The 46,643-nt window shown below is 55.7% G+C and carries 52 protein-coding genes and 1 tRNA gene; 19 read left to right on the top strand and 34 right to left on the bottom strand.

From position 1 onward, the window contains the following. Positions 1–119: 119 nt before the first annotated feature. From FKM52_RS20415 to FKM52_RS20405, 3 genes are all read right to left on the bottom strand, one after another. Positions 120–195: transfer RNA gene (locus tag FKM52_RS20415), tRNA-Asn, on the bottom strand. A 92-nt stretch (positions 196–287) separates the two neighbouring features. Further along, positions 288–1,076 (bottom strand): DgsA anti-repressor MtfA, encoded by a 789-nt coding sequence (gene mtfA / locus FKM52_RS20410; RefSeq protein ID WP_141177964.1) that lies wholly within the window; start codon positions 1,074–1,076, stop codon positions 288–290. A 106-nt stretch (positions 1,077–1,182) separates the two neighbouring features. Then, positions 1,183–1,845 (bottom strand): ASCH domain-containing protein, encoded by a 663-nt coding sequence (locus FKM52_RS20405; RefSeq protein WP_141177963.1) that lies wholly within the window; start codon positions 1,843–1,845, stop codon positions 1,183–1,185. 640 nt (positions 1,846–2,485) lie between these two features. Between FKM52_RS20405 and FKM52_RS20400 the strand changes: the two genes are divergently transcribed. The 4 genes from FKM52_RS20400 (at position 2,486) to FKM52_RS20385 (ending at position 6,058) form a co-directional block, all read left to right on the top strand. Next, positions 2,486–3,190, top strand: a complete 705-nt coding sequence (locus FKM52_RS20400; protein WP_141177962.1) for a phosphohydrolase — start codon at positions 2,486–2,488, stop codon at positions 3,188–3,190. A gap of 69 nt (positions 3,191–3,259) precedes the next feature. Next, positions 3,260–3,538, top strand: coding sequence for a hypothetical protein (locus FKM52_RS20395; RefSeq protein ID WP_141177961.1), 279 nt, complete (start codon positions 3,260–3,262; stop codon positions 3,536–3,538). Between the two features lie 421 nt (positions 3,539–3,959). Continuing rightward, positions 3,960–5,369, top strand: coding sequence for a DNA cytosine methyltransferase (locus FKM52_RS20390; RefSeq protein WP_141177960.1), 1,410 nt, complete (start codon positions 3,960–3,962; stop codon positions 5,367–5,369). 206 nt (positions 5,370–5,575) lie between these two features. Next, complete coding sequence (locus FKM52_RS20385) at positions 5,576–6,058, top strand: very short patch repair endonuclease (protein ID WP_141177959.1); 483 nt, start codon at positions 5,576–5,578, stop codon at positions 6,056–6,058. A 54-nt stretch (positions 6,059–6,112) separates the two neighbouring features. Here the strand turns inward: FKM52_RS20385 and yedA are convergent, their stop codons facing one another. Continuing rightward, positions 6,113–7,033, bottom strand: coding sequence for a drug/metabolite exporter YedA (gene yedA / locus FKM52_RS20380; protein ID WP_141177958.1), 921 nt, complete (start codon positions 7,031–7,033; stop codon positions 6,113–6,115). A gap of 159 nt (positions 7,034–7,192) precedes the next feature. On the opposite strand from yedA, the gene FKM52_RS20375 reads away from it, so the two are divergent. The 7 genes from FKM52_RS20375 (at position 7,193) to FKM52_RS20350 (ending at position 10,574) form a co-directional block, all read left to right on the top strand. Continuing rightward, a complete protein-coding gene (locus FKM52_RS20375; RefSeq protein WP_141177957.1) occupies positions 7,193–7,462 on the top strand; it encodes a hypothetical protein in 270 nt (89 codons plus the stop codon). A 15-nt stretch (positions 7,463–7,477) separates the two neighbouring features. Continuing rightward, positions 7,478–8,380, top strand: coding sequence for a DUF808 family protein (locus FKM52_RS20370; RefSeq protein ID WP_141177956.1), 903 nt, complete (start codon positions 7,478–7,480; stop codon positions 8,378–8,380). A gap of 40 nt (positions 8,381–8,420) precedes the next feature. Then, on the top strand, positions 8,421–8,552 hold the full coding sequence (locus FKM52_RS22125; RefSeq protein WP_280115543.1) for a hypothetical protein: 132 nt from the start codon (positions 8,421–8,423) through the stop codon (positions 8,550–8,552). A gap of 277 nt (positions 8,553–8,829) precedes the next feature. Then, entirely contained in the window at positions 8,830–9,009 is a 180-nt protein-coding gene (locus FKM52_RS20365) for a YodC family protein (protein ID WP_141177955.1), read from the top strand. A 103-nt stretch (positions 9,010–9,112) separates the two neighbouring features. After that, on the top strand, positions 9,113–9,790 hold the full coding sequence (locus FKM52_RS20360) for a LexA family protein (RefSeq protein ID WP_141177954.1): 678 nt from the start codon (positions 9,113–9,115) through the stop codon (positions 9,788–9,790). Between the two features lie 93 nt (positions 9,791–9,883). Further along, positions 9,884–10,162 carry a hypothetical protein gene (locus tag FKM52_RS20355; protein ID WP_141177953.1) on the top strand — a complete coding sequence of 93 codons (279 nt, stop codon included), beginning with the start codon at positions 9,884–9,886 and terminating at the stop codon, positions 10,160–10,162. A 208-nt stretch (positions 10,163–10,370) separates the two neighbouring features. Then, entirely contained in the window at positions 10,371–10,574 is a 204-nt protein-coding gene (locus FKM52_RS20350; protein ID WP_141177952.1) for a hypothetical protein, read from the top strand. 104 nt (positions 10,575–10,678) lie between these two features. Here FKM52_RS20350 and FKM52_RS20345 read toward each other — a convergent pair whose 3' ends face one another. From FKM52_RS20345 to FKM52_RS20335, 3 genes are all read right to left on the bottom strand, one after another. Beyond that, a complete protein-coding gene (locus FKM52_RS20345) occupies positions 10,679–11,899 on the bottom strand; it encodes a glycosyltransferase family protein (RefSeq protein WP_141177951.1) in 1,221 nt (406 codons plus the stop codon). Between the two features lie 45 nt (positions 11,900–11,944). Then, entirely contained in the window at positions 11,945–12,751 is an 807-nt protein-coding gene (locus FKM52_RS20340) for a mannosyl-3-phosphoglycerate phosphatase-related protein (protein ID WP_141177950.1), read from the bottom strand. Positions 12,752–13,168: 417 nt separating this feature from the next. Then, a complete protein-coding gene (locus FKM52_RS20335; protein WP_141177949.1) occupies positions 13,169–13,384 on the bottom strand; it encodes a hypothetical protein in 216 nt (71 codons plus the stop codon). Between the two features lie 376 nt (positions 13,385–13,760). On the opposite strand from FKM52_RS20335, the gene FKM52_RS20330 reads away from it, so the two are divergent. Both FKM52_RS20330 and dsrB read left to right on the top strand, forming a co-directional pair. Beyond that, positions 13,761–13,919 carry a YqaE/Pmp3 family membrane protein gene (locus tag FKM52_RS20330; protein ID WP_141177948.1) on the top strand — a complete coding sequence of 53 codons (159 nt, stop codon included), beginning with the start codon at positions 13,761–13,763 and terminating at the stop codon, positions 13,917–13,919. 58 nt (positions 13,920–13,977) lie between these two features. Continuing rightward, complete coding sequence (dsrB, locus tag FKM52_RS20325; RefSeq protein WP_141177947.1) at positions 13,978–14,178, top strand: protein DsrB; 201 nt, start codon at positions 13,978–13,980, stop codon at positions 14,176–14,178. 445 nt (positions 14,179–14,623) lie between these two features. Here the strand turns inward: dsrB and FKM52_RS20320 are convergent, their stop codons facing one another. From FKM52_RS20320 to fliF, 15 genes are all read right to left on the bottom strand, one after another. After that, the gene (locus FKM52_RS20320) at positions 14,624–16,342 is read right to left on the bottom strand and encodes a methyl-accepting chemotaxis protein (protein WP_141177946.1); all 1,719 of its coding nucleotides are present in this window, start codon (positions 16,340–16,342) and stop codon (positions 14,624–14,626) included. A gap of 148 nt (positions 16,343–16,490) precedes the next feature. Further along, on the bottom strand, positions 16,491–17,126 hold the full coding sequence (gene rcsA, locus FKM52_RS20315) for a transcriptional regulator RcsA (RefSeq protein WP_141177945.1): 636 nt from the start codon (positions 17,124–17,126) through the stop codon (positions 16,491–16,493). A gap of 650 nt (positions 17,127–17,776) precedes the next feature. Next, positions 17,777–18,562 (bottom strand): flagellar biosynthetic protein FliR, encoded by a 786-nt coding sequence (fliR, locus tag FKM52_RS20310; protein WP_141177944.1) that lies wholly within the window; start codon positions 18,560–18,562, stop codon positions 17,777–17,779. Positions 18,563–18,599: 37 nt separating this feature from the next. Further along, the gene (gene fliQ / locus FKM52_RS20305) at positions 18,600–18,869 is read right to left on the bottom strand and encodes a flagellar biosynthesis protein FliQ (protein ID WP_141177943.1); all 270 of its coding nucleotides are present in this window, start codon (positions 18,867–18,869) and stop codon (positions 18,600–18,602) included. 14 nt (positions 18,870–18,883) lie between these two features. Next, positions 18,884–19,615, bottom strand: coding sequence for a flagellar type III secretion system pore protein FliP (gene fliP / locus FKM52_RS20300; RefSeq protein ID WP_141177965.1), 732 nt, complete (start codon positions 19,613–19,615; stop codon positions 18,884–18,886). Beyond that, positions 19,615–20,019, bottom strand: coding sequence for a flagellar biosynthetic protein FliO (gene fliO, locus FKM52_RS20295; protein ID WP_141177942.1), 405 nt, complete (start codon positions 20,017–20,019; stop codon positions 19,615–19,617). Before fliO ends, fliP begins: the two co-directional genes overlap by 1 nt. A 2-nt stretch (positions 20,020–20,021) precedes the next feature. Beyond that, positions 20,022–20,432, bottom strand: a complete 411-nt coding sequence (gene fliN / locus FKM52_RS20290; RefSeq protein ID WP_141177941.1) for a flagellar motor switch protein FliN — start codon at positions 20,430–20,432, stop codon at positions 20,022–20,024. After that, positions 20,425–21,432 carry a flagellar motor switch protein FliM gene (gene fliM, locus FKM52_RS20285; protein ID WP_141177940.1) on the bottom strand — a complete coding sequence of 336 codons (1,008 nt, stop codon included), beginning with the start codon at positions 21,430–21,432 and terminating at the stop codon, positions 20,425–20,427. The genes fliN and fliM overlap by 8 nt, the downstream gene beginning before the upstream one ends. A 4-nt stretch (positions 21,433–21,436) precedes the next feature. Then, a complete protein-coding gene (gene fliL / locus FKM52_RS20280) occupies positions 21,437–21,919 on the bottom strand; it encodes a flagellar basal body-associated protein FliL (RefSeq protein ID WP_141177939.1) in 483 nt (160 codons plus the stop codon). Positions 21,920–22,051: 132 nt separating this feature from the next. Further along, positions 22,052–23,293 (bottom strand): flagellar hook-length control protein FliK, encoded by a 1,242-nt coding sequence (locus tag FKM52_RS20275; RefSeq protein WP_141177938.1) that lies wholly within the window; start codon positions 23,291–23,293, stop codon positions 22,052–22,054. Next, complete coding sequence (gene fliJ, locus FKM52_RS20270) at positions 23,290–23,736, bottom strand: flagellar export protein FliJ (protein WP_141177937.1); 447 nt, start codon at positions 23,734–23,736, stop codon at positions 23,290–23,292. The genes FKM52_RS20275 and fliJ overlap by 4 nt, the downstream gene beginning before the upstream one ends. Positions 23,737–23,781: 45 nt before the next feature. Continuing rightward, the gene (gene fliI, locus FKM52_RS20265; RefSeq protein ID WP_141177936.1) at positions 23,782–25,143 is read right to left on the bottom strand and encodes a flagellar protein export ATPase FliI; all 1,362 of its coding nucleotides are present in this window, start codon (positions 25,141–25,143) and stop codon (positions 23,782–23,784) included. Continuing rightward, positions 25,143–25,850, bottom strand: coding sequence for a flagellar assembly protein FliH (fliH, locus tag FKM52_RS20260; protein WP_141177935.1), 708 nt, complete (start codon positions 25,848–25,850; stop codon positions 25,143–25,145). The genes fliI and fliH overlap by 1 nt, the downstream gene beginning before the upstream one ends. Beyond that, positions 25,843–26,835 (bottom strand): flagellar motor switch protein FliG, encoded by a 993-nt coding sequence (gene fliG / locus FKM52_RS20255; RefSeq protein WP_141177934.1) that lies wholly within the window; start codon positions 26,833–26,835, stop codon positions 25,843–25,845. The genes fliH and fliG overlap by 8 nt, the downstream gene beginning before the upstream one ends. Then, on the bottom strand, positions 26,832–28,544 hold the full coding sequence (fliF, locus tag FKM52_RS20250) for a flagellar basal-body MS-ring/collar protein FliF (protein WP_141177933.1): 1,713 nt from the start codon (positions 28,542–28,544) through the stop codon (positions 26,832–26,834). Before fliF ends, fliG begins: the two co-directional genes overlap by 4 nt. A gap of 232 nt (positions 28,545–28,776) precedes the next feature. Here fliF and fliE point away from each other — a divergent pair, with 232 nt between their 5' ends. Continuing rightward, complete coding sequence (fliE, locus tag FKM52_RS20245) at positions 28,777–29,088, top strand: flagellar hook-basal body complex protein FliE (RefSeq protein WP_141177932.1); 312 nt, start codon at positions 28,777–28,779, stop codon at positions 29,086–29,088. A 118-nt stretch (positions 29,089–29,206) separates the two neighbouring features. On the opposite strand, the gene folD is transcribed toward fliE, so the two are convergent. From folD to gcvT, 6 genes are all read right to left on the bottom strand, one after another. Beyond that, positions 29,207–30,055 (bottom strand): bifunctional methylenetetrahydrofolate dehydrogenase/methenyltetrahydrofolate cyclohydrolase FolD, encoded by an 849-nt coding sequence (folD, locus tag FKM52_RS20240; RefSeq protein ID WP_141177931.1) that lies wholly within the window; start codon positions 30,053–30,055, stop codon positions 29,207–29,209. A 13-nt stretch (positions 30,056–30,068) separates the two neighbouring features. Continuing rightward, positions 30,069–31,739 (bottom strand): formate--tetrahydrofolate ligase, encoded by a 1,671-nt coding sequence (locus FKM52_RS20235; protein ID WP_141177930.1) that lies wholly within the window; start codon positions 31,737–31,739, stop codon positions 30,069–30,071. A 107-nt stretch (positions 31,740–31,846) separates the two neighbouring features. Then, entirely contained in the window at positions 31,847–33,256 is a 1,410-nt protein-coding gene (locus FKM52_RS20230) for an alanine/glycine:cation symporter family protein (RefSeq protein WP_141177929.1), read from the bottom strand. 167 nt (positions 33,257–33,423) lie between these two features. After that, the gene (gcvP, locus tag FKM52_RS20225) at positions 33,424–36,306 is read right to left on the bottom strand and encodes an aminomethyl-transferring glycine dehydrogenase (RefSeq protein ID WP_141177928.1); all 2,883 of its coding nucleotides are present in this window, start codon (positions 36,304–36,306) and stop codon (positions 33,424–33,426) included. 64 nt (positions 36,307–36,370) lie between these two features. Next, the gene (gene gcvH / locus FKM52_RS20220; RefSeq protein ID WP_141177927.1) at positions 36,371–36,760 is read right to left on the bottom strand and encodes a glycine cleavage system protein GcvH; all 390 of its coding nucleotides are present in this window, start codon (positions 36,758–36,760) and stop codon (positions 36,371–36,373) included. 148 nt (positions 36,761–36,908) lie between these two features. Beyond that, positions 36,909–38,018 carry a glycine cleavage system aminomethyltransferase GcvT gene (gcvT, locus tag FKM52_RS20215; RefSeq protein ID WP_141177926.1) on the bottom strand — a complete coding sequence of 370 codons (1,110 nt, stop codon included), beginning with the start codon at positions 38,016–38,018 and terminating at the stop codon, positions 36,909–36,911. A gap of 1,077 nt (positions 38,019–39,095) precedes the next feature. Between gcvT and FKM52_RS20210 the strand changes: the two genes are divergently transcribed. From FKM52_RS20210 to FKM52_RS20200, 3 genes are all read left to right on the top strand, one after another. After that, positions 39,096–39,437, top strand: a complete 342-nt coding sequence (locus FKM52_RS20210) for an MliC family protein (RefSeq protein WP_141177925.1) — start codon at positions 39,096–39,098, stop codon at positions 39,435–39,437. A 602-nt stretch (positions 39,438–40,039) separates the two neighbouring features. Beyond that, the gene (gene cspE, locus FKM52_RS20205; RefSeq protein WP_141177924.1) at positions 40,040–40,252 is read left to right on the top strand and encodes a transcription antiterminator/RNA stability regulator CspE; all 213 of its coding nucleotides are present in this window, start codon (positions 40,040–40,042) and stop codon (positions 40,250–40,252) included. A gap of 268 nt (positions 40,253–40,520) precedes the next feature. Next, positions 40,521–40,763 carry a hypothetical protein gene (locus FKM52_RS20200; RefSeq protein ID WP_141177923.1) on the top strand — a complete coding sequence of 81 codons (243 nt, stop codon included), beginning with the start codon at positions 40,521–40,523 and terminating at the stop codon, positions 40,761–40,763. A 47-nt stretch (positions 40,764–40,810) separates the two neighbouring features. Here the strand turns inward: FKM52_RS20200 and FKM52_RS20195 are convergent, their stop codons facing one another. Both FKM52_RS20195 and FKM52_RS20190 read right to left on the bottom strand, forming a co-directional pair. Continuing rightward, positions 40,811–41,050 (bottom strand): DinI-like family protein, encoded by a 240-nt coding sequence (locus FKM52_RS20195; RefSeq protein ID WP_141177922.1) that lies wholly within the window; start codon positions 41,048–41,050, stop codon positions 40,811–40,813. A 341-nt stretch (positions 41,051–41,391) separates the two neighbouring features. Further along, a complete protein-coding gene (locus FKM52_RS20190; RefSeq protein ID WP_141177921.1) occupies positions 41,392–41,715 on the bottom strand; it encodes a DUF6388 family protein in 324 nt (107 codons plus the stop codon). A 208-nt stretch (positions 41,716–41,923) separates the two neighbouring features. Between FKM52_RS20190 and yedD the strand changes: the two genes are divergently transcribed. Next, complete coding sequence (gene yedD, locus FKM52_RS20185) at positions 41,924–42,436, top strand: lipoprotein YedD (RefSeq protein ID WP_141177920.1); 513 nt, start codon at positions 41,924–41,926, stop codon at positions 42,434–42,436. Between the two features lie 40 nt (positions 42,437–42,476). Here yedD and amyA read toward each other — a convergent pair whose 3' ends face one another. The 4 genes from amyA to fliD all read right to left on the bottom strand — a co-directional run bounded on the left by amyA (position 42,477) and on the right by fliD (position 46,267). After that, a complete protein-coding gene (amyA, locus tag FKM52_RS20180) occupies positions 42,477–43,979 on the bottom strand; it encodes an alpha-amylase (RefSeq protein WP_141177919.1) in 1,503 nt (500 codons plus the stop codon). 103 nt (positions 43,980–44,082) lie between these two features. Continuing rightward, on the bottom strand, positions 44,083–44,448 hold the full coding sequence (gene fliT, locus FKM52_RS20175; protein ID WP_141177918.1) for a flagella biosynthesis regulatory protein FliT: 366 nt from the start codon (positions 44,446–44,448) through the stop codon (positions 44,083–44,085). Beyond that, complete coding sequence (fliS, locus tag FKM52_RS20170) at positions 44,445–44,849, bottom strand: flagellar export chaperone FliS (RefSeq protein WP_141177917.1); 405 nt, start codon at positions 44,847–44,849, stop codon at positions 44,445–44,447. Before fliS ends, fliT begins: the two co-directional genes overlap by 4 nt. 14 nt (positions 44,850–44,863) lie before the next feature. After that, positions 44,864–46,267: a flagellar filament capping protein FliD gene (fliD, locus tag FKM52_RS20165; protein WP_141177916.1), complete on the bottom strand. Its 1,404-nt coding sequence runs from the start codon at positions 46,265–46,267 to the stop codon at positions 44,864–44,866. Positions 46,268–46,518: 251 nt separating this feature from the next. Between fliD and FKM52_RS20160 the strand changes: the two genes are divergently transcribed. Continuing rightward, the coding region (locus FKM52_RS20160; RefSeq protein ID WP_484213078.1) for a flagellin N-terminal helical domain-containing protein at positions 46,519–46,643 on the top strand (125 nt) is incomplete at its 3' end.

Below are 46,643 nucleotides of genomic sequence, written 5' to 3'. Positions count from 1 at the left end.
CCATCAAAAAGATATGGCTTCGGTTGGTTTTTAGTGAACGAGAGTGAACCTGAAGAAGGGGGAATCAGACGACAGAAATGCAGAAAGCAGACGTCAGTGAGCGTCTGCTTCCCTTAAATTGGCTCCTCTGACTGGACTCGAACCAGTGACATACGGATTAACAGTCCGCCGTTCTACCGACTGAACTACAGAGGAATCGGTTAAGTGGCGCGAATATTACCGTTAGCTTATCGGGCTGTCAACAGTAAAAAAACTATTATTATTCAGCTGGCTAGCTTTGCAGCAGTTTACGCCTGCGGCCTGTCCTCCGGTTGCGGTACGGCCAGCGGGCGCAGGCGCGCCAGCGGGTCCTGACGGTAAAAGCGGGTCAGGCGCTGATAGAAGCCAGAGAAGCGCTGCGCCAGCAGCTCAGGCGCGCTGAAAAAGTATTCTGACAGCACGGCAAAGCATTCCGCCGGATCGGTAGCGGCATAGGCATCAATAGTGGCCGCGTTCTCGCCAACCAGATCCACCTCTTCCTGAATCGCCTCCATCGCCGCATGCAACTCCAGCTCCCAGCCGGCCACCTCACGCAGCGGGATTGCCGGAACGCCGTTGGTATAGCCGCTGCCGCGCGCGTCCAGCTTGTGAGCGACTTCGTGAATAATCAGATTGAATCCGCTGAGATCGAATGAATCCTGAATATCGATCCAGTTAAGAATAATCGGCCCCTGCTGCCAGCTCTGGCCCGACTGCACGCTGCGATCGCTGTGCACCAGGCCATCCTCATCCTGCCAGCTGTCCTCGGCGACAAAAGGCGCCGGGTAGATTAGTACCTCATGAAAGCCATCCAGCCACTCCAGCCCCAGCTTTAGTACCGGCAGGCAGAACAGCAGGGCGATGCGCGCATGGTGTAAAGCTTCCAGCTCCAGCCCGGCCAGCGGCACCAGCCGCTTATGGTGTAAAAAACGCTGCGCCAGCTGCACCAGCGCCTGCTCCTCATCGGGCTGAAGTGACGCAAAGATGGGCGCTGACAGCGCCTGTTGCCAGGGGAGAGGCGCAGGGGCAACCTTTTCTTTCCACGGCCATTTAATCATCGCAAAACTCGCTCGGCGAAAAGTGAATAATTGCGTACCATGCCGCAGGCTGGCCCATCGCGCAATCGCCGGATCGACTAAAGCGGGGGAAGGTCACAGCCTTTCATCAGGCACGGCGAAATTCGATTACCCACACCCAGGGATTAACCTCCCAGCTGGTGCCGCCGTACTGTTTTTCCCAGGCTTTGCGATAGGCCTCTTTTGGCGCGATAGATTCGCTGTTCATAGTGAAAAAGTGATTCAGAAAATGTGAATCGGTCTGTACGCCCTCCGCCATTACGTCATCGTCGCTGATATCCTGAATGCGCTCTGCCCGCACGTCGGTAATCAGTAAATCGATGCGGCTGGCCCAGCGCGGCATATGAATGCCCGTTTGCCAGCCAAAGGTTTCGCTTTCTTCATCATGCTGGTGGCCCGGTTGGTGACTGTCGGCGCGATACTGACAATATTTCGGCTGGCGGAAGCTGGCGGGCGTGCGCTCGTAATCCTGTATTTCCGCAGGAGGAACAATCGGACCTCGCCAGGTTTCGCGCACCCACAGCCGATCGCCCGGCTGGCCGTAAGGACACTGGTAGCTCAGATCTTCCATGCTCATCATTTTTTTGCCGTGCAGATAATTACTGGTTACATCAACAGCGTAGCAACCTTCATGATTGTCCTGTCCTGGACCAAAAGGCTGTGATTTCATAATTCGCCGGGTTTGGGTTTGCTGGCCAGCCAACAGGGCGCGCACACGTTGTTCAGAGAACAGAATTGGCCTTTCTTTCATGATATACCTCATTTTTCTTTTTTCTTAAGTACCCGGTAACATTTCTGTGCAACAGGCAATAAGATAAATCCTAACATTACTCATGATAAAAGGGGGCAATCATTTCAATAATTATTCATGAGAATATCTTATAAAAAATGATGCAATTGCCACCGGCAAAGAAGCCAGCCCGCTGAGTTTTGACAGCGTGGCCTGTTACGATAAATGAAATTCGCGTCTCATCGTTTTATTGTATATTTTTACAGTGGCTTAATGTGCAGCAAAGCGCACAATTTCACCCTGCGATAGTCAGTTTGAGTTAAGTGATAGGCCTGCCACTATGTCATATAGTGGTCTGACATGCAGTACGCCTGTTGTCTGATTTATCGTTTCATCATTACCATTTCTTATATTTTTTCAGATTTAACCTTACTGTTGAAATGATGACATTGTTGCATTTATGTTGTTATATTGTAATTTTATAGCTATAAATTGATATAGATCGCATTTTTGACAGGCTCATTACAAGGATTACAATAGCAGCCAGCGTCATTCAGCCGTCATAAAACGGCGCTATATCCGCATCGGGAGCCAGTTTTTCCGGCTCGTATACGCGTGCCGCGCTGCAACCCTGATCGAGCTACTCATTAAGGAGAAGTTGATGTCCCTTACGCACTGGCAAACCCGCTTTGAAAACTGGCTGCACGCCAGCTGGTCACAGGATGATAAGGCGCACGATATTGCTCATTTGCGACGCGTCTGGAAAACGGCGCGGCAAATAATGCAGGGCAGCGAGGCCGATCCGCTGGTGGTGCTTGCCGCCTGTTATTTTCACGATGTGGTCAACCTGCCGAAAAATCACCCACAGCGGCATCTCGCTTCCACTCAGGCGGCAGCGGAAACGCGGCGTATTCTGAGCGAAGCGTTTAGCGATTTTCCGCCGGAACGACATGATGCGGTGGCTCATGCGGTGCTGGCGCACAGCTTTAGCGCCGGCATCAGGCCGGAAACGCTGGAAGCGCGTATCGTGCAGGATGCCGATCGGCTGGAATCGCTGGGCGCAATCGGCCTGGCGCGGGTGTTTTACACTTCCGGCGTGTTGGGGAGGGCGCTGTTCGATAGCGAGGATCCGTTAGGGCGCGACCGCCCGCTGGACGATACGCTCTGGACGCTCGATCACTTTCAAAAGAAACTGCTGCGCCTGCCCGATACTATGCAGACCGCAGAAGGGAAACGGCTGGCGCAGCATAACGTCGCCTTTCTGGTCACCTTTATGGCTAAACTCTGCGCAGAGCTGCAGGGCAATATGATTTCGCTGGATGAATCGGTGCTGCGTGATTTTATGCCGGTATTGAGTGAATATTAAATTTTTGTGACACCCTGTTAAATTCGGTCCCGTTCCGCTACGTTGTCGCAAACAACCAGGAGGAAGGGTATGACAGACACGGTTAGCTTAACGATCAAAATCGATCCGGCATTAAAAGAGACGTTAAAAACGCTGGCGCTGGAAAACCAGCTTTCGCTGAGCGAGGAAGTAAGCCAGCGCCTGCATGCCAGCCTGCTGAATCAGCCTCATCCGGCGATTGATAGCCCCCATACGGCAGAGCTGGCGCTACCGCAGGAAGAGGCACAGGAAGAACCGACGCCGCAGCTTACCAACAGCGAGCTAAAACAGCTGCGCACGCTGCTGAAGAAAGGCAAAAAGAAAAAATAAGCGGCGCAGTAAACCGGCGCGCGCTTTGCGAAAGGCGCCGCGCCTGTTGCATCACGGCCTGTGAGGCCAGGGCGCCCTGTTGCGACAGCGGCTGGCGCGCTTTTATCCGCCTTGTTTTTACGCTCCCGCAGCGTAATTTTTCCGCATGCCGGCGCCGCGCCGCAGCGTGCGCTTTCCGCTTCGCCCACCCTGTTACCCGCTTTTATTCGCCGATCGCATAGCGCTGCTGGCTGCCATTGCGCGCGCCTTTGCTGCTGTAGCACGCGGGTCGCCAATCCTCAGGCAAATGTGAGCTACCGCTGATTATTTCATCAGCGCAGCGCGCCTGACCGCATAGCGGGCAGAGCGCGGCGCTATCTGATGGAGCGCTGGGTCAAACCGGTGATACACTTGCCACACTTTTTACCAAAACAGTGAAGTTATGAGCGAATTTGATGAAGTGGCGCTGCAGCTGGCGCAGCAGGCGCAGGCGGATGCGCAGCAGAAACGGCAAGAGGATCGGGCGCTGCTGCAAAAGGTGCTGGACGTGTACGATCGAAAAAGCGTCGCGGCCTGTTTACGTCAGCTAAATCAGCATGAATGGACGCGCGAATCGCTGGGCCGCTGGCTGGCGGGCAAGGGCAGCCAGCGTCTGCTGACCGCTGCAGAGGTTGCGCTGCTGCGCCAGATGCTGCCTGCGCCTCCGGCGCACCATCCCAACTACGCCTTTCGCTTTATCGATCTGTTCGCCGGTATCGGCGGTATTCGTAGCGGTTTCGAGGCCATCGGCGGCCAGTGCGTCTTTACCAGCGAGTGGAATAAACATGCGGTGCGCACCTATAAGGCTAACTGGTACTGCGACGAACAGCAGCATCGTTTTAATCAGGATATCCGTGACGTAACGCTCAGCCAGCGCGGCGATATTGATGAGCAAACGGCGTGGCGGCATATCGATGCAGCTATCCCGCAGCACGATGTGCTGCTGGCGGGCTTTCCCTGCCAACCTTTCTCGCTGGCGGGCGTTTCCAAGAAAAATGCGCTCGGACGCGCGCATGGTTTCGCCTGTGAGGCACAGGGCACGCTATTTTTCGACGTGGCGCGCATTATTGCCGCCAAAAAGCCGGCGATTTTCGTGCTGGAGAATGTCAAGAATCTGAAAAGCCACGATAAAGGCAATACCTTCCGCATCATCATGCAGACGCTGGATGAGCTGGGCTACGAGGTAGCGGATGCCGATGCAAACGGGCCGGATCCGAAAATTATCGACGGACAACATTTTCTGCCGCAGCACCGTGAACGTATTGTACTGGTGGGGTTCCGGCGCGATCTGCGTCTGCAGCCCGGTTTTACCCTGCGCGATATCTCGCGTTTTTGGCCGCAGCGGCGGCGCACGCTGGCGGAGCTGCTGGAGCCGCAGGTCGACGAGAAATATATACTGACGCCGACGCTGTGGAAATATCTCTACAACTACGCGCGCAAGCATCAGGCGAAGGGCAACGGCTTCGGCTATGGCCTGTTCAATCCCGCCAGCACCGATGGCGTGGTGCGCACGCTGTCGGCGCGCTACTACAAAGACGGTTCGGAAATCCTGATCGATCGCGGCTGGGATCGTGCGCTTGGCGAAGCGGACTTTGATCATCCCGATAACCAGCAGCGTCGTCCACGACGGCTGACGCCGCGCGAATGCGCCCGACTGATGGGATTTGAAACGCCGGAAGGAAAAAGATTTCGTATTCCAGTGTCCGATACCCAGGCCTATCGCCAGTTCGGCAATTCGGTGATCGTGCCGGTATTCGCTGCCGTGGCGCAGCTGCTACAGCCGTGGATCGCCGAGGCGGTAAGCAAACGATAGCGCCTGAGCCAGCGGCAGCATCTTCTTCATGCAATACGTGCAGCGCAACGCCTGCGGCGGGCGTGTGACGCTCCTGTTAATGGAAGCGCCAGCCTGACAGTTAGATCCGTGGCTGGCTTGTAAATTATTCCAACAGGCGCATCGGTAATTTGCTGCTTTTCCCCTCAGGCGCATACACTGTTAACAGGTGAAAAGGAGAAATTGCTATGGCTGATGTGCATTCCGTCGCGGTGCGCAGTAAAAACATGCGCGCCATCCGCACGCGTGATACCGCCATCGAGCAGCGTCTGGGCGAGCTGTTGACCGATCGCGGGTTTCACTATCGGGTTCAGGACAAAAACCTGGCGGGGCGGCCCGATTTTGTTCTGGAAGAGCAACGGGCAATTATTTTTGTACATGGATGCTTCTGGCATCACCACCACTGCTACCTGTTCAAAGTGCCTGCTACCCGCACCGCCTTCTGGATGGGGAAAATCGGCAGCAACGTGGAGCGCGATCGGCGCCACATCGCTCAGCTGACGCAGCAGCAGTGGAAAGTGCTGGTAGTATGGGAATGCGCGCTGCGCGGCAAGCTGAAGCTGGAAGATGAGGCGATCGTCAGCCGCCTGGAGGAGTGGTTGCTTGCCAGCAGCAGCAATGCCGCGATCGATCATCAGGGCATGCATCCGCTGATGCTCCAGGCTGACTAGCTTCAGCCGCGCCCGCCGGCAAATGCTACAGGGGCGCGCTGATTATCGCTTCGCTTAATCCGACTTTTGGTTTGCCGCCGTGTTGGAAGAGCGCGTCGGGAACAATGTTTTCCCCAGCGTCACCAGCACCACGGCGAAAATAATAATGGCCAGCGCCAGCCATTCGCGCGGCGTCAGCTGCTCGCCGCCGAAGCTGGTACCCAGCAGCACCGCTACTACCGGGTTTACATAGGCGTAGCTGGTCGCCACGGCGGGCGTAACATTGCGGATCAGATACATATAGGCGTTAATGGCGATAATCGAGCCAAACAGCATCAGGTAGCCCAACGAAAGAAAGCCCTGCAAATCGGGCAGAGCGGTCAGGCGCTCGCCGCTCAACACGCTAACCAGCAGCAGCGCCACGCCCGCCACGATCATTTCAATCGCGCCCGCCATCGCCCCGGTCGGCAGAGTAATACGTGAGCCGAGAACCGAGCCGAACGCCCAGCTCAGCGCCGCCGTCAGCACCAGCAGCGCGCCCTGCGGATTCCCCGCCAGATGGCCGCCGCTGTTCAGCAGGATAATACCGGCCAGGCCAACCAAAATCCCCAGCCATTCAATTTTACGCGTGCGGATGCCAAACAGGCGGCTAAAGCACATAGCGAATAGCGGTACCGTCGCCACCATCACCGCCGCCAGACCCGACGGCACCTGCTGATGCTCAGCCAGCGTAACCAGACCGTTGCCGATCGCCAGCAGCAGCAGGCCGATCAGGCCTGCGTTAATCGCCGCCCGACGATGCGGCAGCGGCTGGCCGCGCCAGCGCAAAAAAATAAACAGCAACAGTCCGGCCAGCAAAAAGCGCAGTCCTGCCAGCAGCAGCGGCGGCCAGCTCTCCACGCCAAGTCGAATAACAAAATAGGTGGAGCCCCAAACGATATATAAAGTAAACAGCGCAAGAGACAGCGGCAACAGCGAGGGGGTGGCGCGCGACATTTTTTCAATCCGATGATAATCAAAGGCTTTAATCTGCCATGAAATAAGACAAATTACCTGATTTTTTCCCATCGCGGCGCGGCGATTTGGCGCAGAGTTTGCCAAAGCGGACCATAATTGGTTAGATCGCTGTTTTGGCCTGATGACTCTGGGGGCGGGATGTCCAGTATTAAGCTGACGGTAAGGCGGCTGTATAAGCTGCAGGGGGAGCGCATGGTCAACACGCGCGCGACGGCGCGGATCTATGTGGGTGAAACCCTGATAGCGACAGAAGAGATCACCGGTATGACTGAAAGTCCGGTGAGTAAATATTTGCACCACCACGCCGGTAAGGGAGCGGTGCGCGTTGAGTGGGATTGTGAGGGCATCGCGGATATGACGGTCAGCGACATCGAAGTGTGCCCCTGCTGTCAGCACGATGAATCATAAAATAAGGAAACCAACTTGGCTGGAAGTAGCTTACTGACACTGCTTGATGATATCGCCACGCTGCTGGATGACATCTCCGTAATGGGCAAAATTGCCGCAAAAAAAACCGCAGGGATGCTGGGGGACGATCTGTCGCTGAATGCGCAGCAGGTCACCGGCGTCAAGGCAAACCGGGAGCTGCCGGTAGTCTGGGGCGTGGCGAAAGGCTCATTCCTCAATAAGTTGATACTGGTGCCGCTGGCGCTGCTAATCAGCGCCTTCGCTCCCTGGGCAATCACTCCGCTGTTGATGATCGGCGGGGCTTACCTCTGCTATGAGGGGGTAGAGAAGGTGCTGCACAGCCTGCATCACGATAAGACAGCTGAGACGCCGCAGGCGCGGCAGCTGCGGCTGAAAAAACTGATAGAGCAGGATCCGGTCGGCTATGAGAAAAAGAAAATCAAAGGGGCAGTGCGCACCGACTTTATTCTCTCCGCAGAGATCGTCACCATCACGCTAGGTGTGGTTTCCGAAGCCACGCTGCTGGATCAGATCCTGGTGCTGGCCGGCATCGCTATTGTTGTTACCATCGGTGTTTATGGCATTGTCGCCGCCATTGTAAAACTGGACGATCTCGGCTACTGGCTGAGCGAGAAAAAGGCGACGGCGGCGCAGGCTATCGGCAAAACGCTGGTGGCGGCAGCGCCGTGGCTAATGAAGATCCTGACGGTTGTCGGCACGCTGGCGATGTTTCTGGTGGGCGGCGGTATTATCGTGCACGGCGTACCGCTGCTGCATCACGCCATCGCCCACTATAGCGAAGGTTTCAGCGGCCTGGTCACCATGCTGCTGGAGAACGGCGCGAACCTGGTGGTGGGCTTTATCATTGGTTCGATCGTGCTGTTGGTAGTAAATCTGATTGCCAGGCTGCGTGCTTAAGGTATAAAGAGCGGCGCAATTTCACTAACGGGAGCAGGCTATGAACGACGATATGTTTGAATTTGACATCGATGCGCAGCTGGAAGCGGCTGAAGCTAACGCGGTAAAAAAAGCCAGTGAAGTGCCTGACGAGCTGGATGATGAAGCGGATTGTGAAGGCTGTAAAATTTAGTTGCCTGCGTTGTCGCCCGCTTCACGCTTGTTCAGCGCGCAGGCGGGCGCAGCGATATGCATAAAACGGACTGGCGTCCGTTTTTTTTCGCCTTTTTTCAGGCATCTGCGTGTCAAACTCAGGCGTAATTTTTACCTGTTTTGTTTATATTCCCTGATTTTCACTGGCTATTGCGCGTTATGTCGAGCTTTTTAACTGCCTTAGAGGAAAATTTAGAAACGGCCTGCTATACATAGTGGATACTTTTTTCACGTTAACTTAACAAAGGAGGCCGCAAGTGTTTATCAGCGTTAGCGATGAAGTGAAGCATAAAGAGAATGGTCAGACGATGATCGTTACCGGTATTGCCAGCGGCATGGTCGAGTGTCGCTGGTATGACGGTTACAGCGTAAGACGCGAAGCGTTTCACCAGGATGAGCTGTTCCTTATTCATTCGTCTAGCCAGCTTGCCAGCTAAACCTCGTCCGCCAGGCTTGACTGGCGGATAGCCATTTTGTACATTTGGTTCATTAGTTCCTTTTTTTGCGTGTAAAGCACGCCTTTAATGAACCAGGTGAACCATGTCAGAAGAAAACCATCGTCACGCTTTTTCCGCCAGGCTTATTGAAGCCTGCAATCGTAAAGGTCTTGAGGCGCACGGGCGCGGCGTGCTGCTGGCGCGCGCGCTTTCCGTTACGCCGCGTGCGGTAGGCAAATGGCTGAACGGTGAGGCCTTGCCGCGTGATGGTAAAATCCAGGCGCTGGCCGACTATCTTGACGTCAGCCGCGAATGGTTACAGCTTGGCACCAGCACGCTGGATAATAACGTGGGCGCAGTGGCGCAGGCTGGCACTTTCCACTGTTATCCATTAATCAGCTGGGTCAGCGCCGGGCGCTGGAGCGAAGCGGTTGAACCCTGGTCGCGCGCCGAGATCGATCGCTGGCCCGCCACTACACGTCATGTCAGCGAAGGCAGCTTCTGGCTGGAGGTAAAAGGAGATTCCATGACCTCGCCCGTAGGCCTTAGCATACCCGAAGGGATGATGATCCTCGTCGATCCCGATATTCCCGCCACATCAGGTAAACTGGTGGTTGCCCGCCTGGTCAATGCTAATGAAGCCACCTTTAAACGCTATATTGAAGATGGCGAACGTAAATACCTTAAACCGCTGAATCCTGAGTATAAAATGCAGGAAATTAACGATGACTGTCGTATTATCGGCGTGGTGGTCGAGGCAAAATGGGAGAATCTGGCCTAGATGGAAATATTAGCAAAATGAACCAATAGTTCTTGTCATATGTGTACTTTTAGTTCATTATTAATTCATCCTTTAACCGTCAGGAGAAAAGGGATGGAGATGATCATGAACGGCGTCGTATTGCTGTTGGGTATTGCGAAAGGTTGTCTTAACCGGCTAACGCTACAGGAGTGGGGCTATCTGCTGGGCGTGGCTTTTACTCTGTTGCGTGGTCTATTGATCTGGTATGACAATCGTACCGAGCAGCGTCGTCGTACCGCCATTTTCGAGCGCTATGCCGGAGAGCTGGCGCAGCGCGGCGTTCGCCAGGCGTGGAACAAGCTGCGCAGGCTGGAAGCGAAACCGCCTGCCTCCGATCGTGCTAAAAAATAGCCGATGCGTTTTACCCGCTTCCGCGCAGGTAATCGTAGCGGGCTGCCTGCGCGGTAGTTTATTTTATTAGCGTTTCGCTGTTATAAAAGCAAAGAACCGTCTGCCTGTTTTTTATTTCTAAAATGAAAATAAATAGCCTTTATTCTTGATGGCGCTATGTTCATGGATAAACAGAATATCGAATCAGTAATTTATCGGGGAGTACGGTATGAACGCGATGAAGAAAATGGCTGTATCAAATATTTTTGCATTATGCCATGTCATATTATTTGCCCACCTGTCATCACTGCAGGTGATGTATAACAGCAGCCCACAGCATATTTATGATGTGCTGCTGGTGGCGGTCGCTTTTTTTGGTTTTAAATATCTCTGTCTGCGGGTTATTAATTTTTTCTGGCGGGCGCCTTCGTAGCGGGACGCTTTAAACTGCGCAAAAATGTAGGAAAAGCGCCGTATCCCTGTCGTCAGGTTCGCAGCAGCCAGGCCATGCGGACGCTGGCGCGTCCGCAGAGCGAATTAAACCTTCCCCTGATTATCCTCTTCCACCGCCTGGTAGATGCGCTGCAAAATATCCGGGAAGGCAGATTGCACGCGGCTCCAGCTGGGAATAAACGGCTTGTCGTTAGGCCGTTCCATAACGGATTGCCCGGCGTCGAGAATCGCCTGGGTAAACATCTCTACCGCCGCCTCTTCACTGTGCTGATCGAAATGCAGTCCGTTCATGCCGGCCTCGTGGCTGTAGATTTCCATCATATCCAGCGCGTTGCGGTAATAGGTGGCTTTCAACACGCGGAAAGAGTCGCTGGTCAGGTTGACGCCCATGGTAGCCAGCTTGCGCAGCAGGGACTGGACAATATCATTGCTCATGCGGCGCAGGCCGCCAGTGCCATCCTCTTCGGAAAGCGGCTGGTGCTTGTGATCGTAGTTATGCGCAATCTCAACCTGACAGCTCTGGCGCGTGGTGTAGTTGCGGTAAATTTCCGACAGCACGCCGATTTCCAGTCCCCAGTCGCCGGGGATTTTGATGTTGTTCAACACATGAGTGCGCATGGCAAACTCGCCGGAAAGCGGGTAGCGGAAGCTGGACAGATAATCGAGATAGTCCGAATGCCCATAGACCTGCTGCAAAGAGCGCAGCAGCGGCCCCACCAGCAGACGTCCCACGCGTCCGTTCAGCTTGTTATTCGCCACGCGTGCATAAAATCCTTTGCAGAACTCATACTGAAACGCCGGATTCGCCAGCGGATAGAGCAGGCGCGCCAGCATGCCGCGCTCGTAGGTAACAATATCGCAGTCGTGCAGCGCCACGCAGCTGCTGCGATCGGAGGCGAGCGTATAGCCGGTGCAGAACCAGACATTGCGTCCTTTGCCCGGCTGGCTGGGTGATAAACCCTCTTTATCCAGCTCGGCATCCAGCGCCTTCAGGCGCGGGCCGTCATTCCATAAGATGCGATGGCGTTGGGGCAGGCGGGAAAAAAACTCGCGTGCAAAAAGAAACTGGTCGCGATCGGCGCGATCGAGGCCGATAACGATCTCCTCCAGATAGGGTACTTTCGCCAGCTCTTCGACAATATGATCGAGCGCCGGGCCTTCCAGTTCGGAAAACAGCGAGGGTAAAATCAGCCCCATCTTACGCTTGCGCGCAAACTGCACCATTTCGCTTTCCAGCGCTTCGGTTGGGCGTCCGGTCAGGTTATGAAAATTGGTAATTACGCCGTTCTGGAAAAAATCACTCATATCTGGCTCCTCATACGTCAATCGGGCGCAAGGGCCGCGATGAGATCATTCCTGCGAAATAAAATAGTCGAGGCCTTCACACCAGCCGGCGGGGCCATATTCCATTGTCTGATAGACGTGGCGTTCATCCTGTCGCGTTAGCTCTACCGGGGTTTTGCTGTATCCCCTGATCACCACGGCGTAATCAACGCTGTCCAGCATTGGCGCATCGTTGGGGCCATCGCCAAGCCCGACGGTAATAAAACGCTTACCACCTGAGGTGGTCATATTTTGCAGCAGCCAGCGCAGCGCAGCGTCTTTGCCGCTGCCTGCGGGCATGACGTGCCAGAATCGTCCGCCCTGAACCAGCATCAGCGCCTCTTGCTCCAGCGCCTGCCGGAAACGCGCCAGCTGCTCGTCGCTGTCGCGCCATATCAGTGGTTCCGATGCTTCGCGCATGCGCGCCAGCGCGACCTCCGCGGGGGGCAGGCCGGTAATATCCGCCAGCGCTTTTTCGGTAAAATCAGCAAAGCCGGTGAAACGAAAATGGTGATGCTGCTGCAGGCGGCGCAGGCAGTGGCAAATTTCATCGTAGTTTTTACCGGCATGGTGGCGTGCCATCTCGCCCTGGGCGTTATCAATCTGCACCAGCGCGCCGTTTTCCGCGATAAAAGGCGCGCCGGAAAAACCGAGCCGTTGCTGTAGCGGAATGATTTCGGCAGAGGTTTTGCTGGAGCAGATCACTAAAGGTATTTGCGCAGCGCGCAGGTGGGACAACCAGCGCTCCGCCGGCTGCCAGCTGTAGGTATGGTGATCCAGCAGGGAACCATCGAGGTCGGTGACGATCATTAAGGGATCTTGCAAGTTCGGCATGGCAAAGTCCTCGTGGTAACGGCGTCGCTACGATAGATAGTGATGCCTAAGTATAACGAGAGTTGTTAACTATGCCGGAGGGAGTGGTAAAGCCAGCGTTAATTATTTGTTCGGAATATTCTGGAATTAAAACGCAAAAGATGCAGATAGTAATAATCAGGCAGGGGAAGTAAAAATTCCTAACCTGACGATTTTAAACATTTAACCAGCAACAGAGCGCGATAATGCGACGATTTCTTGCTGGAAAATAAGATTATTCCTGGTGGTTAACTATCGTAATCTGGCGCGGTAAAGGAGTTTCCTGGTGTAACGAATTTTTTTGACAATGCTGTCTTCCCGGCCGGTAACAGGCCGGGATTTTTTTTGTCTGTAAACGGAGCCGCCAGGCTGCTTTTATCCACAAGCGAACCAGTCAGGCTACTTTATTTCGCTTACCCAGCAGTCGTGAATATCCAGTTCAAAGCGCTGTGCCAGTTCAGGCGAGCCGGCGTTGAGCGATTTCGCGTGCCGATCCTGTTCCAGCTCCCATTCGCCGTAGCTATCCATTTGACTGAACGCCTCTGCGCCAGCTGCAGAAAACGGCGCGCGCGCGGCATCGAAAAATACATTGTCGGGAAAAAGGTTATCGTTCATCGCTATCTCCTGCAGCCAGGCAGAAAGCGAAAGTATAGGCGATTTGTACAAAAATAAAGCAGCGGCAATCGCGAAACGAACGAAATAAGAAATAGCTTAAAAAAAGCCCGCCTTAAGCGGGCAAATATTCTGGTTACTTTTAGGTTCACTGCATCTGTGGGGGTTGGCGCAGTGGCAGAAAGTGTAAGGCGACGTCGTGTAAAAAATCTTGTTGCGGAGCGTTAAGAAAATGCAAATAGCTGACTGCTGACTGCTGCGCTTATGGTTGCGGATTATTGGGCGGTGGGCGGCGGTCAGCTTTACCTACGCTTACAGGAAGGAATCAGCGGGCCTGCTACACTGACACACTGATAACACGAGCAAAACAGGAGAGGCTATGGATTTATTACGTATTATTATCGCCATTATATTGCCGCCGCTGGGCGTATTTTTACAGGTCGGTTTCGGCGGCGCTTTCTGGCTAAATATTCTGCTTACGCTGCTGGGCTATATTCCCGGTATCATTCATGCGGTCTGGGTGATTGCGCGGCGCTAGTTCGCCGTTTATTCTCCGCTGTTAGCGTAGGCATTTGAACAGGGGGAGCAGAATTACGATGAAGGTTAATGACCGCGTGACGGTAAGAACCGATGGCGGCCCGCGGCGGCCCGGAACCATCCTGGCGGTGGAGGATTTTAACGAAGGCACCATGTATCTGGTGGCGCTGGAGGATTATCCGCTGGGGATCTGGTTTTTTAACGAGTCCGGGCATCACGACGGCATTTTCGTTGAGCCAGCTGAGGGGAGCGCAGAGTAAGCTGCCGTCTCTGCGGAGGTGGCTTTTGTTATGGATAAGGTCATCGCGCGTCAGGAGACATTGGCAAAGGGGGACAGGGCGGTATCTCTGCCGCCCTGGTATTCGCTCTCTTTAGTGAAGTGGGTATCTTCAGCGACGCCGGCCGGGAACTGCCGGCCTGGCAGGCGATCCCTTCAGTAAATGGGTATCTTCAGCGGCGCCGGCCGGGAACTGCCGGCCTGGCAGGCGATCCCTTCAGTAAATGGGTATCTTCAGCGGCGCCGGCCGGGAACTGCCGGCCTGGCAGGCGATCTCTTCAGTAAATGGGTAACTTCAGCGGCGCCGGCCGGGAGCTGCCGGTCTGGCAGGCGATCTCTTTAGTGCGCGACAGCGCATCTTTCGCGCGTTGCTATTTTAGTGTCGCCGGTAACCACCTCCTGAGAGGTGGTTTTTTTGTGCGGCGCCGTTAAAAGGTTTCCCAGTTCTCTTCTGCTGCCGATGGCTGGCCTTTCTGCTCCGCTTTTGGCGGCGCCTTAAGCGCTTTAGGCGCGGGGGCAAGATTAACCGGCGCAGCGAGCGGCCCTTCCTGCTGCGTTAGCTGAAAAGCGGCAACCGCCTGTGTCAGACGGGCAGCCTGTTCCTCAAGCGATGCGGCGGCGGCGGTCGCCTGCTCAACCAGCGAGGCGTTCTGCTGGGTCACGTTATCCATTTCCGTTACCGCCTGGCTTACCTGCTGAATGCCGCGGCTCTGTTCGTCGGAGGCGGCGGCGATCTCTGACATAATATCGGTAACGCGCTGTACCGCCTCGACAATATCGGTCATGGTCGTCCCGGCGTGGCTCACCTGTTCTGAGCCCTGACGGATCAAATTCACCGATTCGCCAATCAACCCTTCAATCTCTTTTGCCGCCTGGGCGCTGCGCTGCGCCAGGCTGCGCACTTCGCTGGCGACCACGGCGAAGCCGCGCCCCTGCTCACCGGCGCGCGCCGCCTCTACTGCTGCGTTCAGCGCCAGAATATTGGTCTGGAAGGCGATGCTGTTAATAACGGTGGTAATTTCAGCAATTTTTTTCGAGCTGCCGGAAATATTATTCATGGTATTAATCACGCCGCTGACAATATCGCCGCCTTCGCTCGCTTTGCCGGACGCATCGGCAGCCAGCTGGCTGGCATGATGGGCATTATCGGCATTCTGCTTCACGGTGGCGGTCAGCTGCTCCATGCTGGCGGCGGTCTGCTCCAGCGCTGACGCCTGCTGCTCGGTGCGCGATGACAAATCGGTATTGCCGGCGGCAATTTCGCCGGAACCCTGGTAAATCGCCACCGCGCCTTCGCGCACTACGCCGACGGTGTTTACCAGCGCCTGCTGCATCGCCTGTAAATTCGCGCTCAGCATACCGATTTCGCTGCGCCCCCAGCGGCGGAGCGGGGCGGTTAAATCGCCTGCGGCGATGCGCGCAATGCGTTCGCCCGCCTGATGCAGCGGATTAATTACTACCCGACGCAGGAAAACAAAGGTCATTAGCGTTAGCGCCAGCGCCAGGGCAAAGGCGCTGCCCATGATGATAAAGCCCAGCCGGGCCTGAGCCGCAGCCTGCTGGTTGATCGCATCGGCGCGATCGGTGCGGATTTTAATCGCCTGCAATAATAGATCGTTATAGCTGTCGTCCAGCTTGCGGGTGACGTCGGTTTCCTGCGCGATGGCGCTTTCAAAACTTCCCTCTTTCGCGAAGTGCACCATGGGCTTCAGCCCCTGATTAAGGTAAGCGCTAAAGCGTTCTTTTAGCGGCCCATCCAGTTCGGCGTCTGCCGTACCTTTTGTTGGGCGTTGAAGGTAGGTATCGAAGCTCTGCTGCGCCAGCGTCAGACGCTGTCCGGCGCTGGCGATCAGCGCGCGATACTCATCGATTTCGCCGATACGCGCGGCGGCGGCGGCGTGGATCGCCAACAGCCTGGCGGTGCGCAGGTGATTAGAGCTGTTAGAAATCCCCATGCGTATCTGAATTTCATGCGTTGCCTGGTCCAGCGAGCGGTTGCTCTGCTGCAGAAACCAGCCGGAAAGTGCAATGCTTAGCGCGAAGAGCACCAGGATACCGCTGAAAATCGTGGCGAACATCGGAACCAAACGCAGGTGCTGCCAAAAACTAACCTGCTCTTGGGTTTCATCGGAGGAGATGGTTTTCATATCCTTTTGCTCTCTGTAGGGTAAGTTATGCGATGACAGATCTGTAATAAGCATCGGCATGAACGGCAAAAGGATTAATGGATTAAATGAGAAGTGTGTCGCAAATAGCAAAAGAGAGAAAAAAGGCCGACAGGGTCGGCCTTTTTTCTTATCTTACATTGACATAGATGCCAGAGGTAACGTTATCGGTTAAGCGCACCACGTGGTAAATCACCTGTTTATTATGGGTTTTGATTTTGCGCTTAATATTACCTTTATGTGACGAAACCGTTTTTGCTTTAATCTGCATTTTATCAGAGATCTGAATGGTATCGTGTCCTGACATCCACATCTTAAGCATGTTCGACTCAGTCTGGCTGAGCGTAAGAGGGTTGACGTCAATGCCGGAAACGCTGCGCGTATTAGTGCTGACCTTCTTCTGTAAATAGCCGCTAAGTAATTTATCCAGCGTAGCGGACTTTATCGATTTTGACGTAATAATCAGGTTCTTACGAACGTAGAGATATTCCTCAAAATGGATATTGGCTATAGCCATAAAGATAAAAAATATCGTGTCAGGATGCTGTAAAATAATATTACGAATGCGCTCGCTGGAATCGGCTTCGTGAATGAAACATTCTTCATTAATAAAAACGACGCCGGGTTTGACCTGCTGGCATTTAATAAGTAGCTGTTCAATGTCATTAACGGATGAGATATTTTTCTTTTTAACTCCCTTTGCTGCCATGTAATCCATTAATCCCAGACGTGTGTAGCTGCATGAATCCATAATAATCGTTGGCATGATAGCGACCCTCACCAATTTGTTATCCGTTTAAATCAACGATGAATACGCGTTTGCGGTACGGGAAAGATTTCTATTAACAATCTTGTAATTTTTACTCAGCTGTGCTGAATTCGAAACGGTACATGGCCGAGGACCTCTTTCTTCCTTGTATCTACAGCATATTTTGCGCAAGACAGCATAAATCACTGCCTTAAGCGCAGCAGAACGCGAACGGCTGGCTGTCATGACGACCATTTGCCCTGGTTCAGCATCCGCTGCAACTTTTAAGACGCTGTCACTATCGCGTACAACTAAGATAAACCTGATAGGACAAATCTTAAAATCATTTGTTTCCCGAATGAGTGACAAATTCGGGAGCGCTGACAATGCCGTAAAAACTCCGTTTAGACAAGAAAAAAACGCATAAAAAATTTTCCTTTCTAAAACATCCATTTGCGAGTTTATCTTTAATCGGGCCAGCGTTCAGGCCCGTTGCGAATTCCGTTTTAAAATACGCGATGTGCCATTTATTGCGAATAATTTTCACCGATCAAACTAATTTATCAGAATTTCCTTAGTGAAATTCTGTTAAAAATGGCGTGAAAAATGCGCAAAAACATTTTCAGTGCTTAAGTATAGGTGTAGCTCTTCTTAAGAGATGTTTTAGTTTAGTTTTGCGGTAGTTCAGAAAGTATGTCAGAAAGTAAATCAAAGACTTCGCTGAACAGATGTTCACAGAAAGGGGCCAGAAGGGGCATAAGTATACCGATTGTTAATATTCCGATCGATAAGGTTACAGGAAAGCCAATGGCGAAAACAGAGAGCTGAGGTGCAACGCGATTTAACAAACCCAGGGCCAGGTTGATAGTAAGTAATAAAATGATTAGCGGCAGCGCCAAACGCATCCCGTTAAGGAAAATCAAACCCCCTGCTTTAGCAAGCGCCAGAAATGCATTGGCATTAAGTGGGTCTCCACCAATCGGCAAGGTATGAAAACTATCCGCCAACAGCGAAATCAGCCACAGGTGACCGTTGAAGGTCAAAAACAGTAGCAGGGCCAGCATATCCAAAAAGCGTGCCAGTACCGGCATATTCAACCGGCTGCCGGGATCGAAGAAGGTAGCAAAAGAAAGCCCCATCTGTAATCCGATCAGTTCGCCTGCCATACGCACCGCGGCAAAAGCGAACTGCATGGTAAAGCCCAGCGCGACGCCAATCAGCAGCTGCTGTAGCAGCAGCCAGAAGCCGCCGACGGAAAACAGCGTCACCTGCGTCGGCGGCAGCGTCGGCGCCAGAATCCAGCTAATCATCACCGCCAGTCCGATTTTGACCTTTTTACTGACGGCGCGTTCACTAAAAATCGGCGCGGTGCTGAACAGCGCCAGCAGGCGCACCAGCGGCCAGAAGAACTGACCTACCCAGAGCATAAGTTGGCTGCTGTCCAGCGTTAACATATATTTCTCGCAGAAACGGCGGCGACAGACAGCGCCATTAGCCGATGATATAGGGCAGGTTGCTGAACAAAGTGCGGATATAGTCCAGCAGCAGGTTCAGCATCCAGGGGCCTGCCGCCACTATGGTAGCCGCCACCGCCAGAATTTTAGGAATAAAGGAGAGCGTCTGTTCGTTGACCTGGGTAGCCGCCTGCAGCAGGCTGATCAGCAGGCCGCTGATTAACGCTGCCAGCAGCAGCGGGGCGGCGACCATCAGGGCGACTTTCATCGCGTCGTGGCCAAGGACCATTACCGATTCGGGGGTCATGATTGCTCCGGGGGTCAGGAATAAAAGCTTTGCGCCAGCGAACCAACCAGCAGCTGCCAGCCATCCACCAGCACGAACAGCATCAGCTTAAACGGCAGGGCGATGGTTGCCGGCGGCACCATCATCATTCCCAGCGCCATTAGCACGCTGGCGATAACCAGATCGATAATCAAAAACGGAATAAAAACGGTAAAGCCGATTTGAAAGGCGGTTTTCAGCTCGCTGGTAACGTAGGCGGGCAGCAAAATACGCATCGGCACCGCCTCCGGCCCGGCAATGGGCGCGGTGTTGGCCAGGCGGGCGAACAGCGCCAGATCTGCTTCGCGCGTCTGACGCAGCATAAACTCGCGCAGCGGCTGCGCTCCTTTTTCCAGCGCCACGTCCACGGCAATTTTGTCCTGGCTGAACGGCAGATAAGCGTCCTGATAAATTTTATCGAATACCGGCGCCATAATAAAAAAGGTCAGAAACAGCGACAGCCCCAGCAGCACCTGGTTCGGCGGCGCGGAGGGCGTACCCAGCGCGTTGCGCAGCAGCCCGAATACGATGATGATGCGGGTAAAGCTGGTCATCATCAGCAAAATAGCGGGTAAAAAGGTCAGCGAGGTGATAAACACCAGCGTCTGCACGGGTAAAGACCAGCTCTGCCCGCCGCCGGGCAACGGCTGCGTTACCAGGCCAGGCAGCTGAGCACAGGCCTCTGGCGCTAACAGCAGCAGAGGCAGCAACGGAAGCAGACGACGAATCATTGCGGTTTTCCGGGACGTTTTACCAACGTCTGTAAAAGCTGGCGGAAATCAGGCGTCGCCGCAGCGGGCGATGCCTCCTGTTGGGGAGGGGCCTGCGGCGGCAGCGTATGCAGATGTGTAATCTGCTGCGCGGTAACGCCCAGCACCAGGCGGGCGTCTTCCACGTTAACGATAATCACGCGTTCGCGCTGGCCTACCTGCACGCTGGCGACGATCTGCAGCGCCTGCGGGCCGCCGACGCGCTTCGGCGCGAAGCCCAGCCGTTTTACCAGCCAGGCGCCGGCGAGGATCAGCAGCACGATAATCGCCAGCACGCTGCTGACCTGCGTCAGTGCTGAACCGGTAGAGAAGGCGGGCTGGGCCGCGTGCGCGGCAGCGGGCTGCTGGCTATAGCTGTTCATGTTTAACGGCTCAGACGACGCATACGTTCAGACGGCGTGATAATGTCAGTGATGCGCACGCCATACTTATCATTTACCACCACGACTTCGCCCTGCGCGATCAGGTAGCCGTTGATCAAAATATCCAGCGGCTCGCCGGCCAGTCCTTCCAGCGCCACCACCGAACCCTGCGTCAGGCGCAGCAGCTCTTTAATGGTCATTTTGGTGCGGCCCAGCTCCACGGTCAGCTTGACCGGGATATCCATAATCAGGTCGATATCCTGCAGCGAACCGCCGGAATCTTTACTCTCCAGCGACCTGAACACGCTCTCGCTGGATGACGCGCCCTCGGCGGCGGATTGTTCACCCATCGCCTCAGCCCACAGATCGTCCGCAGAGATAGCATCATCGGACGGTTTATTGCTGTCATTCATCGGGCTGTTCCTCATTCAGCGAATTCAAAATCGGGTTAATCAAATGTTCTACACGCAGCGCGTACTGCCCGTTCAGGGTGCCGTACTGGCTGGTTAATACCGGCACGCCATCGACATGGGCGATAATGCGATCCGGCTTTTCAATCGGTAACACATCGCCCGGCTTCAGCTGCAAAATGCGCGACAGGCGCAGAGAAACATCGGCGAAGTTGGCGATCAGCTCCAGTTCGGAGTGCTGCACCTGTTTCACCAGCGTTTCACGCCAGTGGCGATCTTCCTGGCGCGAGTTCTCCAGCGGCGGGTTGACCAGCAGTTCGCGCAGCGGCTCGATCATGCTGAAGGGGATACAGATGTTGAACTCCCCCACCAGGTTGCCGATCTCGACGTGAAACGGCGTAGTCACCACGATGTCGTTTGGCGAGGTGGTGATGTTGGTGAATTTCACCTGCATTTCCGAACGCACATACTCCACATCCAGCGGATAGATCGCTTTCCAGGCGTCGCTGTAGCCTTCCAGCGCCAGCTTAAGCATGCGGCGGATTACGCGCTGTTCGGTATGGGTAAACTCACGCCCCTCCACCTTGGTTGGAAAGCGTCCGTCGCCGCCGAACAGGTTATCCACCGCGATAAAAACCAGGCTGGGCGAGAACACGAACAGGGCGGTTCCGCGCAGCGGCTTCAGGTGGATCAGATTCAGGTTGGTCGGCACCGGCAGGTTGCGGGCGAACTCATGGTACGGCTGAATCTTGATCGCCCCGACGCTGATATCCGGGCTGCGTCGCAGCAGGTTAAACAGCCCCATACGGAACTGGCGCGCAAAACGTTCGTTAATAATTTCCAGCGCCTGCAGCCGCTCGCGCACCACGCGCCGCTGGGTATTGGGATCGTAGGGGCGAATATTGTCGTCGCCCGTACTCTTATTTTTTTCATCTTCCGCGCTTTCGCTGTCGCCGTTGAGCAGCGCGTCAATCTCTGCCTGGGAAAGAATGCTATCGCCCATTAACTCACCTCAAAATAAAGGCGGTAAACAGCACGTCGCTGACTACCTGCGCAGGTTGACCCTTAACCAGCGGCGGCGCCAGCGCCTGCTTAATCTCTTCTACCAGCGCCTGCTTGCCCGGCTCCGTCGCCAGCTTTAGCGCATCCTGGCGCGACAGCAGCAGCAGCAGACGGCTGCGCACTTCAGGCAGATAGTCATTCATCCGCAGACGCGTCGCCTCATCCGGCAGACGCAGGGTAAAGCCCACGTACAGCACGCGATCGGGGTCGTTATCCGCGTTAACCAGGTTAACCGTAAAGGTATCAAGCGCAAAAAAGACCGGCGCGGCAGGCGGTTCTACTTTTGCAGGCGCCGCATGTCCGTCGGTTTTATTCATCATTCGCCAGACTGCATAGCCTGCCACGCTGCAAGCGGCCAGCGTGACAACCAGCAACAGCGGGATCAGGATGGAACCTTTGCGGCCTTTGGCTTTCGCGTTATCAGACATGTTGCAGAAATACCCTGTGAATTATCTTGGGCAGGCCGTCGTGGCGAGCCGAGAGTGATTATCCCGCGTCTCTTGCCGGTCAATGGCGGGAAAAGACGCGCCTTTTGCTTTTACCTTTGGCGTTTGTCGCCGTCAGGCGAATGTATCTACCGCGCTACTGCCCGCCGCGCGCGCCTGCAACGATGCGGGCGCCGCCAGCGGCGTTATCTCCTCGTCAGCCTCCGGCGTCAGGGAGAAGGCGCCCGATGCGTGTTGCTGGCGCGGCTCCTGCTGCCCGCTGAAGCTCTGGCTCTGTGGGAAGGCGTCGCTGCTGACGCTGCTTTGGCTCAGGTTGATGCCGTTCTCCGCCAGCGCGTTGCGCAGATGGGGCAGGGCCGCCTCCAGCGCGGCGCGCACCTGGCTGTGGCCGGAAACCATATTCAACTGCGCCCGATCGTTATCCAGCGTCAGGCTAATCTGAATCGCGCCTAAATCTTCCGGATGCAACCGCAGCTCGGCTTTCTGCTCGCCGTTGCGGCTGAACATCAGCACCTGCTGGCTGACCGCCTGTTGCCATTCCGGGCTGCCGAGCTGCGCGCTGATCTGCGGCGCGCCCGGCGTCATGGCGGTGGCTGAAGGCGTCGGCGCCGTCGTAACGGCGCTGGCGCTGTTCATCACCGCCGTCAGCGTATGCAGCGCGTGCGGCGGCAGGCTCTCTTCATTCTGTTTGTTCTCGTTCGGCGCGATGCCGTTCAGCACTGTGCGGAAAGCGGACGGGCCGTTGCCGTCAGCGTTGCTGGCTGAAACGGGCGTGATACTGGCGTCCGGCTGCGCCGCGCCTGGCGTGGTTTTTTCACCGTCAGCCTGCGCTGAGGATAGCGGCGCGTTTATCAGCGCCAGCGTCTGTTGCAGGCTGCCGCTCTGCGCCCGCGGCAGGGCGCCAGTGCCAGCTTCAGCGACCGGCTGCCGGCTGCCGTTTTGTATCGCCGGCTGCGGCGCGGCGGGCAGCATGGCAAACAGCGCCTGCAGCGCCTGTTGATCGGCGGCGCTGAGCGTCTCCGGGAGCGGCGCCTGCTTATCATCAGCGGCGCTGTCGCCCTCTTTAGTTTTTTCCGGCGTCAGCAGCGCGCTGAGCGCATCCGGCTTTTCCAGCGCCGTCAGCAGCGAGCTGAGTTCGCTTGCCGGAGCTTTCTCCGCCAGCCTCTCTTTCGCGGCGGCGGTTAGCGGCGCGCTGGCGTTGAGCTGCGGCGTTAATGACGGCAGATGCTGGCCAAGCAGCGTCAAAAACGCTTCCGGCAGCGTGGAGGCCGTCTTGCCGTCGCCGCCGGGCGCGGCGGGAAGGGCGGCACCGCCCCCGACGCTGACGGGGTTGACCGATATTGGCAGCTTAATCATTCGCCTTTCCTCAATGATGCCCGTTGGGCATATTCATCCATCCGTTTCTGATCGAGACGGTTTTCCTGTAAGAGTTCGCTGGCCTGCGAGCGCGCCTGTAGCGTCTCCCAGGCGTGCAGCCGCTGCTGTTTATGGCGCCAGGCGTTCAGCGCCTGTTCGACTTTTTGCGTGCACTGCGCCAGCTGGCGGCGATGCTGTTCGATCGCCTGTTCCAGCGTCTGAATAAACTGGTGATAGTTACTCCAGCGCGAGCTGGCGATGCCGGAAGAGAGGTTGTCGTTCAGGCGATGGCGATATTCATCCTGATAGTTCAGCAGCATGGTGAGCTGCTCGTCAGCCTGCTGCTGGGCGCGGCGCATCGTACCCAGCCGGATTGCCGCTTCCTCTACCTCTTTTTGCGCCAGATCGCGCAGGGTTTCCATCGCACTGTTTGCTTTTGCCATGCTGCGTTGCCCTCACTTCATGCGTCGGGCGTTAGCCCGGCGATATCAACCAAAAATCGCCTGCAGATGCAGGCAGGCGTCGTCATAGCGGCTCTGCTCGAAAATGCCCTGTTGCAGAAAGGATTCCAGCATCGGCCAGAGCTTAATGGCTTTATCCAGCTGCGGATCGCTGCCGGCGGCGTAGGCGCCGACGCTGATCAGATCGCGGTTGCGTTGATAGCTGGAGAGCAGCTGCTTAAACTGGCGCACGCGGGCGTAGTGCGCTTCATCAATCAGCGCGGTCATTGCCCGGCTGATAGAGGCTTCTATATCGATGGCCGGATAATGACCCGCTTCCGCCAGCCGGCGCGACAGCACCACATGGCCGTCAAGAATGGCGCGCGCCGAGTCGGCGATCGGGTCTTGCTGATCGTCGCCTTCGGTCAGAACGGTATAAAAGGCGGTGATCGAACCGCCGCCGTTGATGCCGTTACCGGCGCGCTCGACCAGCGCCGGCAGTTTGGCGAAGACCGAGGGCGGATAGCCTTTGGTGGCCGGCGGCTCGCCAATCGCCAGCGCAATTTCGCGCTGCGCCATGGCGTAGCGGGTCAGGGAATCCATTATCAGCAGCACGTGCTGGCCGCGATCGCGAAAATCTTCGGCGATGCGCGTGGCGTAGGCGGCGCCCTGCATACGCAGCAGCGGCGAAACGTCTGCCGGGGCGGCAATCACCACCGACCGCGCTCGCCCTTCGCTGCCAAGGATATTCTCGATAAAATCTTTTACTTCGCGCCCGCGTTCGCCGATCAGCCCCACCACGATGACGTCCGCTTTGGTATAGCGCGCCATCATGCCGAGCAGCACCGATTTACCCACGCCGGAACCGGCGAACAGCCCCATGCGCTGACCGCGCCCGACGGTCAGCAGCGCGTTAATCGCCCGCACGCCGGTATCCAGCACGTCGGTAATCGGCGTGCGCTGCAGCGGGTTAAACGGCGGCGTTATCAGCGGCGCGCGGTAGCCGGTTTCCGGCGCGGGCAGGCCGTCCAGCGGGCGCCCGCTGCCGTCCAGCACGCGTCCCAGCAGCTGCGGTCCCAGCATCAGCTGCTTGCCGCTCTGGGCGCCGTCGCCGCTGCCGCGTGCAAAAACGCGCGCGCCGGGCAAAATGCCCTCGACCTCTTCCAGCGGCATTAAAAACAGCTTCTGGCCGTTAAAACCGACCACTTCGCTTTCTACTTCGGTAATCTGTTTGCCGTCGTGACGTTCAATAACGCAGGTGGCGCCAAGCGGCAGCTGTAAGCCGGTCGCCTCCAGCACCAGGCCGGTGGCGCGCGTCAGGCGTCCGTAGCGACGCACGTTGGGCAGCTCGCTGATGCGCTGCTCAAAGGCGTCGAGCGCGCCCAGCCAGCGGGAAAGTCGGCTTGTCATCAGAGTTCTCCCGGCGCCGCCAGGCGGCACAGCTCGTGCCAGCGCGTCGCCACGCTGGCGTCGAGATCGCCATCTTCCGCGCTCAGCTTGCAGCCGCCGGGATGCAGGGCGTTATCCGCCAGCAGACGCCAGCCGTGCAGATCGAGCGTCGGACCCAGCGTCTGTTCAACGCGTTGTAAATCATCGGGATGCACCCGCAGCTGCGGCTTGCCGTTAAACATCGGCTCCTGCTGAATCATCTGTTGGATTTGGCGCAGCAGGGCGGAGCCGTCAACCGCGGTAGCCTGGCCAATCACCTGGCGCGCCGCCTCCAGCGCCAGCTGCAGCAGACGTGAAGCGATGACGCTGTCGAGCGCTTCCAGCGTGTGCTGAAACTCGGTGACCAGCTGCTGCATACGCGCCTGAATCGGCGCCTGCTGCTGCTGCGCCTCCGTCAGTCCCTGCTGGAAACCGGCGTCGTAGCCCGCCTGCCTGCCGTCCTGAAAACCTTTTTGCTGGCCTTCGGCGTAGCCCTGGGCGTGCGCATCCAGCCGCGCCTGCAGCTGGATCTGCTCCAGCTGCGAAACGGGAGAGGGCGGCTCAGCTTCTTCGTCAGCGCTGCTGGTAATATCCGGCTCCGACAGCGGTTCGCTGACCGACTGCTCGAAGCGCATCAGATCCTCAGGCTGCCAGCGCTGCCATGGACGGGCGGAAAAAGCATCAGACATAGGTTTCCTCGGCGCCGCCAATCACTATTTCGCCGCTCTCCGCCAGACGGCGGACGATCAGCAGGATCGCTTTCTGTTCGTTCTCTACCATCGACATACGCACCGGGCCGCGGTTGGCCAAATCGTCGCGCAGGATATCGGCGGCGCGCTGCGACATGTTCTTGAGGAATTTCTCGCGCAGCGGCTGTTCGGCGCCCTTCAGCGCTACCAGCAACGATTCCGATTCCACTTCCTGCAACAGGCGCTGGATGCTGCGATCGTCCACGTCCACCAGGTTTTCGAACAGGAACATCTCGTCGATAATTTTCTGCGCCAGCTCGCCGTCGAACTCGCGCACCGCATCCATTACCGCCTCTTCCTGATGGGTTTTCATCAGGTTGATAATTTCCGCTGCGGTTCTCACGCCGCCCATTTTGGCGCGCTTGAGGTTTTGTCCATCAAGCAGCGAGTTGAGCACCTCGGTCAGCTCCGCCAGCGCCGCCGGCTGTACGCCGCCGAAGGTGGCGATACGCAGCATCACGTCGTGACGCAGACGATCGTCGAACAGGGCGAGGATATCCGCCGCCTGCGAACGTTTTAGATGCACCAGGATGGTGGCGATGATCTGCGGATGCTCGTCGCGGATCAGATCGGCCGCCGCCGGCGGCTCCATAAAGTTGAGCGTTTCCATGCCGCTGGTGGTTTCGCGCGTTTCCAGAATATCTTCCAGCAAGGTGGCGGCGCGCTCCTCGCCCAGCGCCTTGATCAGCACCGAACGCAGGTAGTCGTTGGAGTTAAGGCTTAGCGCGGCAAACTGCTCGGCGTCCGCTTCAAATTCACGCAGCACCTCCGCCAGCTGCTGGTGCGAGACCTGACGCATATTGGCCATCGCCGCGCTAAGGTGCTGCACTTCGCGGGCGCTGAGGTGTTTGAACACCTCAGCCGCGCGATCTTCGCCAATCGTCATCAGCAGGACGGCGCTTTTTTCAGTACCGGTCAGACTCATAGTTCGTTACTCATCCATTGGCGGATAACCAGCGCCACAACGCGCGGATCGTTTTCAGACATATCACGGATGCGCTGGCTCATGACTTCGGCGCTCATGCGATGTTTCGATTTACGCTCCTGCTCCTGCTCATCTTTGCTGAGCGAGACGGAGAAGGCTTCTTCTTGCTGACGCTGCTGCGTCTGGGCTGCGGCCTGTTCCGCCGCCTGTTTAAGCATCTCCTGCCGACGCTGGAGCTGCGGGCGCACCATCTTGCGATAGAGCACGAAAGCAACCAGCGCTACCAGCAGCCAGCGTCCGGCGTTCATCAGCTGTTCAAAGAATGACTGCTGCTGCCAGAACGGCAGATCGCCTGCGGTGACATCGCTCTGGGTAAACGGCGAGTTCACAACGTTGATGCTGTCGCCGCGATCGACGGAGTAACCCATCGCCTCACGCGTCAGATCTTCGATCTGCTTCAGCTGTTTCTCGTTCAGCGCGACCGTCTTGCCCTTATCATCGGCGCGATAGTTGACCACCACGGCGACCGACAGGCGCTTCACGCTGCCTACGTTCAGTTTGGTATGGCGAATGGTGCGATCCAGCTCGTAGTTAGTGGTGTCCTCGTGATGGGTATTGGACGGCATCGCGCGGGCGGTGCTGGTGCTGGTGCTGGTCGCGCTGCCGCTGTTGGCGGCGGCATTATTATTCGTGTTGCTGGCATTGGTTTTCGGCGTCTCAATCGGCGCGCTATTGGCAGGCGCAGGCTGGTTCGAGAGCGCGCCCGGTACGCCGCCGGGATACTGGCCGCCAAGCTGTTCGCTGCTGCTGCTCTGACGCGAGCGGATTGCGGCGTTAGCCGGATCGCTGTTCGGCTTGTACTGCTCTTCGGTTTGTTCGCGCGCGTCGAAATCGAGTTGGGCAGTTACCTGGGCGTGGACATTGCCGCTGCCGACAATCGGCGCCAGGATAGCTTCAATACGCTGCTGATAGCGGCTCTCCACTTCGGTGGTGTATTTCAGCTGGGCATCATTCAGATCGCGTCCGGCGGCGTCGGAACGGGTCAGCAGGCGGCCGCTCTGATCGACTACCGTGACGTTGCCCGGCGGTAAACCGGCAACGCTGCTGGAAACCATATGGACGATGGCGCTGATCTGACCTTCATCCAGCGCGCGCCCCGGTTGCAGGTTCAGCGTAACCGAGGCGGAAGGGGATTTCTGCTCGCGTACGAACAGCGTCGGTTTGGGCATCGCCAGATGAACGCGGGCGCTTTTCACCGGGCCGAGGGTTTCGATGGTGCGCGCCAGCTCGCCTTCCAGCGCGCGCTGGTAGTTCACCTGCTCGCTGAACTGGCTAATGCCGAACTTCTCTTTATCCAGCAGTTCAAAGCCGACGGCGCCGCCTTTCGGCAGCCCCTGCTGCGCCAGGCGCAGGCGCAGCTCATGTACTTTTTCCGCCGGCACCATCAACGCGCCGCCGTTCTCTGCAAAGCGATAGGGGATATTCATCTGAGTCAGCTGCGTAACGATCGCGCCGCCATCCTCATCAGAGAGATTGTTATAAAGCACGCGGTAATCGGGCGCTTTCGCCCAGAGCACCAGTGCGACAACGATAGCGGCAGCGGCGGCGGCGGCAATAATCAGCGGGATGCGCGGATTCGCGCGCAGGCGAGCAAGAAGGTCATTGAAACCTTTCTTCTCTGCTGGCTGCTGGGTTGCGGTAGCATTCATGACCATTTCCTGCCTGACTGTTGTCCGGACTCTGTATTAAGTGGTGACAAAACTGACTCCCTGATGCGGCTTAGAAAAGTTCCACCTCAATGGACGCCATTATTTTCCGCGCGATGAATTTCGATGGCTCAAAAAGCTATGTGTTTTGCTGTCATTTGTGCCCTTTGTCTTATTGACTTTGTGTTAAGTTTGCTGGCGAAAATCGAACAGGCCGCCAATAACGAGGGTTAACATGGCAATCCAGGGGATAGAAAGTGTGATTCAGCAGCTGCAGTCTGGCGCGCTGCAGGCCGGCAACAGAACAGCTGAAACCACTACGCACGCGGATTTCGCCACGCAGATGCGCGCGGCGCTGGATAAGATCAGCGAAACGCAAAACAGCGCCCGCACGCAGGCGCAGAATTTTGAACTGGGTAAACCAGGCGTGGCGCTGAATGATGTGATGGTCGATCTGCAAAAATCATCTATTTCAATGCAGATGGGCGTGCAGGTGCGTAATAAGCTGGTGTCGGCTTATCAGGAAGTGATGAATATGCAGGTGTAGTTCAACGCTTTATCTGTTGAGCGCCGGCAGACCCTTGTGAACTGAAAAAGGGTACTGCCAGCCGGATTAATAGCGCTATCGTCAGAAAGTACGGCCTGTAGCGCCGGAAGAGCGCAGATTAAGAGGCGCGTAAAGCGTGACGATCCGCCGCTATCAGGCAGTTTTGCATCAGCATAGCGATCGTCATCGGGCCGACGCCGCCGGGAACGGGGGTTATCGCTCCGGCGATGGCCTGCACGGCGTTAAAATCGACGTCGCCGCAGATAAGCCCGGCGCTGTCGCGGTGGATGCCGACATCAATCACTACCGCGCCGGGTTTGACATAACGGCTGTCTATCGCGCGCGGCTTGCCGATGGCGACGATAAGAATATCTGCCCGCTGGCAGATGTGCGGCAAATTTTTGGTCTGCGAATGACAGATCGTAACCGTCGCGTTTTCACGCAGCAGAAGCTGGGCGACCGGTTTTCCCACGATATTGCTGCGGCCCAGCACCACGCACTCCTTGCCTGCTATCTCAATATGGCTACGCTTCAGCAACTCGATGATGCCTGCCGGCGTACAGGGCAAAAACCCGGTATGGTTCATCGAAAGCGCGCCGACGTTCTGTGGATGAAAGCCATCCACATCCTTATCGGGACTGATGGCCTGGATGACCGCCTGTGAATCAATAGCGGCGGGCAGCGGCAGCTGTACCAGTATGCCGTCAACGTCATCGCGCTGGTTCAGGGTTTCAATATGCTTCAGCAGCTCAGCCTGGCTGGTTGAATCAGGCAGAGTCATTACCAGAGAGCGGATGCCAACATATTCGCAGGCGCGATGCTTATTATTTACATAAATCGAAGAGGCGGGATCGTTGCCCACCAAAATTACCGCCAGGGTGGCAACGCGCGGACGGGCGCTTAGCTGCGCCTTTAATTCTTCTTTGATCGTCGCGGCAATCGCTTTGCCATTAATTAATACCGTCATATTTTCTCTCCGGTTAAAACAGCCCGCTAATCAGGCCATCCTCATTGAGGTCGATAATATTGGCCGCAGGCGTTTTGGGCAGGCCGGGCATGGTCATGATTGAGCCGGTTAACGCCACCACAAATCCGGCCCCGGCGGAGACGTAAACTTCACGAATATTGATGGTGAAACCGGTTGGCTGGCCCAGCAGAGTAGGATCGTCAGACAGGGAATATTGCGTTTTCGCCATGCAGATCGGGAAGTGGCCGAAGCCCATGCTCTCTATCTTCGTTAGCATGGTGCGGGCTGCGGCGCTCCAGGTCACGCCGTCGGCGCCATAAATTTCTTTCGCGATAGTGTCTATTTTGTCGCTTAACGGCAGCTCATCCGGATAGAGCGGCTGGAAATGCTCAGGCTCATGCTCCAGAATATCGATCACCTGTCGGGCCAGCTCGACGCCGCCCGCGCCGCCTTTCTCCCAGACCTCCGCCAGCGCGAAGCGGCAGCCCCGCTGCTGACAGTACTGACGGATAAAATCGTGCTCTTTAGGCGTGTCGCTGGCGTAGGCATTCAGCGTCACCACCACCGGAACGCCATATTTTTTTACGTTCTCAATGTGCTTGCCGAGATTAACGATGCCTTTCGCCAGCGCCTCCATATTCTCGTGCTGCCACTCATTTTTTCCAGCGCCGCCGTTATATTTCAACGCCTTGGTGGTAGCAACCAGCACCACGCAGCTGGGACGCAAGCCGCTCATGCGGCATTTAATATCGAAGAATTTCTCCGCGCCTAAGTCAGCGCCGAAGCCCGCTTCGGTAACCACAATATCGGCCAGCTTCAGCCCCAGCGTAGTGGCCCTGACGCTATTGCAGCCGTGAGCGATATTAGCAAAGGGGCCGCCGTGAATAATCGCCGGCGTATTCTCCAGCGTCTGGATAAGGTTTGGATTAATCGCATCCTTGAGCAGGCTGGACATCGCGCCCACGGCGTGAAGATCGGCGGCGGTGACCGGATCGCCGCTGCGCGAATAGGCAACGATAATCCGCGCCAGCCGCTGTTTTAAATCACCGATATCTCTGGCGAGACAGAGGATCGCCATAATCTCCGAGGCGACGGTAATAACAAAACCATCCTCGCGTACTACGCCGTCTTTCGGGCCGCCCAGTCCCACCACCGTATGACGCAATGCGCGATCGTTCATATCCATACAGCGCTTAAAGACAATTCTTTTCGGATCGATATCTAACGCATTGCCCTGGAAAATATGGTTATCAAGCATTGCCGCCAGCAGGTTATTGGCTGAGGTAATGGCGTGAAAATCACCGGTAAAGTGCAGGTTGAGATCTTCCATCGGCACTACCTGGGCGTAGCCGCCGCCAGCCGCGCCGCCTTTCATGCCGAAGCAGGGGCCGAGCGACGGTTCGCGCAGGGCGATAACCGCGTTTTTGCCGATATGATTCAGAGCCTGGCCGAGGCCCACCGTCACTGTGGTTTTACCTTCGCCGGCGGGAGTCGGATTAATGGCGGTGACCAGAACCAGTTTGCCATTTTCCCGATCGCCGATCTTTGACCAGAGGCCATTGCTGAATTTTGCTTTGTATTTGCCGTGCAGTTCCAGATCGTCCGGATCGACGCCCAGCTTTTCAGCGATAGCCTGAACGGGTAACAGATGCGCCTCATGGGCAATTTGAATATCCGATTTCATATTTTAGTTCTCACTTTTAATGCTTATCGCAAGGTGGATATTTGAGTTGACGCTACCGGCGTTTGCAGTGTGTTGATCGACGCCTTTTTTGGTTTTTGCGGCGCTAATCACTCTGCCTCCTGATTGACCGGCGAGCCTTTTTTTATCGCACGCGTTATGCGTATAACTACCGGCGATAATAATATGAGCGCCGTCAGATTAGGCAGTACCATCAGTCCATTAAACATATCCGCCATATTCCATACCACCTCTACCTTGATCAGCGAGGCGCAAAATATAAAGATGACGACAATGAACTGATAAATACGTACGGCCTTTTTATTATTAAACAGGTAACGAATATTCATTTCGCCGTAGTAGTACCAGCCGATAATGGTGGTAAATGCGAAGCACAACAGCGCGAATGAAATAAAGATGCTTCCGAACCAGCCGAACACCCAGGAGTAAGCCATTTGCGTCAGCTCAATGCCCTGCAGCCCCTGATAAACAGACATAAAGGAGGCGGTTTGCCGTCCGCCAGCGTCCCACATGCTCAGGCCTGAAGTGATAATCGCCAGTGCGGTGATCGTAACGATAATGGCAACGACGAAAACCCCCATCATGGCGATAAAGCCCTGCTGCTCTTTATGCTCCACTTTCGCCAGCGCGTGCGCATGGGGCGTGGAGCCCATCCCCGCCTCATTAGAGAAGAGGCCGCGGGCGATGCCGAAACGCATGGCTTCCTGAATCGCGATACCGATACCGCCGCCAAGCACCGCCTGCGGATTAAAGGCGGCGACAAAGATTATTTTAAATGCCGGAATAATCCAGGCATAGTTGTAAATCAGAATGACGAAGGTGCCGGCAAAATAAAGCACCGCCTTTATTGGCACAATCTTTTCGGTAAATGAGGCGATACTGCCGATGCCGCCAATAATAACAAAGGCGGTGAGCGCCGCAACGATCAGGCCGCTTACCCAGAGCGGGATGCTTAATGAACCGTAAAAGGCCGAGGCGATCGAATTAGACTGCACCATATTGCCGATAAAACCGAGCGCTAAAATAATTAACAGCGAAAAAACTACCGCCAGCCATTTACAATGCAGGCCTTGTTCAATGTAGTAAGCCGGGCCGCCTACCACCTGGCCTTCTTTATCCTGGCTGCGATATTTTTGCGCCAGAATCGCTTCGGCATAAATAGTCGCCATACCCAGAAAAGAAGAAACCCACATCCAGAAAATAGCGCCGGGGCCGCCGGCAAGAATCGCCGTTGCCGGTCCGGCTAAATTACCGGTCCCTACCTGACCGGCGATAGCCGTGGTGACGGCCTGGAATGAACTCATTCCCCGCTTATCCGCTCGTTTGCCGAACAGAGAGATATTGCCGAATAGCGAGGTAATACTCGTTTTAAAGTAACGGATCTGTACGAATCCCAGCACAATGGTGTAATAAATACCCACCCCGCAGAGCAGATAGATAAGTAATACGTTCCATAGCAGGTCATTTACCTGGTTAACAAAGTGACTCAAGATATCCATCTTGCCGACTTTCCTGTTTATTGATTAGCAATACGCTACCCTACTTACCCAGGCATTTTAATCGCCGCTGCGTAAGAAGGTTTGGATCTATATCATCGCGTTATGTTGCAAAAGATATCGATTGCGCAGGTCTGGCGGAAGTTGGGGGCGGCGGTCGCCCCCGAAAGCTACCGGTATTCCTCAGGCGCCGGACAACCGCAGTACAGATGGCGATCGCCATAGACATCATCGAGTCGTTTCACCGTCGGCCAGTATTTATTTGCCGCCTGCTGTGGCGCAGGGAAAACAGCCCGCTTGCGGCTGTAGGGATGCCGCCACTCTTCAGCCAGCTCCCACTGAGTATGGGGCGCGTTTACTAAAGGATTGTCGAGCGGCGGCCACTCGCCGTTAGCCACCCGCGTGGCCTCGTCATAAATACTGCGCATGGCGGCGATAAAGCGATCCAGCTCTGCCAGGCTCTCTGATTCCGTCGGCTCCACCATCAGCGTGCTCGCTACCGGGAATGACATGGTCGGCGCGTGAAAACCATAATCAATCAGCCGCTTCGCCACATCCATTTCGCTGATGCCGTAGCGTTCTTTTAAGGGGCGAATATCGAGAATACATTCGTGAGCGACATAGCCGTCCCGTCCACAATAGAGCACCGGGAACAGATCGTTAAGGCGCCGCGCTATGTAGTTTGCGTTGAGGATGGCGACCTGAGAGGCTCGCTTCAGCCCCTGGGAGCCCATCATGCGAATATACATCCAGCTTATCGGCAGGATCGAGGCGCTGCCGAACGGCGCCGCGCTAACCGCGCCCAGCTGCGTAAGCCGCTTCGCATCGCTCACTACGCAATGTCCCGGCACAAAGTCCGCCAGATGCGCCTTGACGCCGATCGGTCCTACGCCGGGCCCGCCGCCGCCGTGCGGAATGCTGAAGGTTTTATGCAGGTTAAAATGGGAAACGTCGGCACCGATATGCCCCGGCGAGGTTAGCCCAACCTGGGCGTTCATATTGGCGCCGTCTAAATAGACCTGCCCGCCATATTGATGGACGATCTGACAGACGCGGCGAATATTTTCTTCGTAAACGCCATGCGTTGATGGATAGGTAACCATGACGCAGGAGAGCGCATCTCCCGCCTGCGCGGCTTTCCTCTCCAGATCGGCGATATCAATATTGCCGTGACGGTCGCAATCGACCACTACCACGGTCATGCCCGCCATATGGGCGGAAGCCGGATTGGTGCCGTGCGCGGAGGCCGGAATCAGACAGATATGGCGCTGTTGCTGCCGGCAGCTGTGCTGATAGCGTCTGATGGTCAACAGACCGGCATATTCGCCCTGCGCGCCGGAGTTGGGCTGCATACAGATAGCGTCGTAGCCGCTGAGGGCGATCAGCCACTGCGAGAGTTGATCTATTAAAATCTGGTATCCCTGCGCCTGTTCGGGCGGGCAAAACGGATGCAGTTCGCTGAATTCGGGCCAGCTTATCGGCAGCATCTCTGCCGCAGCGTTAAGTTTCATGGTGCAGGAGCCCAGCGGAATCATCGCCTGATTGAGGGCCAGATCCTTCTGCTCCAGCGCGCGCAGATAACGCATCATTTCCGTTTCGCTATGATAGCGCTGGAAAACAGGATGGGTCAGGATTGGCGCGGTACGCAGCAGCTCCGGCGGCAAAGATGGTTCGCTGCCGCGTACCTGTTCGGCATCAAGCGCCTCGATATCCAGCGTGGCCGCCTTGCCGGTTACCACGCTCAGCAGGGTTAAAATATCTTCTCTGCGGGTGGTTTCATCCAGCGAAATAGCGATAGCGTCAGGCAGATCGTCGCGCAGGTTAATTTTTTGCGCCTGAGCGCGGCGCAGAATCGCCGCCTTATCAGGCACCTGTAACGTTAAGGTATCGAACCAGCGCTGGTGGCGCAGAGTCATTCCCGCCTGGCGTAGCCCGACGGCCAGCAGAGTGGTAAGCCGGTGGATGCGCCGGGCGATGCGCTCAAGCCCCTGCGGCCCGTGATAAACGGCATACATGCCCGCGATTACGGCCAGCAGCACCTGCGAGGTGCAGATATTTGAGTTCGCTTTCTCCCGGCGGATATGCTGTTCGCGCGTTTGCATCGCCATGCGCAGGGCTGGATTGCCTGCGGCATCTCTGGAAACGCCGATAATTCGTCCCGGCATGGCGCGTTTATACTCTTCGCGACAGGCAAAAAACGCGGCGTGCGGGCCGCCGTAGCCCATGGGAACCCCCAGTCGCTGGGCGGAGCCCAGGACGATATCCGCCCCCATCTCGCCCGGCGATTTTAGCAGAACCAGCGCCAGCGGATCGGCGCAGACGCAGGTAATAATCTGCCGCTGTTTCAACGCGGCGAGCGGTGCGGCAAGCTGATGAACGTCGCCATCGCTGCCGATCAGCGGAAGCAGGGCGCCGAACAGCGCGTCGTGCTCGGCGACGCGGTCGAGATCGTCGACAATAATTGCAAATCCCAGCGTTTCCGCGCGCGTTTTCACCACGTCCAGGATTTGTGGATGCACATCGCGGCAGACGAAAAAACGGTGGGCGGATTTATCGTTGCAGACCCGGTACGCCATCGCCATCGCTTCGGCGGCGGCGGTGGCCTCGTCCAGCAGCGAAGCCGAGGCCAGCGGCAGCCCGGTTAAATCGATGACCAGCTGTTGAAAGTTCAGCAAGGCTTCCAGACGTCCCTGCGAGACTTCCGGCTGATAGGGCGTATAGGCGGTATACCAGCCTGGGTTTTCCAGCAGGTTGCGGCGGATAACCTCCGGCATCAGCGTGCCGTAGTAGCCCATACCGATAAAGGATTTATAGCGCTGATTCTGGTCGGCGATAGCTTTCAACTCGCTTAACGCCTCCTGCTCCTGCAAGCCATCGCCGACCTGGGGAAGAGAGGGCAGCGCGATGTCCGCAGGCACGATTTTCTGGGTCAGTTCGTCCAGCGTGGCGACATCCAGCGCAGTTAGCATGGCTGTTATCTGCGCTTCCGATGGCCCAATATGGCGATGGACAAACGCATGGCGGTATTCAAGCTGTTTTAATGATGCTGTCATTGTGAATAGCTCCTTATTGATGCCGGTTCGACTTTTACCGCTCGGCGACGCGGGAGAGGCGCGGCTAGTCGGCAATCAAAGCGTGATAATCTTCCGCGCTCAGCAGCGCGGCGACCTGCTCCGGTCGTTCGCTTTTGATTAAGAACATCCAGCCATCCTCATAGGGGGAGCTATTCACTGCTTCCGGCGTATCATCCAGCTGACTATTCACTTCGACAATTTCACCGTCGAACGGGGCATAAATATCAGAAACCGCCTTTACCGATTCCACCGTTGCGCACTCTTCGCCGGCCTGATAGCGTTTTGCCGGCGTCGGCAAATCGATAAATACCACGTCACCCAGGAGTGACTGCGCATGTTCCGTAATACCTACGCGATACAGACCGTTGCCTTCATCTTTTACCCATTCATGAGAATCGGTATATTGCAGATCTGCTGGTAATATGGTGCTCATTATTCCCTGTCTCCTGTTGTTATTTCCGGCGTAAAACTTTGGTAGATCTGTCATTGCTCAGACTGCGCCAGGCGCTGGCCGCAACAAGCGGCAGGCAATATATTCCTTGCAGCCTGAATCAGGCTGTGCCGGTTTATTTTGCTGTTAGTTAATCAACGACGCTTTTTCCGTTACGCACAAATATGGGTTTTACAATGCGTACGGCATGTGGTTTGCCGCGTAAAGTCACGCTTGCCTCATTGCCGATCGCTACCGGCAGCCGGGCGAGGGCGATGCTGCAATTCAGCGTGGGTGAAAAAGAACCGCTGGTGATCGTGCCGTAGCAGATCTCGCCCTGCTGATTGCGGCACTGCACGGGCAGCTGGTTGCGTAAAATACCTTTATCCTGCAGCACCAGCCCCACCAGCTGTTCCTGCAGGGCGTGACGCTGTTTTTCTAACGCCTCTCTGCCGATAAAATCGCGCTGCGGCGGCTCCCAGCCGATGGTCCAGCCCATATTGGCGACCAGCGGCGATGTCTGTTCATCCATCTCCTGCCCGTAAAGATTCATGCCCGCTTCCAGACGCAGGGTATCGCGCGCGCCGAGGCCGCAGGGCGTGACGCCCGCCTCCAGCAGCCCCTGCCAGAACGCCGCCGCCATCGCTGAAGGCAGGGCGATTTCATACCCTTTCTCGCCGGTATAGCCGGTGGTGGCGATAAACAGCTGTCCGGTCTGTTTGCCGAAGAAAGGTTTCATACCGGCGATATCATCCCGCTGCGCAGGGGTGAGCAGCTGCGCGACTTTCTGCTGCGCAGCAGGACCCTGAACGGCTATCAGCGAGAGATCGTCGCGCAGTTTTATTTCAACCTGATACTGCGCGGCGTATTGCCTGATCCAGGCGAGGTCCTTTTCGCGCGTAGCCGAATTGACCACCATGCGATAATGCTGCTGAGTGAAAAAATAGACGATGAGGTCATCTATTACGCCGCCCTCATGGTTGAGCATGGCGCTATATAAAGCTTTACCGGGCGAGGTTAATTTATCAATATTGTTAGCCAGCAGGTAACGTAATAATTGATACGATTTTGCGCCCTGTAAATCTATTACGGTCATATGCGAAACATCAAACATTCCCGCATCGTTGCGTACGGCATGGTGTTCATGAATTTGCGAGCCGTAATGCAGCGGCATTAACCAGCCATGAAAATCTACCATATGGGCATGACATTTTTCATGCTGGGCGCAGAGCGCCGTAGTTTTTAATTTTGAATTAATCATTCCTTTAATCTTCCCGATTAGCGCTATGCGCTATAAGTGAAAACAAAAGCGACCGTCGTTCACCGAAATGAGTGAGGCTGATTATGTTGACTGACTAATAATAAATATGTGCAAGCGATCACAATAATATCTATTTCTGCGCGGAATGTAGCGATAAAACCAGGGGGGAAGGCGTTTGCTATTGGTTGATGTAATTATATCTATTTGTTTTGTATGAATTATTTTTTAAATCCTGATTAGGATTAGATAATTATTTTGCGTCAGGATAATTTTCTAATAAAAAAGCAATGGCGCCATGTTAAATAGCGTGGCGATTTAAGGCTTATTTTCTGTCAGCTGATTCGTTTCATTTATTTATGGTGGCGTTAAATTTGTGCTGAACGAAAAAGGATATGGCAGGCGGCCGGTAGTGATTTATCTTACCGGAACTACATGAATCTGTTCAGGTAACTATTATTACAGCGTATAAAGGCTGGTTTTACCCGTTCAGCCGGCGCGGGAAAAGGGCCAGGGCGCAGTAGCGCCTGTCGCGCAGGCTATTCCACAAGAATGGCTACGCTTTCCTGCATACATTTATTTCCATTAAATAAACTTGATTTTATTTAACAATGGTCATCGCTGTTTTATGGCTGACAGCTTAGCTTATTTACAATAACGCTTAACTATTTTGGCGTTTGGACCGCCAGGGGAGGGTGATGAACGCAGGGTTCACGGCGCGGCCCTGCGAGGATATAGAGTAAAGATATAGTTAAGTTATAATAAACAGCTAAACCGGTTGTTGCAGTTAATCGTAGGTGATATATCGGCTAACCCCGGCAAAAAAGTAACGCCGCACCGGCAAAAAATAAGCGTCAGATGTTGGCCGCCCGTGCCTTAAACCAGGCCTGCTTATTTATAGGCGGCCCCGCTTGAATAGTCGCCATTGCCTGGTTAGTGAATCCGCCATGCAGCTTGTCCATCAGAATAATCTAATAGTTAGCGCAGCAATGATCGGAAAAGCAGTTAGCGCATCAGAAAAAGCGTTAATGCTTTTTGGTATACTTCTCTGCCGGTATCTATTCTGACTGAGGAACAGCTATGAACAAAGGTTATTTAGCTATGGCTATGGCGGCGGCGGTGATGCTGGCTGGCTGTAACGCCACCGGCCCGCTGCCGGGAAACGAAAAGGCGCAGAAAAGCCAGGTTACCTATCAGTGCAGCGACGGAGAACAGCTGGCGGTGACCTATTATAATGGCGACGCCAACCGGCTGGCGGTAGTGAAAAAGGGCAGCCAGCCGCAGCTGGTGATGGTCAACGTCATTGCCGGCAGCGGTGCAAAATATGTCGGCAATATTTATGAGTGGTGGACGAAAGGCGACAGCGGTAATTTCACCCAGCTGATGGATAATAAAATTACCGAGTGTCGCTCGCGCGGCTAATGCCGCCTGCCCACAGGCGTGCGCTTTTACAGGCGTACACTTTACAGATGGAGGTCGTCCGCTTACAGGGGATGGCGTCTGCCCACAGGCGTACGTTTTTACAGCCGTATGCCGCTGTTTCTGGCGGCGGCATTCGCCAGGCTCAACGCTGTTCCGGCAGAAAAATCACCGAGCAGACGTGGTTTCCGCGGCTTCTGGGTATTTCGTCGTACTGCCGCCGTTTTTACGCTGACGTTTCTTTACCTGAGATGTATTGATAAATCTGGCTTTAGTTTTTCCACAAAGAGAGTTAACCGGGAGGACAGACGTTTCTTTACAATCCGATGCGCAGGGCCTGAAAAAAATGCTTTTTATTCTCTCCGCTTAGCGCGTGAAAAGATTTAAAAATAAAGCTTGCGCCCGGCCGGGTTCCATGAGTAAATAGCGCATCGGTTTGGTAGACAGACCTTATGAAAGCAGTTTTAGTAAAGCAGTCCTCATTTAAAGCGTTATCTCAGATACCCCTTCTTCGTGAGCCTCTTCTAAGTGCCCAATAAGTATTCTCTGCAATACAGACCTGTACGCCACAATAGCTGGCTCATCTATCTAAGAAGGAAGTATCAATGTCTAATAAAATGACTGGTTTAGTAAAATGGTTTAACGCTGAAAAAGGTTTCGGCTTTATCTCTCCGGAAGACGGCAGCAAAGATGTATTCGTACACTTCTCTGCTATCCAGAGCAACGATTTCAAAACCCTTGATGAAGGCCAGAAAGTCTCTTTCTCCGTAGAAAACGGCGCGAAAGGTCCTTCAGCAACTAACGTGGTTGCGCTGTAAGTCTCACCAGCCTTGTTCTGCTTTCCGACAGCGATGACGGTAATAACCTGAGCGGTGAAGGCAAATAACAGGCGTGATGATTGCGCAATGCGGCGGGCGGCTAATAAGCTTCCCGCATAAAAAGCCCACTCAGGTGGGCTTTTTTGCGTCCAAAAAAAGCCGCAACGGATTAACTGTGACGGTAACGGCAACTGTCAGCTTTACTGCGGGAGTGGCGCAGTAGGCCGCCTATACTGATTAAGCCCCTGTCGGGTTACTGGAGGTGAATATGTCAGAACGCCCTGATGCAATCGATCCGCTGGAAGATGATGAGTCCGTACCGCAAACGCCTGAGGATATCGCCGACGATGACGATATTGCCGACGACGATGAAGCGGCTGATGATGACGATATCGCCGATGATGACGAAGCAGATGATGATATTGCAGATGATGATATCGCCGATGAGGATGTCGTCGACCCGCTGGATGATGAAGATGATGAGGATGACGATCCCGGCACGGTGATTTAAATAAAAAAAACCGCCCTACAGGGCGGTTTTCTTTAGCGGCGCAAGGCCTATTCCGCCACCAGCCACATATCCGCTTCGTCAAACATCTCCTCAACGATGCGAATAATAATTGATTTGTCGCTTTTGCTGGCATCGCTTTCAATCGCGTTGCGCTGCATCGCTTTAGCCTTAACCTCGGCGTCCGGGAAGGTGCGGTGAATACGCTTTTGCAACTCTTCCAGGATCATTTCATGCGCGCCAGGCAGGCCGGCAACATTGCGCTTGTCATAAATCAGTTCAACAAACATAGGTAGCAATCCTCTTGATTCCGCACCGCTTGAAGCGCCACTCATCATACTGGATAGGTAAACAGTATCAAGCGCAATTTTAACCGCTGACCGGAAAAATTCTTCGGGCAGCGGTAGCGAAGGGTGCATCAGCGGGCCTGTTAACTCGCGACTTAACTCTTTGCCTTGAGCGGCCAAGGGAACGGGGCGTCACTAAACAGGCGGAATGCAGCGTGGTCATGCTTTATCAGCTGCCTCAACGATAAGGTAAGGCTGACATCCGGCGCAGTTTCCCCGGCGCGCTAGCGCTAACGTATCAGCGAGTTACTGAGGCGCCGTGCATGAAGGTGTAGCGCCTTCGCCTACAGCTGATTTTTTTGGCAAAACTCTTCCCACGTCATGCCCAGCGCGGCGGCATGTTCCCTGAGGTAAGCTTCAATCGCCTGCATCGCCACCTCTTTATTCGGTTCCGCCAGCTGAATAGAGAACAAAATCGCATCCTGATTTTTAGCGCGCAGAAAAGCGGCATAGAGCCGATCGGCCTGCATATCGCGATACTGCGGCAGCGTCATATTCACGCTGTCCGCTTCCTCTTGCTTCAGCTCATCCAGCGCGGCCTGCAAATCGGGGTGGGCGGAAAGAAACATGGAGCGGGCGATGGCGTAATATTCCTGAGGCGTTTTCATCAAGGTAACCTGTCGATAAAGATGCGCTAAGTGTAACCTGCGGCCGGCTCGCTGTCAGGAACGGGACGTCCGATAGCGGAAAAGTTATTCGCTTTGCGCGCTTTGCCGCGAAAAGCTCTGCAACACGCCTTCAGGCGCGTAAGTCTCTTGCGTGCGCCAGGGGAAAATTATAACGTAGCCGCCATCGAAAGAAGGTTAGGGAGCCAGGATGAAAAAGTGGATGCTGTTGGGCGCGCTGGCGCTGACGGGCTGTGCGCAGATTACTCAATACCAGCAGGCGGTGAAAACCCCGGTGCCGGCCAGCCTGCAGGGTTACTGGCAAACCAGCGGGCCGCAGAGCGGGCTGGTCAGCGACCAGGCGATCGGCAGCCTGATTATCTCCGCACAGGGCGATACGCTGGACTGCCGCCAGTGGCAGCGGGTAATCGCCAAGCCCGGCAAGCTGACGCTGCTGAACGGACAGTATGTAAACGTCAATAAACAGCTACGCGTGATGCCGCTGGAGCTGGAAGGCGAGGTTCTGCATTACGACAAGCTGAAGCTGAAAAAAGTGGATCGCCCCACGCTGGAATGTCAGCAGGCGCTGGAAGAGGTTAGCGCTCAGCCCGATGCGGCGGTTATCCAGAATATCCAGCCGCAGCTGATGCGCGCCGTTTTCGCCGATCCCTCCGCGCAGCAGTCAGAGCCTGCGGCGGAACAGCCAGCGACGCAGCAGCGGTAACAGACGTTATGGCGCGCATTCGGCGCGTCATCGCTTTCGGCTAACCTCCGGCGCTCTCCCGGCGCGTGTCGATCACCCAAACGCTGACGCTGCCGGCGTTACAGCGAAACCGCGCGCGGCCCCGTTCATCCAGCGTGATGCTTTCCTGGCGATGGCCGAGGTAGTCATGCCAGCACGTTCCGGCAAAGGCTTCGCCAGGGGCGATCGGCTTCTCGCCGTCGCCGCCGTTTGACAGCACCACCACGCAGCCCGGATGTTCAGCGGTGCCGCTGCGGCTGAAGGCGATACAGTTTGCGCTGTCGAAATAGTCGGTCTGCAGGCCATGCGCGTAGCGCTGGCGCGCGCGAATCAGCGCTTCCAGCTCTTCGACCGCGGGCATTTCAATGGTGTCGTGCTCGTCGTCGCCGCCTTCATCCCGGTAGCTGGCGCCAAACAGATCGGGATAAAAGATCGTGGGTATTCCCTGGGCGCGCAGCAGGATCAGCGCGTAGGCCAGCGGCTTAAACCAGTTATCGACCGGCGCTTCCAGCGACTGCAACGGCTGCGTATCATGATTAGCCACCAGCGTCACCGCGTGCGCCGGCGCGCGCGCCGTTAGCGTCTCGCTGAAAAGCGTGCGCAGATCGTAATCGGCGCCCAGCTGCGACGCCTGATGAAACTTCATCTGTAGCGGGGCATCGAACAGCAGGGCGCTGCCTGCCAGCCGATCGAGATAGTGCAGCAGCGTCTCCACATCGTGCGACCAGTATTCCGCCACGATAAACATCGGCTGTTGCGCCGTGGCCTGCACATGCTCGATCCACTGTTTACAGAACCACGCCGGAATATGCTTCACCGCGTCAAGGCGAAAACCGGTACAGGGCAGCTCGGCCATGATCCAGCGCGCCCAGTATTTCAGCTCCTCGCTCACCGCCCGGTTGCGAAAATCGATATTGGCGCCCATCAGATAATCGAAGTTACCCAGCTCATCGTTAACCTGATCGTTCCAGCCGGCGCCGCCGTAGTCGTTCTCGATCTTAAAAATGCCGCTTTCATCGGGATTCTCGATGCGATCGACGCCGCTGAAGCAGTGATAATCCCAGATAAAACGCGAATATTTACCCGCACGCGCCGGGAAGGTAAAGCGCGTCCATGCCTCCGCTGAGATAATTTCTTCGTCGATCTGGTTGCGGTTATCGGCATTAACCCGTCTGACGCCGATGCGTTCTTTCTCATCGGCGCCCATTTTGTGGTTCAGCACTACGTCGAGGATGACGTTGATCCGGTAACGGCGCAGCGTCTCCGCTGCCCGCAGCAGCTGGGCCTTATCGCCATATTTGGTGGCGCGCGCGCCTTTTTGCGCAAACTCGCCGAGGTCGAACAGATCGTAGGGATTATAGCCGACGGAGTAGCTGCCGGATTCGCCTTTATAACAGGGCGGCAGCCAGACTGAGGTAATGCCGATTTCGGCCAGCCAGGCGGCGCGCTCCGTAACTTCCGGCCACAGACGGCCGCCGTCGGGGTAATACCAGTGGAAAAATTGTAACAGCGTGGGGTTGTGCATTTCCCTGCTCCGGTTGTGCGCTTTGCCAACAAGTATGGTCGAGCGTCAGCGGAGCGGGCGGGGAAACGGTTATTTTCCGCTTCTCCGCTCAGGATGCCATCGCTTAGCGATCGTCAGGGGAGAGGATATTGCCGGAAAGGTGTCCGTAGGCGGACGTAATGTTTTTCTGCTGGTTGCCCTGGCTGACCAGCGCGCGCAGCTCATTCATGCGGCTGGAGAGCAGGTTTTTTACCTGGCTTTCGTTATCCAGCAGCTGGCGCAGCAGCGGGCGGATCTGCGTCTGTACCGCCGCGGGCAGCGTCGTGCCGTCCACCGCCTGGGTTACGCTTTCCACCGCGCGCAGATAGCTTACCTCCTGACCAATCAGGGCCTCCCACTGGCCCTGCTGCGCCAGCGAGAGCAGGGTATTGCTGAGCATCAGCAGCTGCTGATAAGCGCGTAACAGATCGAGATGGGCAGGCGTCGTCATGGAACGTCCTGGACGGCGTGCGGGCCGATCTCTTTCCAGGCGTCAGCGATATTGTTCAGCAACTTTTCCACTTCTTCAATCGCCGCGGGATCGTTATGCAGATTAGCGTGCAGCAGGCGGCGCGTCATATAGTCATACAGATCGTCGAGGTTAGCGGCAATCTCGCCGCCCGCCTCGTGATTCAGCCCGGCCCGCAGGCCGTTAGTGATGATATTAATCGCCTTCGACAGCGCCTGGCCTTTGCCGGGAATATCGTCCTGCGCCATCAAAATGGTCGCTTTTTTCATCGCGCTCAGGGCGCCATCGAACAGCAGTACCACCAGCTGATGCGGGCTGGCGCTCATCACCGCACTTTCAACGCTTACCTGTGCGTAGGCCTGAATTCCCGATTTTGCGTACATGATGTCTCCCTGGGTTAGCTCATCGCCGAAAACTGCTGCGTCAGATAGTTCCCGGTCTGCGTCAGCGAGGAAACCAGCGAACTCAGGCTGGTGAACTGGCTTTTATAGCGCGCCATGGTGGCTTCGATCTGCTTGTTTGTCCGGTCGTATTGATCGGAGAGGCGTTTCAGCGAGGTGTTGATGCCATCTTCCGCCCGCTGGATCGCGCCCTCTGAGTCCAGCATCGAATCAAGCAGGTTGCTGGCCTGGGTTGCGAAGCCGGTAGTTTTACCATCGCCGGAGAGAAAGGTAGTGACGCTGGCGGATTTTTCATTCAGCGCTTTGTTCAGTTTATCGCTGTCCACCGTCAGCTTGCCGTTCAGATCCTGAGTGACGCCGATCTGCGACAGCAGCGAAAATTCGCCGCCCGACTGTGAGCTGGAGAGCACCGAACGCAGGCGCGTTTGAATGTTGCGCAGCGTACCGTCGCCCAGCAGATCGCCGTTGCTGCTGTCCTGGGCATCGGTGCCCTGTTCGACGGCGGTATATTTGGTCTGGTTGGCGATGGTAGTTTGCAGCGAGTTATAGGCGTCCACATAGGCCTGCACCGCGGCCACCATCGGCTGGTTATCTTTGGCTACCGTCAGGGTTTCCGGGCTGCCGGCATTGGTTTTGCTCAGCGTCAGGGTAACGCCTTCCGGCGCGTCGGTAATGGTGTTGCTGCTGCGGGTGATCGCCACGCCGTTGATCGTCAGTTCGGCATCGGCGGCGGCAACCTGCTCGGACATGCCGTTAGCGGCGGCGCTTTTGTCGTAGCCGATATATTGCGCCAGCGCGCTGTCGTCGGTAGCGATCGTCATGGCGTTGGCGGTGCCGGTATCACGCGCGGTCAGCGACAGGTAATACGTATTGTCATCAGATTTGATGATGCTGGCGGTGACGCTGCCCTGCTGTTTGTTTATCGCATCGCGAACATCCGCCAGGCTGGTTTGATCCTTGCTCAGCGTGACGGTCATCGGCTTTTTCTGACCGCTCTGCGCAATAGTGATGGTGCGTGAAGCCAGCGAACTGTCGCCGAGATCGCTGTCTTTGCTGCTGGCCGCTTTCGACAGCAGCGACTGCGCCTGCGCCAGCTTGCTGACTTCTACCGAATAGTTGCCGGCAGTCGCGTCGTTCGCCAGCGTGGCGCTGAACGCGGTGTTGCTGCTGGTGACTTTGCTGGCGGCGATTTTCGAGGTGTCTTTCAGCGCAGAGGCGGCGGTCTGCAGTTTTTCCAGCGAGGTTTGCACGATGCCCCACGCGGTCAGCTTTGCCTTATAGGAGCTTTGCTGCGTAGTGATCGGGGTCAGGCGCGATTTTTCAGATGTCTCCAGGCTGTCATATAAGCTTTGCAGGTTGGTGAGACTGGTACCCGCACCGAGAGAGCTAATACTTGCCATTTTGTAATCCTTTGTTGGTTGACTATCACTGGGGTGGGTATCGGCAGCGTTCGGCAAAAGATTAGCGCGGGCATGAAAAATCAATGAGCAGATAAAAAGCCTTTCTTTATGGCTCTTCCGGCTTTTATCCGCAGCTGAATTTTTCGAAAATTTTCTAAAGGTTGTTTTGCTGCTGTCGATAATCAGGTTGACGGCGATGAAGCCGGATAACAGATGCCTGAATCTGAAACAATTTTTAAAGGAAAACCATCATGGCAGTTATTAATACTAACACTCTGTCGCTGACCACCCAGAACAACCTGAACAAGTCTCAGTCTTCTCTGGGTTCAGCTATCGAGCGCCTGTCTTCTGGTCTGCGTATCAACAGTGCAAAAGA

Origin of the sequence: Mixta tenebrionis (genome assembly GCF_006517625.1) — a bacterium.
Lineage (GTDB): Bacteria > Pseudomonadota > Gammaproteobacteria > Enterobacterales > Enterobacteriaceae > Mixta > Mixta tenebrionis.
This window is presented reverse-complemented; position numbering and strand designations above follow the sequence as displayed.

Excerpts from the sequence above, each read along its gene's own strand:
- mtfA (WP_141177964.1), bottom strand. The coding sequence starts at position 1,076 with ATGATTAAATGGCCGTGGAAAGAAAAGGTTGCCCCTGCGCCTCTCCCC.
- FKM52_RS20405 (WP_141177963.1), bottom strand. The coding sequence starts at position 1,845 with ATGAAAGAAAGGCCAATTCTGTTCTCTGAACAACGTGTGCGCGCCCTG.
- FKM52_RS20400 (WP_141177962.1), top strand. The coding sequence starts at position 2,486 with ATGTCCCTTACGCACTGGCAAACCCGCTTTGAAAACTGGCTGCACGCC.
- FKM52_RS20395 (WP_141177961.1), top strand. The coding sequence starts at position 3,260 with ATGACAGACACGGTTAGCTTAACGATCAAAATCGATCCGGCATTAAAA.
- FKM52_RS20390 (WP_141177960.1), top strand. The coding sequence starts at position 3,960 with ATGAGCGAATTTGATGAAGTGGCGCTGCAGCTGGCGCAGCAGGCGCAG.
- FKM52_RS20385 (WP_141177959.1), top strand. The coding sequence starts at position 5,576 with ATGGCTGATGTGCATTCCGTCGCGGTGCGCAGTAAAAACATGCGCGCC.
- yedA (WP_141177958.1), bottom strand. The coding sequence starts at position 7,033 with ATGTCGCGCGCCACCCCCTCGCTGTTGCCGCTGTCTCTTGCGCTGTTT.
- FKM52_RS20375 (WP_141177957.1), top strand. The coding sequence starts at position 7,193 with ATGTCCAGTATTAAGCTGACGGTAAGGCGGCTGTATAAGCTGCAGGGG.
- FKM52_RS22125 (WP_280115543.1), top strand. The coding sequence starts at position 8,421 with ATGAACGACGATATGTTTGAATTTGACATCGATGCGCAGCTGGAAGCG.
- FKM52_RS20360 (WP_141177954.1), top strand. The coding sequence starts at position 9,113 with ATGTCAGAAGAAAACCATCGTCACGCTTTTTCCGCCAGGCTTATTGAA.
- FKM52_RS20355 (WP_141177953.1), top strand. The coding sequence starts at position 9,884 with ATGGAGATGATCATGAACGGCGTCGTATTGCTGTTGGGTATTGCGAAA.
- FKM52_RS20350 (WP_141177952.1), top strand. The coding sequence starts at position 10,371 with ATGAACGCGATGAAGAAAATGGCTGTATCAAATATTTTTGCATTATGC.
- FKM52_RS20345 (WP_141177951.1), bottom strand. The coding sequence starts at position 11,899 with ATGAGTGATTTTTTCCAGAACGGCGTAATTACCAATTTTCATAACCTG.
- FKM52_RS20340 (WP_141177950.1), bottom strand. The coding sequence starts at position 12,751 with ATGCCGAACTTGCAAGATCCCTTAATGATCGTCACCGACCTCGATGGT.
- FKM52_RS20335 (WP_141177949.1), bottom strand. The coding sequence starts at position 13,384 with ATGAACGATAACCTTTTTCCCGACAATGTATTTTTCGATGCCGCGCGC.
- FKM52_RS20330 (WP_141177948.1), top strand. The coding sequence starts at position 13,761 with ATGGATTTATTACGTATTATTATCGCCATTATATTGCCGCCGCTGGGC.
- dsrB (WP_141177947.1), top strand. The coding sequence starts at position 13,978 with ATGAAGGTTAATGACCGCGTGACGGTAAGAACCGATGGCGGCCCGCGG.
- FKM52_RS20320 (WP_141177946.1), bottom strand. The coding sequence starts at position 16,342 with ATGAAAACCATCTCCTCCGATGAAACCCAAGAGCAGGTTAGTTTTTGG.
- rcsA (WP_141177945.1), bottom strand. The coding sequence starts at position 17,126 with ATGCCAACGATTATTATGGATTCATGCAGCTACACACGTCTGGGATTA.
- fliR (WP_141177944.1), bottom strand. The coding sequence starts at position 18,562 with ATGTTAACGCTGGACAGCAGCCAACTTATGCTCTGGGTAGGTCAGTTC.
- fliQ (WP_141177943.1), bottom strand. The coding sequence starts at position 18,869 with ATGACCCCCGAATCGGTAATGGTCCTTGGCCACGACGCGATGAAAGTC.
- fliO (WP_141177942.1), bottom strand. The coding sequence starts at position 20,019 with ATGAACAGCTATAGCCAGCAGCCCGCTGCCGCGCACGCGGCCCAGCCC.
- fliN (WP_141177941.1), bottom strand. The coding sequence starts at position 20,432 with ATGAATGACAGCAATAAACCGTCCGATGATGCTATCTCTGCGGACGAT.
- fliM (WP_141177940.1), bottom strand. The coding sequence starts at position 21,432 with ATGGGCGATAGCATTCTTTCCCAGGCAGAGATTGACGCGCTGCTCAAC.
- fliL (WP_141177939.1), bottom strand. The coding sequence starts at position 21,919 with ATGTCTGATAACGCGAAAGCCAAAGGCCGCAAAGGTTCCATCCTGATC.
- FKM52_RS20275 (WP_141177938.1), bottom strand. The coding sequence starts at position 23,293 with ATGATTAAGCTGCCAATATCGGTCAACCCCGTCAGCGTCGGGGGCGGT.
- fliJ (WP_141177937.1), bottom strand. The coding sequence starts at position 23,736 with ATGGCAAAAGCAAACAGTGCGATGGAAACCCTGCGCGATCTGGCGCAA.
- fliI (WP_141177936.1), bottom strand. The coding sequence starts at position 25,143 with ATGACAAGCCGACTTTCCCGCTGGCTGGGCGCGCTCGACGCCTTTGAG.
- fliH (WP_141177935.1), bottom strand. The coding sequence starts at position 25,850 with ATGTCTGATGCTTTTTCCGCCCGTCCATGGCAGCGCTGGCAGCCTGAG.
- fliG (WP_141177934.1), bottom strand. The coding sequence starts at position 26,835 with ATGAGTCTGACCGGTACTGAAAAAAGCGCCGTCCTGCTGATGACGATT.
- fliF (WP_141177933.1), bottom strand. The coding sequence starts at position 28,544 with ATGAATGCTACCGCAACCCAGCAGCCAGCAGAGAAGAAAGGTTTCAAT.
- fliE (WP_141177932.1), top strand. The coding sequence starts at position 28,777 with ATGGCAATCCAGGGGATAGAAAGTGTGATTCAGCAGCTGCAGTCTGGC.
- folD (WP_141177931.1), bottom strand. The coding sequence starts at position 30,055 with ATGACGGTATTAATTAATGGCAAAGCGATTGCCGCGACGATCAAAGAA.
- FKM52_RS20235 (WP_141177930.1), bottom strand. The coding sequence starts at position 31,739 with ATGAAATCGGATATTCAAATTGCCCATGAGGCGCATCTGTTACCCGTT.
- FKM52_RS20230 (WP_141177929.1), bottom strand. The coding sequence starts at position 33,256 with ATGGATATCTTGAGTCACTTTGTTAACCAGGTAAATGACCTGCTATGG.
- gcvP (WP_141177928.1), bottom strand. The coding sequence starts at position 36,306 with ATGACAGCATCATTAAAACAGCTTGAATACCGCCATGCGTTTGTCCAT.
- gcvH (WP_141177927.1), bottom strand. The coding sequence starts at position 36,760 with ATGAGCACCATATTACCAGCAGATCTGCAATATACCGATTCTCATGAA.
- gcvT (WP_141177926.1), bottom strand. The coding sequence starts at position 38,018 with ATGATTAATTCAAAATTAAAAACTACGGCGCTCTGCGCCCAGCATGAA.
- FKM52_RS20210 (WP_141177925.1), top strand. The coding sequence starts at position 39,096 with ATGAACAAAGGTTATTTAGCTATGGCTATGGCGGCGGCGGTGATGCTG.
- cspE (WP_141177924.1), top strand. The coding sequence starts at position 40,040 with ATGTCTAATAAAATGACTGGTTTAGTAAAATGGTTTAACGCTGAAAAA.
- FKM52_RS20200 (WP_141177923.1), top strand. The coding sequence starts at position 40,521 with ATGTCAGAACGCCCTGATGCAATCGATCCGCTGGAAGATGATGAGTCC.
- FKM52_RS20195 (WP_141177922.1), bottom strand. The coding sequence starts at position 41,050 with ATGTTTGTTGAACTGATTTATGACAAGCGCAATGTTGCCGGCCTGCCT.
- FKM52_RS20190 (WP_141177921.1), bottom strand. The coding sequence starts at position 41,715 with ATGAAAACGCCTCAGGAATATTACGCCATCGCCCGCTCCATGTTTCTT.
- yedD (WP_141177920.1), top strand. The coding sequence starts at position 41,924 with ATGAAAAAGTGGATGCTGTTGGGCGCGCTGGCGCTGACGGGCTGTGCG.
- amyA (WP_141177919.1), bottom strand. The coding sequence starts at position 43,979 with ATGCACAACCCCACGCTGTTACAATTTTTCCACTGGTATTACCCCGAC.
- fliT (WP_141177918.1), bottom strand. The coding sequence starts at position 44,448 with ATGACGACGCCTGCCCATCTCGATCTGTTACGCGCTTATCAGCAGCTG.
- fliS (WP_141177917.1), bottom strand. The coding sequence starts at position 44,849 with ATGTACGCAAAATCGGGAATTCAGGCCTACGCACAGGTAAGCGTTGAA.
- fliD (WP_141177916.1), bottom strand. The coding sequence starts at position 46,267 with ATGGCAAGTATTAGCTCTCTCGGTGCGGGTACCAGTCTCACCAACCTG.